This window comes from Mesorhizobium sp. WSM4841 (assembly GCF_055811515.1).
The window spans coordinates 172,325-229,259 of record NZ_JBVVQC010000001.1 but is presented as its reverse complement, the minus strand read 5'-3'; the positions used below and the strand labels follow the sequence as shown (position 1 = coordinate 229,259).

51 protein-coding genes, 1 tRNA gene and 3 pseudogenes (2 of these 55 cut by a window edge) are annotated in these 56,935 nt (G+C 59.6%); 32 read left to right on the top strand and 23 right to left on the bottom strand.

Annotated features, from left to right (window positions below; translation table 11 throughout):
• On the top strand, window positions 1-612 hold the 3' portion of the coding sequence (locus AC0L14_RS01070) for a transporter substrate-binding domain-containing protein (protein WP_473748433.1). The gene continues 183 nt to the left of window position 1, outside the view; the window shows 612 of its 795 coding nt (coding positions 184-795); the start codon falls outside the window, past its left edge; the stop codon is at window positions 610-612.
• Window positions 613-833: 221 nt separating this feature from the next.
• On the opposite strand, the gene AC0L14_RS01065 is transcribed toward AC0L14_RS01070, so the two are convergent.
• Complete coding sequence (locus AC0L14_RS01065) at window positions 834-1,445, bottom strand: HAD family hydrolase (RefSeq protein WP_192365402.1); 612 nt, start codon at window positions 1,443-1,445, stop codon at window positions 834-836.
• 45 nt (window positions 1,446-1,490) lie between these two features.
• A complete protein-coding gene (gene mutY / locus AC0L14_RS01060; protein ID WP_473748432.1) occupies window positions 1,491-2,675 on the bottom strand; it encodes an A/G-specific adenine glycosylase in 1,185 nt (394 codons plus the stop codon).
• A 56-nt stretch (window positions 2,676-2,731) separates the two neighbouring features.
• Between mutY and AC0L14_RS01055 the strand changes: the two genes are divergently transcribed.
• The 4 genes from AC0L14_RS01055 to AC0L14_RS01040 all read left to right on the top strand — a co-directional run bounded on the left by AC0L14_RS01055 (window position 2,732) and on the right by AC0L14_RS01040 (window position 8,827).
• Complete coding sequence (locus tag AC0L14_RS01055; RefSeq protein ID WP_473526494.1) at window positions 2,732-3,232, top strand: DUF721 domain-containing protein; 501 nt, start codon at window positions 2,732-2,734, stop codon at window positions 3,230-3,232.
• 130 nt (window positions 3,233-3,362) lie between these two features.
• The gene (locus tag AC0L14_RS01050) at window positions 3,363-4,091 is read left to right on the top strand and encodes a DsbA family protein (RefSeq protein ID WP_192365396.1); all 729 of its coding nucleotides are present in this window, start codon (window positions 3,363-3,365) and stop codon (window positions 4,089-4,091) included.
• A 117-nt stretch (window positions 4,092-4,208) separates the two neighbouring features.
• Window positions 4,209-7,667, top strand: a complete 3,459-nt coding sequence (smc, locus tag AC0L14_RS01045; RefSeq protein WP_473748431.1) for a chromosome segregation protein SMC — start codon at window positions 4,209-4,211, stop codon at window positions 7,665-7,667.
• A gap of 173 nt (window positions 7,668-7,840) precedes the next feature.
• Window positions 7,841-8,827: an NAD-dependent epimerase/dehydratase family protein gene (locus AC0L14_RS01040; RefSeq protein WP_473748430.1), complete on the top strand. Its 987-nt coding sequence runs from the start codon at window positions 7,841-7,843 to the stop codon at window positions 8,825-8,827.
• A gap of 79 nt (window positions 8,828-8,906) precedes the next feature.
• Here AC0L14_RS01040 and AC0L14_RS01035 read toward each other — a convergent pair whose 3' ends face one another.
• The 8 genes from AC0L14_RS01035 to AC0L14_RS01000 all read right to left on the bottom strand — a co-directional run bounded on the left by AC0L14_RS01035 (window position 8,907) and on the right by AC0L14_RS01000 (window position 16,095).
• Window positions 8,907-9,737, bottom strand: a complete 831-nt coding sequence (locus AC0L14_RS01035) for a BtpA/SgcQ family protein (protein ID WP_473748429.1) — start codon at window positions 9,735-9,737, stop codon at window positions 8,907-8,909.
• Window positions 9,734-10,642, bottom strand: a complete 909-nt coding sequence (locus AC0L14_RS01030) for a PfkB family carbohydrate kinase (protein WP_473748428.1) — start codon at window positions 10,640-10,642, stop codon at window positions 9,734-9,736. The genes AC0L14_RS01035 and AC0L14_RS01030 overlap by 4 nt, the downstream gene beginning before the upstream one ends.
• A gap of 3 nt (window positions 10,643-10,645) precedes the next feature.
• A complete protein-coding gene (locus tag AC0L14_RS01025; RefSeq protein WP_473748427.1) occupies window positions 10,646-11,416 on the bottom strand; it encodes a glutamine amidotransferase in 771 nt (256 codons plus the stop codon).
• A 39-nt stretch (window positions 11,417-11,455) separates the two neighbouring features.
• Window positions 11,456-12,547, bottom strand: a complete 1,092-nt coding sequence (locus tag AC0L14_RS01020) for a phosphotriesterase family protein (RefSeq protein ID WP_473748426.1) — start codon at window positions 12,545-12,547, stop codon at window positions 11,456-11,458.
• A gap of 4 nt (window positions 12,548-12,551) precedes the next feature.
• Entirely contained in the window at window positions 12,552-13,556 is a 1,005-nt protein-coding gene (locus AC0L14_RS01015; protein WP_473748425.1) for an ABC transporter permease, read from the bottom strand.
• Window positions 13,553-14,350, bottom strand: coding sequence for an ATP-binding cassette domain-containing protein (locus tag AC0L14_RS01010; RefSeq protein ID WP_473637095.1), 798 nt, complete (start codon window positions 14,348-14,350; stop codon window positions 13,553-13,555). Before AC0L14_RS01010 ends, AC0L14_RS01015 begins: the two co-directional genes overlap by 4 nt.
• Window positions 14,351-14,424: 74 nt before the next feature.
• The gene (locus AC0L14_RS01005; protein ID WP_473748424.1) at window positions 14,425-15,363 is read right to left on the bottom strand and encodes an ABC transporter substrate-binding protein; all 939 of its coding nucleotides are present in this window, start codon (window positions 15,361-15,363) and stop codon (window positions 14,425-14,427) included.
• 120 nt (window positions 15,364-15,483) lie between these two features.
• On the bottom strand, window positions 15,484-16,095 hold the full coding sequence (locus AC0L14_RS01000) for a cupin domain-containing protein (RefSeq protein ID WP_473545466.1): 612 nt from the start codon (window positions 16,093-16,095) through the stop codon (window positions 15,484-15,486).
• Window positions 16,096-16,425: 330 nt separating this feature from the next.
• Here AC0L14_RS01000 and AC0L14_RS00995 point away from each other — a divergent pair, with 330 nt between their 5' ends.
• From AC0L14_RS00995 to AC0L14_RS00985, 3 genes are all read left to right on the top strand, one after another.
• The gene (locus AC0L14_RS00995) at window positions 16,426-17,358 is read left to right on the top strand and encodes a complex I NDUFA9 subunit family protein (RefSeq protein ID WP_473748423.1); all 933 of its coding nucleotides are present in this window, start codon (window positions 16,426-16,428) and stop codon (window positions 17,356-17,358) included.
• Between the two features lie 111 nt (window positions 17,359-17,469).
• Window positions 17,470-17,706, top strand: coding sequence for a hypothetical protein (locus tag AC0L14_RS00990; RefSeq protein ID WP_077381301.1), 237 nt, complete (start codon window positions 17,470-17,472; stop codon window positions 17,704-17,706).
• A 161-nt stretch (window positions 17,707-17,867) separates the two neighbouring features.
• Window positions 17,868-19,640 (top strand): SLC13 family permease, encoded by a 1,773-nt coding sequence (locus AC0L14_RS00985; RefSeq protein ID WP_473748517.1) that lies wholly within the window; start codon window positions 17,868-17,870, stop codon window positions 19,638-19,640.
• A 499-nt stretch (window positions 19,641-20,139) separates the two neighbouring features.
• Here the strand turns inward: AC0L14_RS00985 and AC0L14_RS00980 are convergent, their stop codons facing one another.
• Window positions 20,140-21,279, bottom strand: a complete 1,140-nt coding sequence (locus AC0L14_RS00980; RefSeq protein WP_473748421.1) for a helix-turn-helix domain-containing protein — start codon at window positions 21,277-21,279, stop codon at window positions 20,140-20,142.
• 177 nt (window positions 21,280-21,456) lie between these two features.
• On the bottom strand, window positions 21,457-21,669 hold the full coding sequence (locus tag AC0L14_RS00975) for a hypothetical protein (protein ID WP_473748420.1): 213 nt from the start codon (window positions 21,667-21,669) through the stop codon (window positions 21,457-21,459).
• A gap of 503 nt (window positions 21,670-22,172) precedes the next feature.
• Here AC0L14_RS00975 and AC0L14_RS00970 point away from each other — a divergent pair.
• The 6 genes from AC0L14_RS00970 (at window position 22,173) to AC0L14_RS00945 (ending at window position 28,276) form a co-directional block, all read left to right on the top strand.
• Window positions 22,173-23,198 (top strand): UDP-glucuronic acid decarboxylase family protein, encoded by a 1,026-nt coding sequence (locus AC0L14_RS00970; protein ID WP_473748419.1) that lies wholly within the window; start codon window positions 22,173-22,175, stop codon window positions 23,196-23,198.
• The gene (gene galE / locus AC0L14_RS00965; RefSeq protein WP_095495269.1) at window positions 23,198-24,184 is read left to right on the top strand and encodes a UDP-glucose 4-epimerase GalE; all 987 of its coding nucleotides are present in this window, start codon (window positions 23,198-23,200) and stop codon (window positions 24,182-24,184) included. Before AC0L14_RS00970 ends, galE begins: the two co-directional genes overlap by 1 nt.
• Window positions 24,181-26,079, top strand: a complete 1,899-nt coding sequence (locus AC0L14_RS00960) for a glycosyltransferase family 2 protein (protein WP_473748418.1) — start codon at window positions 24,181-24,183, stop codon at window positions 26,077-26,079. Before galE ends, AC0L14_RS00960 begins: the two co-directional genes overlap by 4 nt.
• Before the next feature lie 34 nt (window positions 26,080-26,113).
• Window positions 26,114-26,620: a DUF995 domain-containing protein gene (locus tag AC0L14_RS00955; protein ID WP_077381293.1), complete on the top strand. Its 507-nt coding sequence runs from the start codon at window positions 26,114-26,116 to the stop codon at window positions 26,618-26,620.
• A gap of 15 nt (window positions 26,621-26,635) precedes the next feature.
• Complete coding sequence (locus AC0L14_RS00950) at window positions 26,636-27,580, top strand: glycoside hydrolase family 26 protein (protein ID WP_473748417.1); 945 nt, start codon at window positions 26,636-26,638, stop codon at window positions 27,578-27,580.
• 132 nt (window positions 27,581-27,712) lie between these two features.
• Window positions 27,713-28,276 carry a DUF995 domain-containing protein gene (locus tag AC0L14_RS00945; protein ID WP_473748416.1) on the top strand — a complete coding sequence of 188 codons (564 nt, stop codon included), beginning with the start codon at window positions 27,713-27,715 and terminating at the stop codon, window positions 28,274-28,276.
• Between the two features lie 64 nt (window positions 28,277-28,340).
• Here AC0L14_RS00945 and AC0L14_RS00940 read toward each other — a convergent pair whose 3' ends face one another.
• Together AC0L14_RS00940 and AC0L14_RS00935 are read right to left on the bottom strand one after the other, a co-directional pair.
• Window positions 28,341-28,658 (bottom strand): MlaD family protein, encoded by a 318-nt coding sequence (locus AC0L14_RS00940; RefSeq protein ID WP_309508706.1) that lies wholly within the window; start codon window positions 28,656-28,658, stop codon window positions 28,341-28,343.
• Window positions 28,659-28,929: 271 nt separating this feature from the next.
• Window positions 28,930-29,175 (bottom strand): annotated as a pseudogene (locus tag AC0L14_RS00935) (transposase); the annotation flags it as partial.
• A gap of 380 nt (window positions 29,176-29,555) precedes the next feature.
• Between AC0L14_RS00935 and AC0L14_RS00930 the strand changes: the two are divergent.
• The 5 genes from AC0L14_RS00930 (at window position 29,556) to AC0L14_RS00910 (ending at window position 34,259) form a co-directional block, all read left to right on the top strand.
• Window positions 29,556-29,840 carry a PqqD family protein gene (locus AC0L14_RS00930; RefSeq protein ID WP_473748516.1) on the top strand — a complete coding sequence of 95 codons (285 nt, stop codon included), beginning with the start codon at window positions 29,556-29,558 and terminating at the stop codon, window positions 29,838-29,840.
• On the top strand, window positions 29,821-30,264 hold the full coding sequence (locus AC0L14_RS00925; protein ID WP_473748415.1) for a lasso peptide biosynthesis B2 protein: 444 nt from the start codon (window positions 29,821-29,823) through the stop codon (window positions 30,262-30,264). The genes AC0L14_RS00930 and AC0L14_RS00925 overlap by 20 nt, the downstream gene beginning before the upstream one ends.
• Before the next feature lie 65 nt (window positions 30,265-30,329).
• On the top strand, window positions 30,330-31,088 hold the full coding sequence (locus tag AC0L14_RS00920; protein ID WP_473748414.1) for a hypothetical protein: 759 nt from the start codon (window positions 30,330-30,332) through the stop codon (window positions 31,086-31,088).
• 2 nt (window positions 31,089-31,090) lie between these two features.
• Window positions 31,091-33,001 carry an asparagine synthetase B family protein gene (locus AC0L14_RS00915; protein ID WP_473748413.1) on the top strand — a complete coding sequence of 637 codons (1,911 nt, stop codon included), beginning with the start codon at window positions 31,091-31,093 and terminating at the stop codon, window positions 32,999-33,001.
• Between the two features lie 559 nt (window positions 33,002-33,560).
• Window positions 33,561-34,259 carry a class I SAM-dependent methyltransferase gene (locus AC0L14_RS00910; RefSeq protein WP_473748412.1) on the top strand — a complete coding sequence of 233 codons (699 nt, stop codon included), beginning with the start codon at window positions 33,561-33,563 and terminating at the stop codon, window positions 34,257-34,259.
• Window positions 34,260-34,311: 52 nt separating this feature from the next.
• Here the strand turns inward: AC0L14_RS00910 and AC0L14_RS00905 are convergent, their stop codons facing one another.
• From AC0L14_RS00905 to AC0L14_RS00885, 5 genes and pseudogenes are all read right to left on the bottom strand, one after another.
• Window positions 34,312-35,958 carry an ABC transporter ATP-binding protein gene (locus AC0L14_RS00905; RefSeq protein WP_473748411.1) on the bottom strand — a complete coding sequence of 549 codons (1,647 nt, stop codon included), beginning with the start codon at window positions 35,956-35,958 and terminating at the stop codon, window positions 34,312-34,314.
• A 151-nt stretch (window positions 35,959-36,109) separates the two neighbouring features.
• The gene (locus tag AC0L14_RS00900) at window positions 36,110-37,261 is read right to left on the bottom strand and encodes a nucleotidyltransferase family protein (protein WP_473748409.1); all 1,152 of its coding nucleotides are present in this window, start codon (window positions 37,259-37,261) and stop codon (window positions 36,110-36,112) included.
• Window positions 37,262-37,523: 262 nt separating this feature from the next.
• Window positions 37,524-37,598 (bottom strand) — tRNA-Gln (locus tag AC0L14_RS00895).
• Between the two features lie 143 nt (window positions 37,599-37,741).
• Window positions 37,742-37,987, bottom strand: a pseudogene (locus AC0L14_RS00890) (VOC family protein); the annotation flags it as partial.
• Window positions 37,988-38,096: 109 nt separating this feature from the next.
• Window positions 38,097-38,189 (bottom strand): annotated as a pseudogene (locus tag AC0L14_RS00885) (VOC family protein); the annotation flags it as partial.
• Between the two features lie 211 nt (window positions 38,190-38,400).
• On the opposite strand from AC0L14_RS00885, the gene ppdK reads away from it, so the two are divergent.
• Entirely contained in the window at window positions 38,401-41,079 is a 2,679-nt protein-coding gene (ppdK, locus tag AC0L14_RS00880) for a pyruvate, phosphate dikinase (protein WP_473748408.1), read from the top strand.
• A gap of 68 nt (window positions 41,080-41,147) precedes the next feature.
• Here ppdK and AC0L14_RS00875 read toward each other — a convergent pair whose 3' ends face one another.
• Both AC0L14_RS00875 and AC0L14_RS00870 read right to left on the bottom strand, forming a co-directional pair.
• Window positions 41,148-41,537, bottom strand: a complete 390-nt coding sequence (locus AC0L14_RS00875) for a DUF427 domain-containing protein (protein WP_473484594.1) — start codon at window positions 41,535-41,537, stop codon at window positions 41,148-41,150.
• Window positions 41,538-41,777: 240 nt separating this feature from the next.
• The gene (locus AC0L14_RS00870; RefSeq protein ID WP_473485120.1) at window positions 41,778-42,134 is read right to left on the bottom strand and encodes a hypothetical protein; all 357 of its coding nucleotides are present in this window, start codon (window positions 42,132-42,134) and stop codon (window positions 41,778-41,780) included.
• Window positions 42,135-42,314: 180 nt separating this feature from the next.
• On the opposite strand from AC0L14_RS00870, the gene AC0L14_RS00865 reads away from it, so the two are divergent.
• Both AC0L14_RS00865 and AC0L14_RS00860 read left to right on the top strand, forming a co-directional pair.
• Window positions 42,315-43,943: a fatty-acid--CoA ligase gene (locus AC0L14_RS00865; RefSeq protein WP_473748407.1), complete on the top strand. Its 1,629-nt coding sequence runs from the start codon at window positions 42,315-42,317 to the stop codon at window positions 43,941-43,943.
• A 79-nt stretch (window positions 43,944-44,022) separates the two neighbouring features.
• On the top strand, window positions 44,023-44,805 hold the full coding sequence (locus AC0L14_RS00860) for a DUF1499 domain-containing protein (protein ID WP_473526515.1): 783 nt from the start codon (window positions 44,023-44,025) through the stop codon (window positions 44,803-44,805).
• A gap of 255 nt (window positions 44,806-45,060) precedes the next feature.
• On the opposite strand, the gene AC0L14_RS00855 is transcribed toward AC0L14_RS00860, so the two are convergent.
• Entirely contained in the window at window positions 45,061-46,059 is a 999-nt protein-coding gene (locus tag AC0L14_RS00855; protein ID WP_473526464.1) for a LacI family DNA-binding transcriptional regulator, read from the bottom strand.
• Here AC0L14_RS00855 and AC0L14_RS00850 point away from each other — a divergent pair.
• The 5 genes from AC0L14_RS00850 to AC0L14_RS00830 are packed head-to-tail and all read left to right on the top strand — an operon-like array spanning window position 46,052 to window position 50,955.
• The gene (locus AC0L14_RS00850) at window positions 46,052-47,299 is read left to right on the top strand and encodes an ABC transporter substrate-binding protein (protein ID WP_473748405.1); all 1,248 of its coding nucleotides are present in this window, start codon (window positions 46,052-46,054) and stop codon (window positions 47,297-47,299) included. The two genes, AC0L14_RS00855 and AC0L14_RS00850, sit on opposite strands and share 8 nt — an antisense overlap.
• A gap of 27 nt (window positions 47,300-47,326) precedes the next feature.
• Window positions 47,327-48,364 carry an ABC transporter ATP-binding protein gene (locus AC0L14_RS00845; RefSeq protein WP_473748515.1) on the top strand — a complete coding sequence of 346 codons (1,038 nt, stop codon included), beginning with the start codon at window positions 47,327-47,329 and terminating at the stop codon, window positions 48,362-48,364.
• Window positions 48,361-49,248, top strand: coding sequence for an ABC transporter permease (locus AC0L14_RS00840; protein ID WP_473748404.1), 888 nt, complete (start codon window positions 48,361-48,363; stop codon window positions 49,246-49,248). Before AC0L14_RS00845 ends, AC0L14_RS00840 begins: the two co-directional genes overlap by 4 nt.
• Window positions 49,241-50,032, top strand: coding sequence for an ABC transporter permease (locus AC0L14_RS00835; RefSeq protein WP_473748403.1), 792 nt, complete (start codon window positions 49,241-49,243; stop codon window positions 50,030-50,032). The genes AC0L14_RS00840 and AC0L14_RS00835 overlap by 8 nt, the downstream gene beginning before the upstream one ends.
• A 14-nt stretch (window positions 50,033-50,046) precedes the next feature.
• Window positions 50,047-50,955: a phosphorylase family protein gene (locus tag AC0L14_RS00830; protein WP_473748402.1), complete on the top strand. Its 909-nt coding sequence runs from the start codon at window positions 50,047-50,049 to the stop codon at window positions 50,953-50,955.
• A gap of 30 nt (window positions 50,956-50,985) precedes the next feature.
• Here the strand turns inward: AC0L14_RS00830 and AC0L14_RS00825 are convergent, their stop codons facing one another.
• Complete coding sequence (locus AC0L14_RS00825; RefSeq protein WP_473748401.1) at window positions 50,986-51,894, bottom strand: MBL fold metallo-hydrolase; 909 nt, start codon at window positions 51,892-51,894, stop codon at window positions 50,986-50,988.
• A gap of 244 nt (window positions 51,895-52,138) precedes the next feature.
• On the opposite strand from AC0L14_RS00825, the gene AC0L14_RS00820 reads away from it, so the two are divergent.
• The 5 genes from AC0L14_RS00820 to AC0L14_RS00800 all read left to right on the top strand — a co-directional run.
• Window positions 52,139-52,723, top strand: a complete 585-nt coding sequence (locus tag AC0L14_RS00820; RefSeq protein ID WP_473748400.1) for a biotin transporter BioY — start codon at window positions 52,139-52,141, stop codon at window positions 52,721-52,723.
• Window positions 52,724-53,153: 430 nt separating this feature from the next.
• A complete protein-coding gene (nusG, locus tag AC0L14_RS00815) occupies window positions 53,154-53,717 on the top strand; it encodes a transcription termination/antitermination protein NusG (RefSeq protein WP_473748398.1) in 564 nt (187 codons plus the stop codon).
• A 76-nt stretch (window positions 53,718-53,793) separates the two neighbouring features.
• On the top strand, window positions 53,794-55,167 hold the full coding sequence (locus tag AC0L14_RS00810; RefSeq protein ID WP_473748397.1) for a sugar transferase: 1,374 nt from the start codon (window positions 53,794-53,796) through the stop codon (window positions 55,165-55,167).
• Between the two features lie 89 nt (window positions 55,168-55,256).
• Window positions 55,257-56,351, top strand: coding sequence for a GDP-mannose 4,6-dehydratase (gene gmd, locus AC0L14_RS00805; protein WP_473748395.1), 1,095 nt, complete (start codon window positions 55,257-55,259; stop codon window positions 56,349-56,351).
• A 21-nt stretch (window positions 56,352-56,372) separates the two neighbouring features.
• Window positions 56,373-56,935 carry the 5' portion of a glycosyltransferase family 2 protein gene (locus AC0L14_RS00800; protein ID WP_473748393.1) on the top strand. It continues 193 nt past the right edge of the window, so 563 of the gene's 756 nt are visible here — the first part of the coding sequence; it begins with the start codon at window positions 56,373-56,375; its stop codon lies off the right edge, out of view.

The window sequence follows — 56,935 nt, the reverse complement described above, 5'->3', positions numbered from 1 at the left end:
AATTACCAGGGCATCGATATCGATCTCGCAAAATCTCTGGCAAGTTCACTAGGGGTCGAGGCGGAATTCGTGGCGACTACCTGGAAAAAATTGCTGGCCGATTTTACAACCGGCAAGTGTGACATCGCGATGGGCGGCATTTCGGTGACCCTGGAACGCCAGAAGCAGGTGTTCTTCAGCGAACCCTATCTCGTCAACGGCAAGGCGCCGATTGCGCGCTGCGAGGACGAGGCGAAATTCCAGTCGATTGCCGACATCGACAAGCCGGATGTGACTGTGATTGTTAATCCCGGCGGGACCAACGAGAAATTCGTGCGTGAAAAACTCAGTGACGCCAAAATCGAGATCTACCCGGACAATGTCACGATCTTCCAGCAAATTCTTGACGGCAAAGCCGATATTATGATCGCCGAATCGGTCGAAACCGAGTTGCAGCAGAAACTCCACCCTGGCCTTTGCGCGATCAATCCCGAGAAGCCGCTCCAATATGGCGAAATGGGTTATATGATTCCTGAGGGTGCCGTCGTCTTCAAGGCCTATGTCGACCAGTGGCTGCATCTTGCCAAGGCGACCGGTGAGTTCGACCGCATCTACGGTTCTCACGTCAAGTAGCGCCCGACGACGCGATCCGATAGCAGCGCCGTGGAGCGCCGTCTCAGCGACTGCACCACCATCACATGCCGTCTTGTCCATCAGCTTGAGAGGACAAACACAGATTCAGCCGTTGCGCGCTTTGCCACCTGTTAACTCACCCGATTGTCCTGGGCCTGACTACGGATCCTTTTGCAATCCGCCGTGTTGAAGCGGGTTATCGGTCAGGCCCGTCGCAGTGATCACACTCTGATCCCCAGGCGATCGAGGTCCGCCTCGAGAGTCTTTGCGTCAGTGAACAGCACCGACTGCCAGCCGGCCGCCTTGGCGCCGTCGACATTCTTCTGGCTGTCGTCGATGAACAGCGTGGCCGCGGGCTCGAGGCCGAACGCGGCGACGTGATGGTCGTAAATGCCGCGATCCGGCTTGATCATGCCGATCTCGCCCGAAATGGTCACACCGCGCGGTCGGTTGAGAAAGTCGAAACGCTGCCGGGCTTCGGCAAGCGTGTCGGCGGCGAAATTGGTCAGCATGGTGACGTCGTGGCCGCTCTCGATCAGCTTGTCCATGATCTGGACGCTGTCGTCATAGGCGTGCGGCACCATCTCGTGCCAGAGGCGGCGGAAGTTGCGGATGTTTTCGGCGTGGTCCGGGTGTTCGGCGATCAGCAGCGCCTCGGCCTCTTCCCAGGTCCGGCCCCGGTCCTGCTCGATGTTCCAGTCATGCGTGCAGACATTGTCAAAGAACCATTTCCGCTCTTCGGCGTCGGGGATCAATCGGCTGAAAGGCAAGTTCGGATCGTAGTGAATCAGCACTCTGCCGATGTCGAAAACGATGTGGCGGATTTCGGTCATTCTTGTCCTCGTCAACGCAATTCAATGTGAGGCGATGTGGGCGATTCAATGTGCGCGCTGCTTCTTCGTCGCGCCCGGTATCGCCGCTTCGATTACCTTTTTCATGACAGTAGGCAGCGCTTCGCCGGAAATTTCATGGGCCAGCGACCAGAAATGCCCCGCAGGGGCGGCGCCATCGGTCATCGTTTTGAAGACGTCGAGTTCGAGCGCGAAATGGGTGAAGACATGGCCAATCCGGCCGGCTGGCCTCCAGTTGCCGGGGAAGGGCGCCGCCGCGTCCGTGGTGGCGCCGTCGATCCGTGCGGTCCAGCCGGTCGTCGGTACTTCGGTCATGCCGCCGAGCAGGCCTTTATCCGCACGTTTGCGCAAAAGAACGGCGCCGTCGTCACGCACGGCAACGAAGGCAGCCCCGCGCCGCAATGGTTTCTCACCCTTCGGCAGGCGGACAGGGAAGCGCTCGGGATCGCTTGAAACAGTGGCGCTGCAATCCTCCCGCAGCGGGCACAGCATGCAACGCGGTCGCCGTGGCGTGCAGATCGTCGCGCCGAGATCCATCATTGCCTGGGCGAAATCGCCAGGTCTGGTTGCTGGAACCATGCGCTCGACATAGGTGCGTATGTCCCCCTTGGCTTCGCTCAGCGGCGTGACGATCGAAAACAGCCGGGAAACGACCCGCTCGACGTTGCCGTCGACGACCGCGGCGGGCTGGTCGAAGGCGATCGCCGCGATCGCTGCCGCCGTGTAGGCGCCGATGCCGGGCAGTTCTCTCAAGCCAGCTTGCGTATCCGGAAACCTGCCACCTTGCCGTGCGACGAGATCGGCGCAGGCCTTGAGATTGCGGGCGCGGGAATAATAGCCGAGCCCGGCCCAGGCCTTCATCACATCTTCGGTCGGTGAGGCAGCCAAAGCCTCGACATCAGGCCATTTCTCGACAAAGGCCCGGAAATAGGATTTTACCGCTTCGACCGTGGTCTGCTGCAGCATGACTTCGGAAAGCCAGACGCGGTAGGGATCGGGCCGTATGCCGCGTGCCGATTCGCGCGGCGCAATGCGCCACGGCAAGTCGCGGTGATGCGCGTCGTACCAGCCAAGCAGGCGGGACGCGATGTGGTCGCTGTCTCCAGACGCGGCTCTGCCGCTGTCTCCGGATGCAGCTTTGATGCTGTCCCCAGACGCGGCTTTGCCGCCAACTCCGGATGCGGTCTTGCGGGTCTGGTCGTGCAGTGCCATTGATCGAGGACTTGGCCTAACCGATGCGTGGTGAAGGTCGTGACTGGAGAACGCACATGGCAGGGAAAAGGCCCTTCGGCAATCCCGTTCCGGTGAGTGATCTCGCAACCCAGATTCTCGATCCGGTGTTGCGCAAGCGGGCCGGCATGTCGATCGGGCTCGTCCAGTCATGGGAGGAGATTGCCGGGCCGCGGCTTGCCAGCCGTTCGCGCCCTGAAAAGATCCAGTGGCCGCGCCGCATGCATGAAGATGATCCGTTCGAGCCGGCGGTGCTGGTCATCGCCTGCGAAGGGATGGCCGCCCTCCATCTGCAGCACGAGACCGGCGAGATCATCAACAGGGTCAATTCCTTCCTCGGCTTCAACGCTATCGGCCGGATCAGAATCGTGCAAAAGCCGGTGACGGCGGACAAAGGGCGGCCTAAACCAAGCTTTCGGCCGCTGACCGCGGCCGAGAAGGTGAAGTTGTCAGGCACTGTCGGAATGATCGAGGATGACGGGCTGCGCGCTTCGCTGGAGCGGCTCGGCGCCACCATTCTCGGTCAAAAGAAGGTATAATCTCGCGCTTTCGTGATCGCGTACACAAGATTTGGCGATTGGAATGGGGACGGCGATGCCTTAATTCGCGCCAACTCTCGCCTTTTCTAGCCTTTGCATTGCAAAATCCAACCATTGTCAGGTGATTCGTATGACCCGTCTTTTGTCCCGCAGAAACCTCCTGTCGTCGCTGGCCGCCATTCCGGCGGTGGCTCTGCTCGCCGCCTGCAGCGACTCGGGTGAGAAAGCCGTGGCGGAGGATGTGAAACCTGCGGCCCCCGCCGATCCGATGAAGCCGGCCACTCCGGCCGCGGCCAAGGCGCCTGAGGCCCAGGGCACGGTGGACATGGCGGCCTTGCTGAAACCCGGCGCACTGCCCGACGAGCAACTGGGCAAGGACGACGCGAAGGTCACCATCGTCGAATATGCCTCGATGACCTGCCCGCATTGCGCGCATTTCCACGAAACCACCCTCCCGGAGCTGAAGACGAAATATATCGATACCGGCAAGGCCCGCCTTATCCTGCGCGAATTTCCGTTCGACCCGAGCGCCGAGGCTGGTTTCATGTTGGCGCGCTGCTCCAAAGACAATTATTTCCCGATGGTGGACGTTCTCTTCAGGCAGCAGGCGAACTGGGCAGGTGTCGCCAATACCAAGGACGCCCTGCTGCAAATCTCCAAGATGGCCGGTTTTACACAGGAGTCCTTCGAGGCCTGCTTGACGGACCAGAAACTTCTGGACGATGTGAGATCGGTCCAAAAGCGCGGCGCCGATGAATTCAAGGTCGACTCGACGCCGACCTTCTTTATCAACGGAAAGACCTACAAGGGGGCGCTGTCGATTGAGGAAATCTCGGCCATTATCGACCCTCTGCTCTGACGTTTCGCCAGCGCCGAAGCGGCTGCGCTTCGGCGTGCGCGACTTTTTGTTGTGCCGCGGGTTCTGTTCGCAACACCGCGGAACACTTTTGCGGAACCCGCTTATGGGGCGGCGCGAATGAAGTTTTCGCGCCTCCGTCTGCTCGGTTTCAAGTCCTTCGTCGAACCCGGTGAGTTCGTCATCGAACGCGGCCTGACCGGCATCGTCGGGCCGAACGGCTGCGGCAAGTCGAACCTTGTCGAGGCGCTGCGCTGGGTGATGGGCGAAAGCTCGTACAAGAACATGCGCGCGTCCGGCATGGACGACGTCATCTTTTCGGGTTCTGGAACGCGTCCGGCCCGCAACACCGCTGAAGTCACGCTTTTCCTCGACAACAGCGACCGTAGCGCGCCCTCGGCCTTCAACGACGCGGACGAACTGCAGGTTTCGCGCCGCATCGAGCGCGAGGCGGGTTCGCTCTACCGCATCAACGGCAAGGAAGCCCGCGCCAAGGACGTACAGCTGCTTTTCGCAGACCAATCGACCGGCGCGCGCTCGCCCTCGATGGTCGGGCAGGGCCGCATCGGCGAGCTGATCCAGGCCAAGCCGCAGGCGCGCCGCGCGCTGCTGGAAGAGGCGGCCGGAATTTCGGGTCTGCACACACGTCGCCACGAGGCCGAACTGCGGCTGAAGGCGGCAGAACAAAATCTGGAACGGCTGGACGACGTCGTCGGCGAGCTGGAAAGCCAGATCGAAAGCCTGAAGCGCCAGGCCCGCCAGGCCTCGCGCTTCAAGAACCTGTCGGCCGATATTCGCAAGGCTGAAGCGACGCTGCTGCATCTGCGCTGGACGCTGGCCAAGACACAGGAAGGCGAGGCGCGCTCGGCGCTGGCGATTGCCACGGCACTTGTCGGCGATCGCGCCGCCGCCCAGATGGCTGCCGCCAGGGAGCAAGGGATCGGCGCCCACCGGTTGCCGGAGCTGCGTGACGCGGAAGCCGCCGCCGCTGCCGCCTTCCAGCGCCTGTCGATCGCCAAGACGCAGATCGAGGAAGAAGCGGGCCGCATCCGCGCCCGCCAACTGGAACTCGACCGCCGCCTCCAGCAGCTCGACGGCGACATCGTCCGCGAGGAGCGGATGGTCCGCGACAATGCGGATATTCTTGAACGCCTCGCCGCCGAAGAAGCCGCGCTCAACACCGAGAACGCCGGCGCCGCCGAGCGCGAGGCCAGCACCCGCGCGGCGGTCGAACAGGCGGCGTCGACGCTTGCCGCCAGTGAAGCCAAACTCGCCGGGCTGACCGCCGAACGGGCGGAGGCCGCCGCGTCCCGCAACCAGATCGAACGAACGCTGCGCGACACCGCTGAGCGCCGCGACCGTTTCGCCCGCCAGCTCGCCGATGTCGACCGGGAGTTGTCCGACATCGCCTCCAGGGTCGCCGGCCTGCCCGATCCCGCCGAGAAGCAGCTTCTGGTCGAACAGGCGCTGGCTCTGCTCGAGGAGACCGAAGCCGCGGCGATCGCCGCCGAACAGGCCGTCGCCGAGGCGCGCGCTGCGGAAAGTGCCGCCCGCCCGCCGGTTCAGGATGCAAAGGCCGAGCTGGCGCGGATCGAAACCGAGGCCCGCACGCTGGCCAAGATCCTGAATGCCGCGAGCGGCGACCTCTTCCCCTCCGTCCTGGAGCAGATCAGCGTCGAGCGCGGCTATGAGACGGCGCTGGGCGCGGCTCTTGGCGAGGATCTCGACGTGCCGCTCGACCGCAGCGCGCCGGTGCATTGGGGCCAAAGCGAGGTTCAGCCCGGCGACGCCGCTTTGCCCGAAGGCATCAAGAGCCTTGCCATTGTGGTCCGCGCGCCGGCGCAACTGGCCCGCCGATTGGCGCAGATCGGCATCGTCGACGCTGCTGACGGAAGACGGCTGCAGTCGCAGCTTTCACCCGGGCAGCGGCTGGTCAGCCGCGAAGGGGCGCTGTGGCGCTGGGACGGATTCACCGCCAGCGCCGACGCGCCGACCGCGGCAGCGCAGCGGCTGGCGCAGAAAAACCGACTGGCCGAGCTCGATGCTGAGGCGGTCCACGCGACCCGCATCCTGCGCCAGGCCGAAGAAGCCCTTGCCCATGCCGAGCAGGCGCTTGCCCAGGCGAGCGAGGCCGAGCGCAACGCTCGTCAAGCCGGGCGTGATGCCCAGCATGGGTTGGACGCCGCCCGCAACGTGCTGGCGGAGGCCGAGAAGGCCGGCGGCGAGCTGTCGAGCCGACGCGCCGCACTTGACGAAGCCCGCGCGCGCATCGTCGACAGCCATGAAGAGACGGCCGCGGCTTTCATCGAGGCGGAGATGCTGCTGCAAAGCGCTCCCGATCTCGGTGATCTGCAGTTGCAGCTCGAACAGTCGGCCGCCAACGTCGCTCGCGACCGCGCCACCCTTGCCGATGCCCGCGCCGTCCATGAAGGCTTGAGGCGGGAAGCCGAGGCGCGAACGCGCCGCCTCGACGCCATCGGCGCGGAACGCCGCAACTGGCTGGAGCGCGCCGAAAACGCCTCGACGCAGATCGCAGCGCTCGGCGAACGCAAGGCGGAGGCCGAGGCCGAACGCGAGAGGCTGGCCGACGCACCCGACGAGATCGACGCCAAGCGGCGCGCCTTGCTGTCGCAGCTTGCCGAGGCCGAAAGCCTGCGCCAGGCGGCGGGCGACCGGTTGCAGGAAGCGGAGAACAAGCAGTCCGAACTGGATAAGGCCGCGACATCAGCGATCCAGTCGCTGGCCGAGGCGCGCGAAACCCGCGTCCGCGCCGAAGAGCGGCTGACCGCTGCCGACGAAAGACGGCTCGAGGTCGAGGCGCGCATCCAGGAAACGCTGAACGCGCCGCCGCATCTGGTCATCCGCCACACCGGCCTGGAGGCAGACAGCCCGATGCCGGAGATGGCCGAGATCGAGCGGCAGCTCGACCGGCTGAAGATCGAGCGCGAACGGCTGGGCGCCGTCAATCTGCGCGCCGAGGAAGAGCAGAAGGATCTGTCGGACCGGCTGGAGACCATCGTTTCCGAACGCGAGGACATCATCGAGGCCATCCGCAAGCTGCGGCAGGCAATCCAGAGCCTGAACCGCGAAGGCCGCGAACGGCTTCTGGCTGCCTTCGACGTGGTCAATGGCCATTTCCAGCGGCTGTTTTCGCATCTGTTCGGTGGCGGCACGGCGGAACTGCAACTGATCGAGTCCGACGACCCGCTCGAGGCTGGCCTCGAAATCCTTGCGCGGCCGCCTGGCAAGAAGCCGCAGACGATGACGCTGCTTTCCGGCGGCGAGCAGGCCCTGACGGCGATGTCGCTGATCTTCGCCGTGTTCCTGACCAATCCCGCGCCGATCTGCGTGCTCGACGAAGTCGACGCACCGCTCGACGATCACAATGTCGAGCGTTTCTGCAATCTGATGGACGAAATGGCCGCCACCACCGAGACGCGCTTCGTGATCATCACGCACAACCCGATCACCATGGCGCGCATGAACCGGCTGTTCGGGGTCACCATGGCCGAGCAGGGCGTGAGCCAGCTCGTGTCGGTCGACCTGCAGGCGGCCGAGGCCCTGCGCGAGGCGAGCTGAAGCTTCGACAGTATGGCTTGTTGGTAGCGCCTGTAGGGGCTTTCGGCTATAGACCGAATTGGACTAGGTCGGTGCCGTCCGTCCGCATGTAGCGTTTAGATATTCCGCATGATCCTTTCCGAAATCGATCTCGATTTCACGGTCGTGTGCCAGCATATGCATGGAGAACCTTGTTGCCTGTACTTGTCACTGGAGCCGCCGGATTCATTGGCAGCCATGTTTGCCACCACCTCTTGAACAGGGGGGAAGCAGTCGTCGGTGTCGACAATATGAACGACTATTACGACCTGGCGCTTAAAAAGGGGCGTCTCGCCCGCCTTCAGCCCCACAAGGACTTTTCATTTCATCAGATCGAGATCGCCGAAGAGGGGGCGCTCGCTAACGCTTTGGCCGGCCAAGGCATAACCAGGATTGTCCATCTCGCCGCGCAGGCGGGTGTGCGCCATTCACTCGACAATCCGAGGCTCTATGTCCGTTCCAATGTCGTCGGCCATCTCGAGATGCTCGAATTCTGTCGCACGCAGCCCGCATTAGAGCATCTGGTCTATGCCTCGTCGAGTTCGGTCTATGGCGGCAACCGCAAGGTGCCGTTCAGCGAGACCGATCAGGTCGACCGGCCCGTCTCGCTCTACGCTGCCACCAAGAAGTCTGATGAATTGATGAGCCATACCTACGCCCATCTCTTCGGGGTACCGCAGACCGGCTTGCGATTTTTCACCGTCTACGGTCCCTGGGGCCGGCCCGACATGGCCTATTGGATATTCACCAAGGCGATGCTCGAAGGCAAGCCGATCCGGGTGTTCAACAATGGCGAGATGTGGCGGGATTTCACGTATGTCGACGATGTGGTGAGGGCAGTCGTTGCCGTGCTCGACAAGCCGCCATCGGCTGAAGTTCCGCCGAGCAGGGTTTACAATGTCGGCAACAACCGGCCGGTGCGGCTGGGCGATTTCATCGACACTCTGGAAAGACTGCTCGGTGTAAAGGCGATCCGCCACAGCGAGCCGATGCAGAGCAGCGACGTCGAGCGGACCTATGCCGACATGACTGCGCTGGGGCGCGATTTCGGCTTCAAGCCGAGTGTTTCGATCGAAGATGGGCTGAAGAGATTTGTCGACTGGTACCGGTCCGAATGGGCTGCAGGACCAACGACAAGGTGACTGCGGCCTGAGTGTCGTCGCCTGCGGGTCTCCGCGTTTGCGGCCTGAGGGGCGCGACTTCGCTCCAATCGCCGCTCTATCATCGCCTCAGCCCGGCCATGAAGGTCTTTACTCGGGCAGGATCGACCTGGTTCCACCAGACGCCGTCATGCTTCAGCGCACTGGCGATGATGATCCCGTCGACGATGCCAAGGATATCGTTTGCATTATCGGGCGTCACGCCGCTGCCGACCAGCGTCGGTAGGCCGGCAGCCTCTTTGATCATGCTGATATAGCTCAGATCCGCAGCGTGCCCGGTGCGCTGACCGGTCGCGATGATGGCGTCGGCATCGAAGAAAACCAGATCCTTGACCTGTTCCTCCACCGGGCGGTCGGCAACGATCGCATGTGCGCCATGCTTGACATGAGCATCGGCGAAAACACGGATGCCGTTGGCGCGCAGCCTGGCGCGATAGCGTGCCGCGCGGCCCGACTCCCCCTCGACAAAACCCTCGTTGGCGACATAGGCGTTCGCCCACTGATTGACGCGGATGAAGCCCGCGCCAGCGGCACTGGCGATCGCAACGGCAGGGATGGCGGCGTTAGCGAGCACATTGATGCCGACCGGCTTGCCGAGTTCGCGGCGGATACGGTCGGAAACGACCGCCATATAGGCCGCCGTCTCCGGTCCGATATCGTCAGGTTTGGCAAAGGGGATGTCGCCATGATTCTCGACGATCACGCCGTCGCATCCGCCATCGAGATAGGATCTCGCATCATCCAGACCCCGCTGATAGATCGCCTCGACCGCCTCGCCGTCATAGCGCGGCGCGCCGGGAAGCGGCGCAAGGTGGACGACGCCGATCACCACCTTGGTGCGGCCGAAAAGTTCTACGAGCGCGTCGCCGCCTGATTGGCCGAGTTGGGTCATGAGAGCTCCGTTTGATCGATGAGCGCCGCCATTTCAGACGCGGAAGGACAGGATATCAATGTGCCCGGGCGAGTCACCGCAATCGCCGCGGCGGCGAGCGCGAACTTCAGCGCTGAGATAACCGGCACGCCCTTGGCAAGCCCGCCGGCGAGACAGCCGCAAAAGACATCGCCGGCGCCGCTGGTGTCGAGCGCCTCGACACGTGGCGCCGGCAAACGAAGCGATCCCCCCCGGTCAGGGCCAAGGAAGAGACAACCTTCAGCGCCAAGTGTGATCACGACTGTCCCGGCGCCTTTGGCCGCCAGCGCGCCGGCTGCGGCTGCCATATCACCCTGGCCGGTCAGTTCTTTCGCCTCGGATTGATTCACCACCAACACCTGCGCCAGACGCAAGTCAGGCAGAGCCGCCGCATCGATAGGGCTGGCGTTCAGGACGGTACGCGCACCATTTTCCTGTGCTGCCAGCAGGCAGGCATTTATCGCGTCGCCTCGCAGGTTTCCTTGGCAGACAACGATGTCGTTAAACGCAATCCGGCGCGCAAGTGCGGTTTGCGCGATCGGATCGAACGCCTCGCTGCAGGCGACGCCGCTGACGATGAAATTCTCGCCGCCGGCCTCAATGACGATGGTCGAGCGGTCGCTTGGCAGGTCGAATTCAATCGCCTCGAGGTCAGACAACTCCCTGTCGAGGCGGCTCCTGATCCATGTGCCTGCGCGGTCCTTGCCGAGCGCCGTCCAAAACGTCACCGCAGCACCCGTGCGCGCGGCGGCAACCGCCTGGTTTGCGCCCTTGCCGCCGAGGCCGTCGGCGTAGCTGCTGGCGTTCAAAGTCTCGCCGGCGGCAGGGAAGCGGACGACGCGAAACGTCGTGTCGACGCAGGCATTGCCGACGACATGGACATGCATCGCTCAGCTCTCACCGGTCGCCCAGCTCAGCATCTGTTCGAACAGGGTTTTGTAGCCTTTCCAGGCGATGAACTCCGGTGGCAGCCAATGCGGCCCGACATCGGACGTCCAGGCCACGGTGCGGCCCTTGCCATAGTGGCCGGTGACGAGCAGTGGCAGCGATCCGTAGTCCGACGACACGGTTGCCAGAACTTCCGCCCCGTCTTTCGGCGTCACCTCGTTGAAGCCGAGCAGGATTGGCCAATCCGAACCGAGACCCTTCAGGATCGGATGGTCCGAGGAGCCTTTCAGGACAGGCGAAAACCCTTCCGGCACCTCGACGCGGTCGTCGAACGCGAGGCAGCTCACCGGCAGCACCTCCTCGACCGGGGTCTTGCGGTAGCGCGCGCCGCCATTGATGCCCTGGAAGCTATAGTAGCCGCCGAACATCAAAAGCCCGCCGCCGTCGCGCACATAATCGCGCAGCAGACGCAGACGGTTCGGCGTCGGCTTGGAGTGAACCCAGGTGTCGGGATGCAGAAGCAGCGTGTTGGCGCCGATGTCGGAGAGCACCACCGCGTCATAGGCCGAAAGCGGCTCCATTGTTTGCGGAAAGCTGCGCTGTGCCTCATGCGCCGGCATGAAGGTCACGTCGAAGTCGGTCGACTTCAGCGCCGTCAGCAATTCGTCGGCGCCGGTGTGGTAGGTGACCGTCGGAAACTGGTCGAAACCCTTGATATGGGTGGCGGTCGACACCCAGGATTCACCGGCAAGCAGGATCTTTTTCTTGGACATTTGAACTCCGTCGTAAGTCTCAGCCGTAATTTGGGCCGCTTAGTTCTGCCGCGCGAATACGGCCTTCGGATTGGCGATCAGCATGCGGTCGATGGCTGGCTGCTCGACGCCATGCCGTTTCAGGCGCGGTATGAAGTGCTTGAGGATGTAGCCGTAGCCGAAACCGCCGAAGCGGGTCAGCATGATCTTGAGGAACACATCCTGCGACAGCAGCAGGCGGTCGCCGAAGCCGGCCTCGACAAGTGCCGCGATCGCTCGCGCATTCTCTTCATCGGAGGGCGATTGCGCGTCCTGATCAGCATAATAATAGTCCATGCCGATCATATCGTATTCGAGGAACGCGCCGCGCCGGGCGAGGCTTGTCTGATAGTCGAGATCGCTGTGGCTGGGGTTCATGTGGCAGAGCACCGTGTGGCGAAGATCGGCGCCCTCGGCCTCCACGATATCGAGCACGTCGTGCGCCAGCCGCTCCCAGCCGGGCAGGTGGATCGACAGCGGCACGCCGGTGATGCGCGAGGCCCGCGCCGAAGCTTGCAATGACTTTCGCTCCTCGGCGGTAAAATCCTTGCTGACGCCGACCTCGCCGATCAGGCCGGCCATGATCGGCGGCTGCGTCTCGCCGCCGCCGACGTCGTTGACGATGAACTCGGTCACTGCGTCGACATCCATCGTCTTCAGCCATTCGGGATGGGTGTGCTCCAGATAGAAGCCGGTGCCCATGACAATCTTCAGGCCGGACATGCGGCTGATGCGCGCGAGCTTTTCCGGCTCGCGGCCGATGCCGATATTGGTCGCGTCGACGACGGTGTGGCCGCCCAGCGCGCGATAGCGTTGCAGCTCAGACAGCGCCAGGTCACTGTCGTCGAGCGAAACATTGTCGCGGTTGACGTAAGGGTTCATGCGCAATTCGCCGATGATCTCGATGTTCACCGGCTGCTCGGCGAGCGCCATGTCGTCGGGATGACAGGGACATTTCCAGCTGCGCGCGCCGTCGAGCAAGATGTGCTCGTGCATCAGCGTAATGCCCATTTCTTCGACCGGAACGGGGCCGAGCACGGTCATCACATGGCCGGTATCGACCCCGATCGCCAGCCGCTGCCTGGGAGCTGCGTCATCGAAGAGATCGCTCATAGGCTCAACGGCTCCGTACGGCGCCGCGGAACAGGCGGAAGTTCAGCCAGATGGCGATCAGGATGATCGTTCCGGTGACGATCGGCGTCAGGAAAGGCGACAGATGCGCCAGGATCAGGCCGTTGCCGATGACGGCCACGGTAAGCGCGCCGAGCACCGTGCCGATGATCGTTCCGCGGCCGCCGAACAGGCTGGTGCCGCCAAGCACGACGGCAGCGATTACTTCGAGCTCAAACCCTTGCCCGGCATTCGACGATCCGGATCCGAGCCGGGCCGCAATGATGATCCCCGCAAGTGATGCCGCGGCGGCGGAAATCACGTAGACGAAAAGTGTCGTCAGCCGTGTGTTGACGCCGGCGCGTCTAACCGCTTCGGCGTTGGCGCCGATGCCGGTCACGTAGCGGCCGAACGGCGTCTCGTTGAAGGCGATATAGGCGATCGCGAGGATCGCCAGCGCGATCAGCGCCGGCGCCGGCACGCCAAGCAACCAGGCGCGGCCCAGCACCGTGAAAGGGCTTCCCGGCTCGATGGGGATCGAGTAGCCGCCGGTGATCAGCAGCGCCACGCCACGGATCACCGAAAGCCCGGCAAGCGTGACGATGAAGGCCGGGATGCCCTCATAAGCGACGAAGTAACCCTGAACCGCGCCGAGCAAGGCGCCCAGCGCAAGCATGGCGAGGATGACCAGCGGCCATGGCAGGCCCAGCTGCAGCAATGTCGCCGACAAGGTTGCCACCAGCGCCAGCACGGAGCCGACCGAAAGGTCGATGCCGCCGGTGGTGATGACGAAAGTCATCGCTGCGGCGACGATCAGCAGCGGTGCCGACTGACGCAGGATGTTCAGCAGATTGGGCGACGTCAGAAAGGCGTCCGTCGCCACCGAAAAGATGACGCTAACGATAAGAAAGAACAGCGCGATCGACACGACACTGCCATTGGCAAGCACCGCATCTCGCCACGTGCCTTCGCGGACCCTTTGAGACTGAGCGGAGTGGGTCAGGTCGCTCATGCCGGCGCTCCATCGCGATAGGCGCTGGTGGCCGAACGAGCGTTGAACTTGCGGCCCACGATCAGGTTGACGACATCTTCGATATTGGTTTCGCCGATCAGCCGCTCGGCGACGTTGCGTCCTTCGTACATGACCTGGATGCGGTCGCATACGAGGAACAGATCCTGAAGGCGGTGGGTGATCAGAATGACGCTGACGCCGCGGGCGCTCACGGCGCGGATCAGGTCCAGCACAGCCTCGACCTCGGCGACGGCAAGCGCTGCCGTCGGCTCATCCATAATCAGCACGGACGGCTCGAACGAGGCGGCGCGGCCGATCGCGATCGACTGTCGCTGTCCGCCGGACAGATTTTCGACCTTGAGCCGCGTGTCGGCGATAACGATGCCGAGTCGGTCGAGCATCTGGCGCGTTTGCTCGTGCATGCGCTTCTTGTCGAGAAAGGAAATGCCGGCGATGCGGCGGCGCGGCTCGCGGCCGAGAAAGAGATTGCCGGCGACGTCGACCGTGTCGCAGAGCGACAGATCCTGATAGACCATCTCGACGCGCGCTGCACGCGCCTCCGCTGGCGAGCTGAAGGTCACCGGCATGCCATCGATCTCGATCGTGCCGGCATCGGGAACCACCGCCCCCGACAGCACCTTGCTCAACGTCGACTTTCCCGCGCCATTGTCGCCGACAAGCCCCAGGACCTCGCCCGGCTTCAGCACCAGCGACACGTCATCAAGCGTCTGAATGGCGTTGTAGCGCTTTGAGATGCCGCTCATCCGCACCCGATAGGTCTCGCTACTGCTCATCTTCGATCCACGGGCTTTGCCAAGCGTCCGCGGCGTAGCCTCAAGCGGCGCCGCGGATCGGTCATCGACGGAGTTTACTGGAACATCGCGCGAAATTTGTCGACGTTGTCCTTGGTCACGATCGTCACCGGAATATTGATGATCGGCTCGACCGTTTCGCCCTTCTTGAGCTTGGTCAATGCTTCGACAGCGGCCTTGCCTTCACCGGCCGGATCCTGCTGGACGACCGCAACCACCCAACCATCGTCAATGCCCTGAATGACCTGCTTGGTCAGGTCCCAGCCGAACACCTTGACGTCGCCGGTGCGGCCTTGGCTGGTTACGGCCGAAACAGCGCCGAGCAGAGCCGGCTCGCCGGTCGCGTATAGCGTCGTCATGTCCGGATTGGCGGTCATCAAATTCTCCGAAGCGCTCATCGCGGTCTCCTGAACATTCTGGCCGTCGACCGTGTCGAGGAAGGTGATCGCCAGGCCGCTGTCAGTGACCGCCTTCTTGAAGCCGTCGAGCCGCTGGTTCTGAATGAACGAATTGAGCGCGCCGACGATACCGATCTTGGCAGTGCCGCCCATCTCCGACTTCACATAGTCGGCGTAGAATTTGCCGATATCCTCGCCGGCCTTGGCGTTGTCGACGCCAATGAACGCAACGTTGTCGCCGTCGGGAATCTGCGCGTCGATGGCGATCACGGGGATGCCGGCCGCCTTCGCGGCGGTGATTGCAGGCTTGACGCCGTTTACGTCGATGGCGACCAGAATGATGCCGTCGACTTTCTGTGTGATGTAGTTCTCGATCGCGTCATTTTGCGCGCTCGGCACATTGTTGGCATTGAAGATGACCAGCTTGGCGCCTGCGGCGTCGGCTGCCTTCTGCGCGCCCTCATTGATCTGGTTGAAGAACAGGGCCTGCTGGTTGATGTTGACGAGAGCGAACGTATCGGCGAACGCCGATCCCATCGCTGTCGAGCAAATGGCGATGAGGGCGGCGCAACGGAAGAGAAGTGTGAACGGACGCATTTACGGTTCCCCTTGCTTGCGGGCCAAACCTGTTCGGCTGGACCCATTGGTGCTACAGGCACGAGGCAAACATTCAAGAGACTTGAATATTTGTCAACGAATTTGATCTCTGAGCGCCCGTCAGAAGGTCGCTGGCGTGTTGACCCAGAAAATGCTGGCTCTCTCCTTGCCGATGTTGCGGTAATGGTGCGGCAGCTCCGACCTGAACACGAACGCATCTCCGGTGGCGAGATCATGGCTCTTGCCATCGACGATCAGCTTAATACGGCCGGCGAGCACATAGCCGACTTCTTCGCCGACATGCTGGATGGGACCTTCGCTCTCGCCGTCCGCCTCGATATGATGGATATTGCACTGCAGCAGGTGACCGGGCGAATACGGAATAATGCGCTCAAGCGAAATGCCTTCGCCGCGCCTCAGCGCGTCGAGCGAGATCAGTGGCCGCGCGCCTGCGCGGAACACGATCGCCTCGTCGTCGTCGACCTGTTCGAACATCCAGCCGATATTGGTCTCCAGAACTTCGACCAGGCGGTGAAGCATGGGCAGGGATGGCGAAGCCTTGCCGTTCTCGATCTTGGATAAAAGGCTTTCAGAGCAGTTCGCAGCTGTCGCCAGCGCCTTCAGCGTCATGCCCCGTGTCTGCCGGGCGAGGCGCAACCGCGTTCCAAGCCGCGCGGCATTTACGGTGGCGTCCATTTCGGACTCCGGCCGTCGCCGATCGATTTTGTTCATCCGTTCGCCAACCATTCAACAGTCATGGACAACTGTCGCGCGAGCAAAAGACAGCGGCGACGGATTTGCAAGTGATGATTTGTCAATTTCGACGCTGCAGTGCCTCGGCCAGTTTTTGATAGCACGGATAAAGCAACTCAGCGTCAAACACTCGCCCTCTATAGCGACATCGGCGGTCCCCCGATCAACCCGGCGCTGACTGGAACAAAAAGCGTTCCTGCGTTGTTCTCCAACCGTCCCGATGTTCGAAGGGGCTGGTTCATACGCCGGCGAGGGGCAATCCTCGCGGCAGGCGCTCGGCGGGCACGCGAAGAAGGGATGGCGAGGCAGATGGATACTGACGATCTCAACGCAGAACGGATCGTCACTGTGTTCGGCGGGACAGGCTTTCTCGGGCGCCGGATCGTGAAGCGGCTCCTGGAAAGCGGTTTCAGGGTCCGCGCCGCATCCCGCCACCCGGCTCGTGTGGGCCAGGTTTTTTCCTCGACGTCAAGGATGCCCGAAGCCGTCGAGGCGGACATATTGGATGCGTCCTCGATCGGCTCGGCCATTGCCGGATCACAGGCGATCGTGAATGCCGTCGGTCTCTATGTCGAGCAGGGCGCCCAGACGTTTGAGCGCGTACACGTCGAAGCCGCAGCTGATCTTGCCGCCGCGTCGCGCGCTGGCGAGGTCGACCGGTTCGTCCAGATTTCGGGGATCGGCTCCGATCCTCAATCGGATTCGAATTATATTAGGGCACGTGGGCGCGGAGAAGAGGCGGTGGCGAGCGCATTTCCCGGCGCCATCATTGTGCGTCCCGCCGTCATGACAGGACCTGACGACGTTTTCCTCACGACGATTGTCAGGCTGATACGCCTTCTGCCGGTCTATCCGCTGTTCGGCGATGGCGGCACACGGCTTCAGCCGGTCTATGTGGAAGACGTCGCAGACGCAGTCAGCCGGCTGATCGACGGGCGAAACCACAAGGGCTCATCCATATTCGAATTCGGTGGCCCGCGAATCTACACCTACAAGGAACTGCTGCGGGAGGTCGCCCGACAACTCGGTACCCACATCAGGCTGATGCCGGTGCCGTTTGCGGCGTGGGACGCTTTGGCTGGCGTCGCGGAACTCCTTCCGGCCGCGCCCCTAACGCGCAACCAGGTCGATCTTATGCGGCACGACAACGTGGCAGCAATCGGCGCGCCGGGCCTGAAGGAACTCGACATCGCGCCGCGGGACATCGAGGAGGTGATCCGCTTGATCGAACGGCGCGCGTGACGCTGCTCGGGCTCGTCACCTGCTTAGCAAGACTCTACGATCCTGACGGGAACCTATCGCCATGCGGCGGGTTGGTCGAGCTTGAGCCAATGAAGAAGAAGGAAAAGGACTATGGCCAGATGCGATCAATGCGGGAATGACTACGACAAGGCTTTCGAAGTGAAGCTGGCTGAGGAAACCTATACGTTCGACAGCTTCGAATGCGCGATCCAGAAACTTGCGCCGCTCTGTCCGCATTGCGGATGCCGGATCATCGGACATGGCGTCGAACAAGATGACATCATCTACTGCTGCGCACATTGCGCCGCAGAGGAAGGTGCAAGCGCACTGACCGATCGCGCACCTTGATGCAACGCTACCAGGATCATGGCCCCATGAGCCAGGAACACCGCTCGGCACGGCTTATTGGCAAGATGGAACCGTGCTAGCAAAGTCGTGACCAGCGAAAGCAACAAAAGGTCGGTTTGGCCGTTCTGATCAGCCGCATTTGCGGCGGGGCATTCGAAGACATGACTACGCCGCAAATTTTGTCGTTCGCCGTTATCTTCGTGATGATGGCGGCGCTCGTATGGGGCCGGTATCGATATGATCTGGTCGCAGCTGCGGCACTGTTGCTTTCACTCGCGGTTGGCATCGTGCCTTTTGACGACGCCTTCAGCGGGTTCAGCGACGACATCGTGATCATTGTCGGCAGTGCCCTGCTGGTGAGCGCAGGCATAGCCCGCTCGGGCATCATGGAAGTTACCATCAAGCGCTTTGTTCCGAACCTATCGGGTGTTCGGTCGCAACTGGCGCTGCTGGTGATCGTGGTTACGATCCTGTCTGCGTTTGTAAAGAATATCGGTGCGCTCGCTATCATGATCCCGATCGCCTTCCAGTTCGCCCGTCGGTCGAGCGTTTCACCCTCGATATTCCTGATGCCTATGGCCTTCGGGTCACTGCTCGGTGGGCTCATGACGCAGGTGGGAACATCTCCCAATATCGTTGTGTCCCGTGTGCGGGAGGAACTGACCGGCGCCGCCTTCACGATGTTCGACTTTACACCTGTTGGAGCCGCGCTGGCCGCCGCCGGAACGATCTTCCTGGTGCTTTTCTATTGGCTGTTACCGGTGCGCGAAAAGCTGGGCGGGTCGCTGAATGAAGCCATCGACATCAAGAATTACCTGACAGAGGCGCGAATTGTCAGCGATTCCACGGTGCTCGGGAAAACCGTCGCAGACCTCATTAAGCTTTCCGGCGGCGATGCTATTGTGACGTCGATCCTGCGCAATCGGACTATGCGGATGACGCCACTGCCCGATGCTGTCCTCAAAGTGAACGACATTCTGCTGCTCGAAGGCGACCCAGTGGCGCTGGATCGCCTTGTCTCGCAGGGCAAACTCAGCGTCACGGGCGATAGGGTCGGTGGTGGCGACACCACCAGTGAGATGGTGGCTATTGAAGCCGTCATCGGTGAAAGCTCCTCTTTGATCGGCTGGACGGCCCAGCGCCTTGCCCTTTACGACCGCTTCAACGTCAACCTCCTGGCCGTCAGCCGTCGCGGCGAGCGCCTCGACCGCAGGCTGGCCAAAATCGAGCTAAGGCTTGGCGACGTCGTCGTGTTGCAGGGCAATGCTGCGACGATACCCGAGATACTGCGTGAACTCGGCTGCCTGCCGCTGGCAGAAAGGGCTATCCTGCTTGGTAGCGTCCGCAAGGGTATCGTGCCGGTAACGATCCTGGCTCTCGCCATGGTGGCGACTGCGTTTGGGCTGCTACCGGTCTCCGTTGCTTTCTTTGCAGCCGCGGTCGGGATGGTGCTTTTCAAGGTCATCCCGGTTCGGGAGGTCTACCAATCGCTGGATGCTCCAATCCTCGTCATGCTCGCCGTTCTCATTCCAGTGAGCGATTCGCTGCGCAGTACAGGGGCAACAGAAGTAGTTGCCGGCGAGCTTGCCAAACTCGGGACCATTCTTCCGGCGCCCGGCGCACTGATGCTTATCCTTGTCGCCGCCATGGCCGTTACGCCATTCCTCAACAATGCCGCCACCGTTCTGGTCATGGCGCCTATCGCCGCCGAGTTTGCCGGCGATCTCGGCTACAGGCCGGAAGCATTTCTGATGGCGGTCGCCATTGGCGCCGGCTGCGATTTTCTCACCCCGATCGGCCACCAGTGCAACACGCTCGTCATGGGGCCGGGCGGCTACCGTTTCAGCGATTATCCACGTCTGGGACTGCCGCTATCGTTCCTCGTCATCATTGTTGCTGTGCCGATGCTAATGATCGTATGGCCAATGAACTAAAATGCGATGGAAGCTCGAACTTTCGCCGGCCGGCGAAAACTGTCGCATCACTAACGTGCTCAACTGTCGCATTATTAAACGGCTGCTACACATGTGTCCGGAACGGACCCTGTGAGCGATGGCTGGGGTTCCTGGATACTTTTCGAACTTTTTGTCTCGCACCTCCAGCCGAATTGCGAGCGTTTGTGAAAGAGATCAGGATATCTGAACACGCTATGGGACAAGCTTGATTGACGGATTAGCTCTCTAGATTCTCTCAGCGGTTCACGACAGAGAGGTCCACTTGGGCTGTCGCGTTTGCCAGCTCTCGGGGGTTCGAGCCGGAAGACCGCTACATCGCGAGGCTTACTATGGAAGAGGCGTTCTTATACTATCGGCGACGTGCGGCTTATTCGAAAATTTTCCCATTATAGGGATAGAAGGTTGGTCGATTGCTTAGATGCCCGAAGTCGTCATCGAACGTCCTTAGTGTACATATTATATATGCTCCTCGCCATCCTCAAAAGAGGCCGAGCGTTTGCAGCAGGCTTTCGAATGTGACCTTTGGTTTCTTACCTGTTTGCCTATCCGGGTACATGTAGTCTTCGGACGACTGCTTGCGTATGTTGCTCGGGCTATACCCGAACTGCTGCGTGAAAGCTCGACTGAAATTCGCCGCTGAATCGAAGCCGATTGCTAGACCAACTTCGGCGACCTTTCGGGTGTCGGAAGGATCCGCTAACATTGCATGAGCTGCGGATAGACGTCGTCGACGAATGTAATTCGCAACGCCGCCGGACGTTTCGAAAAGCTCATAGAGCCGTGTCCTCGAGGTCGCCAGTTCCCGGGCGAGAGCATCCGGTGTCAGGTCGGGCGAGGCAAGATTGCTCGAAATGAAGCGTCTCGCCCGCGTCATCAATCCGATTTGTGAGATCTGATCGTTGCCGTCATCACGATCCACCAAAGGTGTAACCGCGTCGAATACCATTTTCCGCAAACGGTCCTTGATTCTAGGAAGGTCGTCTTGCGTGAAGCGATCGAGATTGGCTTCAACGCTTGACATAAGATCGATCAGCAGTTTGGCCCGGTGTCCACCCAAAACGACGTTGTTGCTCGCCGCCGGCAAGCTACCTCCATCGGCAAACAGATCGACGGGAACGATCAGGCTGATCGACTCCGTTGCCAGCGCCCGCCCGCTAAACGGATGCCCGAGCGAGCGGATTTCAATCATGCCCGGTTCATTTTGCGCGACACGTCCGTCAACTCCGGTCCAGGTGCGACCGGCGCGGAGAACGGTGATCTGCCAATGGTCAATTGGACTGAACCGCACCGCGTCTGGCGAGCGTTCGTAACTGAAGGCCGGAACGGTTTGTTGCAACAAAAGCATGCCGCCCAGATTCCACACCGCCTGCTGGACGACAAATCCATCCTCGGGATCCACATTGTTCGGCAGACGCGAATCCATCAATACCGCCATATGCTCCCGCCAGGCAGCAAACTGCTGGATTGGTGGAAGGATTTCCGTCTCAAAGCGCAACGACGTCAGGACGGCCTTCTCCACCTCATCCTCACCGAGTGGATCCTGCGACATGCGCGGCCAACGGCGACGTTCGACAGATGTCGGCTCCCTGTCGTTAGGTGGGACCGTCTTATCCGACATCACTGCCTCCAGCCACGACCCGGAAGGCCGCGACGTCGCGCTGCTTCAGGAGATATGCCACCGTCATCGCCATGGGGAGGAACTGACCGACCGCATAGACAACATTCCGACCCTGCCAGCTTGTATGGAAAAACGACATGAAGGGGAAGCTTGCGATGGAAATGATAAGCGCCGCTCTCAAACCTCCTTCTTGCCGTAAAAATAGCGCGCGCCGATCCAGGTGAGGCAAAAGGAATAGATAATGATGGTATTGCCGATGGCGGCAGGCCAGAAGGCACCTTCATTACCCTGAACGGAAAGAACGATCCCTCCGATAAAGGTCAGAAATACTGAGGTGAGCCGAATCCGGGAAGGCACGAAATCACGAAAGGTCACGGCAACCGCAGCCAAGATTACACAGACAGTCATGGAATTCAGTAATATAACGACGATAGCGTCAGAAATCCATCTGCAGCATGCCAACCTCACGTCGCCTCCGAGGTATATTGTTTATAAGATAAACAAAATCATTAGATATATTTAAGGATCACTGTTTGTAGAGTAGTAAATTATATCGCGCACCAAGTCAACAAAGCCTAGCCCTTAGCGGCTCGATCCTGAACCGACCATGAATGGGATTCTTGGCTCGCTTCGAGATAAAAGCCTTTGGCAGCATCGATCTCGGCACAGGCAATCGAATCGCTTGAAGCCCACCGTCTCCATCAAAAAACAATGTCTGCGGCGGTTCAGCTGCAAAAATGGACGCTTTGAAAAGTTTCCGGATTCCCTGATATCGCAACGTAGGAACCGGGGAGGTATTGGAAATCATCAGATTCACTACAGGAAGAAAACCTGAAGTCTCAGTGCATTTAGACACCTACATGTCTTCCTTTTGGCACTGATGGTTTTTATGAATGAGGGCTCCCGTGAGTATCGCATTTCAGTCTGCAAAGTTGCAATCTGATCTTTCCTTGCAACGGAGGGTACTTGTCGCAGGCGGGGCCGGCTTTCTCGGATCACATCTGTGCGAACGTCTTTTGCAAGACGGCCATTCTGTTATCTGCGTAGACAATTTTTCCACGGGGCGGCTAGAGAATTTGCGCCACCTCCTGAACTACGACACGTTCAGCTTTGTGCGCCACGATATCGTGGAACGGCTCGATCTGCCGGTCAACGAGATCTACAATCTCGCCTGCCCGGCTTCACCGCCGCACTATCAGGCCGACCCGGTCCATACGATGAAGACGAGCGTGATCGGGTCGCTCAATCTTCTGGAACTGGCAGCACATTACCAGGCGCGGATTTTCCAGGCTTCCACCTCGGAAGTCTACGGCGATCCCCATGTGCATCCGCAGCCCGAAAGCTATTGGGGCAATGTCAATTCTTTCGGTCCGCGCTCTTGTTATGACGAAGGAAAGCGCTCTGCCGAGACTCTGTTCTACGATTTTCATCAGCAATACGGCGTCGACATCCGTATCGTGCGCATCTTCAACACCTATGGTCCGCGCATGCGCCCGGATGACGGCCGGGTCGTTTCCAACTTCATCGTGCAGGCGCTCAGGGGCGAGGACATCACCGTTTACGGCGACGGGTCGCAGACCCGTTCCTTCTGTTACGTGGACGATCTGATCGAAGGCTTCTACCGGCTCATGTACAGCCCCCAGGCGATCCACACGCCTGTCAACATCGGCAATCCCGGCGAATTTACAGTCGGTGAGTTGGCCGAGCAGATCGTGGGAATGACCGGCTCGAGCTCCAAAGTCGTCTATCACCCGTTGCCCGTGGACGATCCGCGCCAGCGTCGGCCCGACATCACAGTGGCCCAGAGAGAACTTGGATGGGAGCCGACCGTGGCGTTGGCCGATGGGCTGAAGTCGACGATCGCTTATTTCGAACGGCAGTTGAGGAAGCCCTCCGGAAAGCTGGCGGAGGCCGCCTGATGTCTGGCAAGAACGTACTTGTCGTTGGTGGCGCCGGCTTTATCGGCAGCCATACAGCCAAGCTTTTGGCCAGGCAGAGTTATGATCCGATTGTCTACGACAATCTATCCACGGGTCACCGGTCAGCCGTCCGATGGGGCGCCTTCGTTGAAGGCAACATCCTTGACTCGGAGCGGTTGACCCACGTCATGGATGAGTATCGCCCTATCGGGGTGATCCATTTTGCTGCATCGGCCTACGTCGGCGAATCCGTAGAGAAACCGGCAAAATATTATCAGAACAACGTCAACGGGACCCAATCGCTGCTGGACGCCTGCCAGAGAAGCGGAACGCGCAATATCATCTTCTCGTCAAGCTGCGCCACCTATGGCATTCCGGATCGCTTGCCGATCCGCGAAGGCGAGAGCCAGCGCCCGATCAATCCTTATGGACGCACGAAGCTCATCGCGGAGCAAATGCTTGCCGATTATTCGGCTGCCTATGCGCTGCGCTACGTGGCGCTGCGTTATTTCAATGCGTCCGGCGCGGATATCGACGGGGAAATCGGCGAAACCCACGATCCAGAAACACATCTCATTCCGCGAGCCATGATGGCCGCTGCAGGCAGGATCGATTTTCTCGAAGTCTATGGCCAGGATTACGATACGCCCGACGGCACCTGCATTCGCGACTATATTCATGTCGCGGATCTGGCGCGCGCGCATGTGCTGGCGCTCGAACATCTGATCAACTGCGGTGGCAATCTGGCCGTCAATCTTGGCAGCGGGCGTGGTACATCCATTAAGGAAATTCTCGAAGCGATCAGCCGGCTGACAGGTCGTAACGTGCCGGTCGAGATGCGCGCTCGTCGTGCGGGCGATCCTCCGGTGCTTTATGCCGATCCGGCGCTCGCTGCCGAAAAACTTGGCTTTCAGGCGCTCTATTCCGATCTCGATACGATAATTCGCACGGCGGCTCCTTTCTTCGGGCTCGAGGTGCGCTCATGAGAACGCCGCGCATCGCGCTGTCCGTTGACAGGGAAGAACCCTTGATGGTGCCGGTCTTCACCGGCCGAAAGCGCATCGAGTACATTATGGGTGCGGTTTTGTGGGCGATGGCCGTCGCATTTTTTTGGCAATGGTGGGTTTTCGGAGCCACCCACACCAACATGGTCGGCTCAATTCTGGTGACGGCGCTTCTGGCGTGGATAACGCTTTTGCCAGTCTACTTCATCACCATTTTCTTCAATGCACGCCGGCCGCACGGACCGCTGCGTATTTCCGCAGGAAGTCGCGTGGCCATGGTGGTCACCAAGGCTCCGTCAGAGCCTTTTGAGGTGGTGGCCGAAACCTTGCGGGCCATGTTAGCCCAGAACGTGCCTCACGATACGTGGCTGGCCGATGAGGATCCATCGCCCGCAACGCTCGCATGGTGCCGCGAACATGGCGTATTCGTTTCCACCCGCAAAAGTCGCGCCGATTACCATCGCCAGTCCTGGCCTCGCCGCACACAGTGCAAGGAAGGCAACCTTGCTTTCTTCTACGATCATTATGGCTACGACCGATATGATTTTGTGTCGCAGCTCGATGCCGATCATGTACCAGAACCGGACTACCTATATAACATATTGCGGCCTTTTGCCGATCCGACAATCGGATATGTGTCCGCGCCCAGCATTTGCGACCGCAATGCACATGAAAGCTGGTCCGCGCGTGGCCGCCTCTACATCGAAGCGAGCATGCATGGGTCACTGCAAGCCGGATACAATAATGGCTTCGCGCCCGTGTGCATCGGATCGCACTATGCGGTGCGCACAGCGGCGCTGAAGGAAATCGGTGGGCTCGGGCCAGAACTCGCCGAGGATCATTCCACAACGCTCTTCATGAATGCCCATGGCTGGCGAGGGGCTCACGCGCTTGATGCCATCGCCCATGGCGACGGCCCACGGACGTTTGCCGATCTTGTCACGCAGGAGTTCCAGTGGTCGCGGAGCCTGGTGACGATCCTCCTGCAATATTCACCAAAACTTATCGGGAACTTGCCGCTGCGTTTGAAGGTTCAATTCCTGTTTTCGCAGTTCTGGTACCCCCTTTACGCCTTCTTTCTTGCTCTGACATTCCTGTTGCCCGTGATCGTACTGATCCAGGGCGATAATTTCATCAACGTCACTTACCCAGAGTTTCTGCTCCATTTCATGCCGCAGTCGCTTATGATCCTGCTTCTGGCGTTCTGGTGGCGGTCGAGTCGCACATTTCGGCCTATCGACGGCAAGATTTTCAGTTGGGAAGCGATGCTGTTTCTGCTGGCGCGCTGGCCGTGGGTTCTGGCTGGGACCTTTGCCGCGTTCCGTGACTGGATGACCGGATCCTTCGTTGATTTTCGCGTCACGCCAAAAGGCACTTCCGAAGTCGATCCGCTACCGTTCCGCGTGCTGGCACCGTATGCCTTCGTGGTCCTGATCTCCATTCTGCCGGTCGTGTTCGTGCAGGATGCGTATCAAACGCGCGGCTTTTTCGTCTTCGCCATCATCAATGCATGCTTTTACTTGCTGCTGATCTTCATGATCTTGCTGCAGCATGGCCGGGAGAATGACGTACGGATGAAAAGCCGCGCCTATCGCCCCGCGCTGGCAAGCAGCTTCATGGCCCTTTTGATGGTTACCAGCTTCGCCACGGTCGAGCGTGGACGCGACGGCATCGAGGCGCTCGCCTGGGGAACCAAAAGCTTTTCCCTGTTCGACGACAGCTTCTCAATTGCCGGGGCAGGCGTCGGTGGTCGCGCTGTTCACAAAACCATCTTCAATCCACGTTGGCGCACCAATGCGACCGGACACGCCCATCGAGGACAAACGGCGGGCGCCACTCATCTCGAGATGGCAGGAGGTTCCGGTGGCACTTTCTAAATCTGAAAGGGCTCTATTGCTGTCAGGTTTCCGGATGCTGACAGCAGTCGCTTGGGCAGTGTCCTGCATTGCTGCACCGGCCTTTGCCTCTTCCTCACAGGTTTCCGTTCTGCCGGAAGGGGCACGTCGCATGACAGCAGGCGAAATCTACGATCTCTATAGAGACAAGAGCTGGCAGTGGGACAGCGGAGCCGGACGAATGGTGGGCGCGGACCGGCAATTTTCGGCATGGACCGACGGTGAGACGGGCAAATCCTGGGCGGAAGGCCGCTGGATCATCACCGAGACAGGTTGGATGTGTCTCAACGCGACATGGCATTCCGAACAGGGTGTATTTCCCGCCAAGACCTGCTTTTCGCATCGCATCGATAATGGAACGATCTATCAGAAGCGCGAGCCCGGTGGTGAGTGGTATGCGTTCCGTAACGCCGAGGTCCACCAAGACGACGAGGCCAGCAAGCTGGTGTCCACCGATCTGGTTTCCCGTCAACTCGATGCCATCAAAGCCGCGCTTGGTGCGGCACAGCAATCTGAACAGTAAGAAAGGGAGGGGGCCTTGAAAAGTCTCTTTAAACTATCAGCAGCCTTGCTTTGCGGCGCATGCATTTCCGGTGGTGTCTATGCAGCCAGCGGCGTGTCGGGAGCGAGTGTCGACAGCCGCAATCAGTTTCGGGACAAGCGTCCCATCATCACGGCTGACTCCGTAACCCCCGGCGCCTACGATCCGCACGCGGATTATACCAACGATTCCAACTCAAAAATCGAACACCTTTTTCTTCCCTGGGAAGATGTGGATCTGGCAACGCTCAGCGCCGCAGATGCCTATGCGCGTGAGCGTGGACGTTCCCTGTTGATCACGGTCGAGCCGTGGTCCTGGGCGCGGGACTGGCGTGTAGGTCCTGAGGATTTGCTCGCCGGGATTTTGGGCGGGCGCTACGATGCCAATATGTCAGCGGTCTGCTCTGCGGCGGCGCAGCTGAAAAGCCCCGTCACTATCCGCTGGGCGCAGGAAATGGAAGATAATGACGGGCAATTCACTTGGGCTTTCTGGAATGCTGAAGGTTATGTGAACGCCTACAGGCATGTCATCGACATATGCCGCAAGCATCTTCCGTCGGCCCAATACATGTGGTCACCGAAAGGAGAAGAAGGACTGGAAGCCTTCTATCCTGGCGACAAGTATGTCGACATTATCGGTCTGTCCGTCTTTGGCTATCAGCCCTATGACAAGCTGGAGGTCGGTCGTGATACGACTTTTGTGGAGCGCACAAAGCCGGGTTATGACCGTGTGACGGGCTTCGGCAAACCAATCGCCATTGCGGAGCTTGGCTACGAAGGTAACGACGAATATGCTCGTGACTGGGCCGCGGAAGCAAATAAGCCGCATGCCGAGTTCCCGGACATGACAGCCGTTGTCTACTTCAACGATCGTGAAGTCTATCCATGGCCGAGAAATGTCGGCCGGCCCGATTGGCGCGTGGCCAACCATCCGCTGGACTGATCCAAGTCGTTCGACAGAGTGGTTCGGCTTTCACCAGATGGCCGAACCGCTCCATCCCTTTATTTCTATGCGGTTCCAACGCAGGACTCTTACGCAGTCTTACTGGAATTGCCTTGGTGGAGAGGAAGTAAAATGTTTTCGATCCGTTCGATTATCTCAAGTGCGGTGCTGTTTGTGTTCTTGCTTGCAGGCAATGCCTACGCCGCTCCCAAACAACCGGCGGGCGACGCTATAGAAAAACGCGCCGCTGCCGCGACGCCGATGAAGGCCTCAGCGGTTGAAAAGCTCTATGCCGGCCGCACCTGGAAATGGCAAAACGGCGGTGGGTTCTATTCTGCGGAGACAACTGCTCGCGGGCTGTTCTCTGCAAATAGGAAGCCGTTCGCCGCTTGGTCGCGCAAACGGGCAGCATGGTCCTTTGCGGAGGGAAACTGGTATGCGACCAATGGGGGCAAGCTCTGCATGCGCGCTCTCTGGACCAGCAAAGTAGCGAAAGGGAGTCTGGCAAGAAGCGGTGCAATCACATGTTTCCTGCACCGTGAAAAACATGGCGTCGTTTATCAGAAGCCTTTGATCGGTGGGAAATGGTATGTCTTTCGTCACAATCCCGCTCGCCGGGACGATGAGGCGCGCAAACTGGTCAAAGGTAATCGGGTAAGCAAAGAAGTTTCGCATCTTAAGGCGAATTCTCGATAACCGCGCAAAAAGCGGAGCCGCCGCGGCTTCAGGCGCGGCGGCTTCTGCCAAAACCAGGCCAACATTAAACGCCTGGCTGATTCGAGACCCTCCGAGTGTAGCAACGCGCTTTCTGACCAAAGCCGCTCGGAGTGCAGACATAGGTGTTGCTGTTCAAGTACCGGGATGCTGATATCTTAACGACCTTGCCTACCGGTTTCTTGTTGTAGCGAACATCGTTGTTGACCCGATATTTGACAAGGTAGACGGACCGTGTCTCTTCCTTTGATTTACGCATTTCGCCTGCTTGCGCGTTTGCGCCGAGAGCCACGGAAACAGCAAGCCCGATCGCTGCAATCGCCACTCTTCTAAAACGGTTCCGATGCGCAGTAGAAAACGTCATGTGGTAGCCTCCAATATTATTGTTCTGGAGTGCGTTGTACCCACAGGACTTTAGGTTCTGGTTTGAACTATCTTGATAAATTTAGACAAAATGTTGCATTCCTCATGCCTCCAGTGAGGCGATTTGACCAAAATGAGGCCGGCGGCGGTCGTCAGTCCTGGGTAGCGGCCGACCTTTTGGCAAGCCATGCAGCGAGATCGGCCTTGGACTTGGCTTCGGCGAGATCGCGCCGGCATCGACAGCTCCTGCAGGCAGTCGTCGCCGCGGACTATCAGGAATTCTGTGCGCGAGGCCATGATGATGAAAAGGAAAGAATCATCACTTGGTTATCGAGAAACTGCTGGACCAGCTGCTTGCTGGTCGACACGCCTTGCACATGCATCTCCGCAAGCGTGGCCACCAAGGCCCGCTCCGAACGCTGGTAACGCTCGAACAGCTCGGTGGAGAAGCGGCCAGCCCGGTCCTGCGGAACCCGCAGCTCAAGCTTGCCGACGCGGGTGAAAAGGGTGCGGCCGTGTTGCTGTGCCGATGCTAATGATCGTATGGCCGATGAACTGATATGCGATGGACGGACCAATCCGGCTCGAACTTTCGCCGGCCGGCGAAAACAACCCCTCGCTGCATGATGGCCATGCTTTGATATTCCGATCGCCGGCGACGGATTGTTAACCACACCGGAAGCACAACACTGCCAGAGGTGATGCGTCTGCCGAGGTGATATTTCATGCGTCGATGGCTAGAAAAAAGAACGGCAGCAAGCTACCATCTGGTTATCGCGATCTGTGGCTGCAGCGAAGCTGTTGGCGTTAGAAATCCGGTGCAAAATCGGGACCCTCAACGTAAATCGGCCAACTGGAACTGGTTCTCAAACGTTTTCATGAAGATTTAATAGTGACGATGATGTATTATAAAGTCCGTGAGCCTATACTTTATACGGGATTGGAAAAAGAATCGGTGTTGCTCAACTTGGAGTCGGGCGGATATTTCTCTGTCAATTCTGTAGGAGATAGGGTTTTGTCTATCTTAATGAAGCGACCCAGTACGGTAGAAGAGTTGACCTATGAGATCACGCTGGAATACGCGATCTCGCGAGAAAGTGCTGAGCGGGATATTCAAGGATTTGTCCAGGAGCTGGTCGAGCAGGGACTATTGGAAACAGTAGATGGTCGAGACGGCTCGTGAGCACATTGTGCAGAAGCTAACCCGTCTATCATGGCCTGAAAGGTTTATTGCGGCCGAGGCATGGCTGAGGATGCTATGGATTGCGGGCCTCCTCAGAACGCCTTTTCGCAAACGTCTCTTCGTGACCAACCCCTTGACGGGAGAATCCAGGCTGTCGCACAGCCGGGTCGAACGCATGGCTTGGTTGGTGAATGCGACGGCAAACAGGCATGTCAAACCGATGACGTGTTTGGAGCGCGCTTTAACCTTGCAATCCCTCCTTGCTAGGCACGGTTGCCACGCCAGCCTTCGATTCGGGGTTCGGAAAGGTGATGCAACTGTCGAGGCGCACGCCTGGCTCGAAGGTGTTCCCGGTCTGAGTGACCCATTGAGTTCTGATTTCATTCCACTCAAGAATTTCAGTGAACGGCATTGCCAAAATTGACTGCGGGCGCTCCGCCGAATTCAGGAAATTCTTGCGCATTCGTCGGCCTCTTGGCCGGCGCCCGAGTGTTCAGCAATCAGCCTGTTCCTGGTCTGGCGCAATGTGGCTACTACGATCTGGATGTGGAGATCCTTTTTTACCGCCAGGGACGCACCAACGCCGCCCCGTCAGCGGGAAAAGGAATCGGGGTTCCATTCCATCGCGCTACGGGCCTGAGGGGGCATATTGCAGAGGATGGCCGTTGGGCCGCAATCGAAGAAGGCTCGGAGCAATGGCCGGACCGCGCCGCGTGCATGCGTCGTGTTCTCCCATTTTTGGCTGCACTTCAGGGGAAAGTTACACTTCACGCTTCAGCGGTGGCGACCCCAGCGGGGGTCTATGCATTTGTCGGGGCGAGCGGCGCCGGCAAGTCCACTCTTTCCTCCTGTCTCGAGAGATTTGACCTGCGCGCGGTGGCTGATGATCTGCTGCCTTGCCGAATGCAGGGTGACTTCGTGGCTGTACCGCTCGGCCAAGATGACACGCTACCGCTGCGGGGACTGTATTTCCTCTCCAGGCAAGACAGTTTGGAAAGCGCCCGCCGCACACTATTAAACAGCGCGGACTGCCTGAAGCGACTGCTTGTTCACGGTTTCGGTGAGATCAGCATAAAGACAGCATGGGCGACACAGTTCGCGGCATATACCAGCATCGCGCGTACTGTTCCCTCTTACGATCTGGTGGTGCCAGACGCTCTGCCCCGTCTCAATGCCAGTGTGGCCGCAGTCAGGGAAATGATTGCCGAGCAAGCATTCCAAGCTGTTTCACAGCCAGCGGAAACCTGAAGATGGCCGGCATAGCAGGCATCGCCCACTGGGGTTCGAGACCGGCGCCCCGCGATTTGGTTGAAGGTATGCTGGAGGTGATCCGACACCGCGGCCCCGACGGGCTCTTTGCTGGGGCACGGAAGAATATTGCTCTCGGGCATGCCCAGTTCATTCTGAGCGAACGCGAGCGCAACAAGGCGCAGCCAATTTGGCTGCCGGACGGCTCCTGCGGCCTGGTGGCCGATGCGCGCTTGTACAATCATGCCGAACTTTGGCGGGCTCTCGGTTCCGTCTCCTGGTTCAGGGATACCCCGTCCGACGCCGAATTATTGCTTGCCGCCTACCAGCGCTGGGGCGAGCAGGCGGTGCTCAAGCTCCGTGGTGACTTTGCTTTCGCTGTCTGGGACGAACGAAAAGGACGGCTGTTCGCGGCGCGTGACCCTTTCGGAGTGAAGCCATTCTTCTACCACACGGATTCTGACGGTATCCGCTTTGGTTCGGAGCCTAAGCAACTGCTGAGGCTTCCTGGTGTGACCGCCGAGCCGCATGATGGGGTAATAGCGGATTACCTTTATCGCGGCATACACCGCGCCTTCGAGGAAACATTCTTCCTTGGAGTGAATCGCTTACGAGCGGGACATTTCCTCATCGCCGCCAACGATCGCTTGTATCAGGAGCGTTTTTGGCCGGCCCCTGCACCGCCTGAAGATTTCCGCGGCTCGCCTAGTGAGTGCGCCGAACAGTTCTACTTCCTGTTTCGGGAGGGCGTGCGGCAACGGCTGGACGTGGATGCCTTGGCGGCCATGGAACTGAGCGGCGGCTACGACTCGTCCGCGGTCGTGCTGGCTGCGGCCGACATTTTTAAGTCGCGGACGCCGTCTTCGCCACGACCCGTCACCATGTCCCAGACCTATCCCGAGTTCGCCTGTGATGAAAGCGTCTACAGTGATGCCGTTGCTGCACAGACCGGCTTCGAGCATCTCCATGCCGTCGCGCCGTGTGAAAATTTCGCTCCCGGCCTGCTGGGGGAACTGCAGAAGGTTGACGCTCCCACCCCAGAAATCTTTTGGCAACGACGCTCGGAAGCCACAGCCTTGTTGCGCAACCGCAACTGCAAGGTAGTCCTAACCGGACAGGGGGGGGACGATCTGGTTTGGGATCCGGACTACGAACTGGATCTCTGGCGTTCGCGTCGCTACCTGAGCGCGATCCGGTATTGCCTGTACGATCCCAGGGTGATTCGCGAAAAAGCCACGCGGTCTTGCCTGAAGCGGCTCGTCCGCCAGTCCATAGGTCCAAGGCTCATTCGGATTTTGCAGCGCGGGCGCGAAAAGCCCGTCAGGGAAATCTTTGACTGGATCAACGTCAGCCTGTTGGAAAAGCATCAATCCTATCTGGACCGAAATGCGTTTGCCGGGGAGAGGCCCGTCTACGCTGACCTTGCCCGCGACTCGATCAGCAACTGGCTCACCGAGCCGGCGTTTTTGCGCATGATCGAGCAGGAAGAATGTCTGTCCGCATATGCAGGCGTTGAATTGCGCCACCCTTTTCTCGACCAGAACCTTGCCGAATTCGTTCTGTCGGTTCCTTTCGAGACACGGCTACAACTGGCGCCTTCATTCAAGGCCATTCTTGTTGCCGCGCTGGGACATCGTTTGCCGGAGAAAGTGCGACGTCGAGCTTCAAAAGCCGCTTTCGATGACTACTTCATAAGCTTGCTGACCACGAGCCGGCCTGCCCTGCTGAATATGGTGTCAGATACGACTCGGTTGGCTTCGGAGCGCTACGTGAAGTTGCAATGCGCAGCTAAACAATGGGACAAGCCGCTGTCAGCCGATTCCGGCTGGTTTGCAGGCGCGCGGAGCGTGTGGCAGCCAGTTTTTTTGGAGATCTGGTTGCAAACCCTGGGCAATGCCACTAGGACATTTTGAGGGCGGGTGCACATCTTTGGAGAAGCACCTCATGAAATGCAGCGAGAAGAATGCCGATTCTATGGGTACTGTTCCAGTTAAGTGCGTTTACGAGCAACCTACACTAACCCGCTAGGCTACGTGCCGCAGGCGACCCAGAAATCCGCACCTACTGTGGACGCATCACCGAGCAATCCGAGTAGACCTTAGCTAGAACTAATCTACTCCGATTCGCGCTCAATGTCCCAATGTGGGAGTGGGTAATCGTAAATTAATGCCACTAGGACATTTTGACGGTGGTGCACATCTTTGGAGAAGCACCTCATGAAATGCAACGAAATGGAAGCCGAATCTATGCGTACTGTACCAGTTAAGCGCGTTTACGAGAAACCTGTACTGACCCCGCTGGGCCACATGGCGCAGGTCACTCAGAAATCAGGGGCTAATGCCGACAACGTGATAAATCCGACGCGTCCATAAAACTAGTGTGCGGTCTACTCCGATTCGCACTCATTGTTACTCTATCTGGGACACTTGGTCTAGACGCCTGGGAGTCGGATTCGATGTCCTCCAACAAGGGTTGTGGCTGGGTTTACTAGACAATCAGCACCTGGATGAGGTCGGGCGTGTTCAGTACGCCCGCTGGAGCAAATACGGCGACGAAGCCTACAATCTATCGGGCTTACTGCCATGGGAGGAGAGGGTAGTAGGAAACTACTACCCCAGCAACTGTTCCATTCTCGTCGGCGCGGCAGGTGGCGGGCGCGAGCCGGTCGCCTTGGCGCGCATGGGTTATCGTGTGGACGGTTTTGATAGTACACCGGTGTTGGCCGAATGCTATCGGCAACTTATGGAGCGCGAACAGCTTCCGGGCAAAGTCTTCGTTGCCGGCGCAGGTCGCGTGCCCGACGACGTAGATGGTCAGTATGACGGCGTCGTTATTGGCTGGGGCGGCTATATGCACATCCCCGGCCGTGGGAACCGGGTCGCCTTCTTGACTGCCCTGCGCAGGCACGCTGCAGCCGGAGCCCCTCTGCTGCTATCTTTTTTCTGCCGACGCGAACGCTCGCGACGCCACGATTGGATCTACGCCTTCGCTCGTCGAGTACGCTATCTGCGGCGCAGCCGTGATCCTGTGGAGTACGGTGATACGCTCGCCAGTACGTTCGATCATTTTTTCACCGAAGCTGAAATCCGCACCGAACTGGCGGAAGGTGGGTTCGAACTCATCGATTACCGTGAGTCCCCTTACGGGCACGCCGTCGGCCGCGCCGTCTGAACGATTCTCTCCGAAGCACCCAGCCTGCGTGACGGTGAGGCGCCGTGTGGACTTACTCGGCGCTTGTCATAATGCCATCATTCAGCTTGAACACCCGATCAGCTAGCGCCAGGCTCGCCGATCGGTGGGTTATCAAAAGCACCGTCCTCTGTCGCAGCACATCCACGCATGCCTGCAAGAACTCGCGCTCTCCCTCTGGATCGAACATAGCGGTCGCTTCATCGAGTATTAGAATCGGCGGATCTTTCAACAGCGCCCGGGCCAACGCCAACCGCTGCTGTTGCCCTCCGGACAGCCGCACGCCCCGATCGCCGATTGGCGTCTGGTAACCCTGCGGCAATTGGATGATGAAATCATGCGCGCGGGCCCACCGTGCTGCTGCCTCAACCTCATCCTGTGTGGGCTCAGGCCGACCATAGGCGATGTTGTCGCGGACGGTGGCGTTGAACAGCAATACGTGCTGAGGCACGACCCCTATCTGGCTGCGCAGGCTATGCAAGGAAACCGTGGAAATATCCACGCCGTCGATAAAGATGCTTCCCTTGGAAGGCTCATGCAATCGCATAAGCAAATGCGCCACCGTGCTCTTTCCTGCGCCGTTGGGACCTATGATGGCTATTGTCTCGCCCGCGGCGACGGATAGATCGAGGCACCTCAGCGCAGGCTCACGCCCCGGGTAACTGAACGTGACACCGCGGAATTCGATGTTGCCGTTTATTTTTCCCATCTGCTTGCCCGCATGCCAGCTCGGCTCAGGCTCTTCGGCCAAGGCTCTTGCGAGCCGGCTCAGCGCTCCGCGCGCGCGCTGGGTCTGTCCATAGACGTCTGCGAGCCCGGCCATGGGTCGCGCCATTACCTGGGCGTAGAGGAGAAAACTCACCAATTGAGGCACGGTGAGAGCCCCATCGCCAATTTGCCCTTGGGCCAACCAAAGCATAAGAACGACCGCAGTCGCCGTTACAAGCTGAACCCCCGGCCCCAATGCGGCATGGATAGCGCGCTCCTTGGCACTCAGGCTGACGACGCGCTCGATTTGGCTCCGATAACGCTGCGATTCTTGCTGTTCGCGCGTGAAGGTCTTGATGGCGGGAAGCATGCTGAGGTTTTCCTCAGCAATGGCGATGGCAATGGCATGCTCCTCCTGAAGTTGGAGAGCCAATGGCCGCATGCGTCGTCCGAAAATTTTAAGCAGTAGATAGAGCAATGGAATAATGATTGCAGCGAACATGGCGAGAAGGGAATCGATTCGGAACATTAAAGCCAATGCCCCGCTGACGGTGAAGAAGAGCGGTAAGGCAGCAAGTGCAGTGCCGCTGATGTAATCGCTCACGACATACACATCATGAGTAAGTAACGCGAGCGTATCGCCGTGGCGCCGCCGGTGGGAGAAGGCAAGCGGCAACGCCTGAAGATGGTCGTAAACTCGGATTTTCAAGTCCGCCAGTATTCGTGTGGTCGTCCCGCCAAGCAGGTATATATTGCTGAATTTTAAAACGGCCTGTACCGCGAACAGCGCCAATGCTCCTAGAAAAAGTACCTGGATATTGATCGTGCTGCTGCCTGAGCGTTCCTGGAGAAACGTTTCAGCAAGCTTGCCACCAAGCCAAGGCATCACCAATAAAGCAGCGCTTTCGCATAGCATCAATACCAGGCCAATGGCCAACGCCAGGCGATAAGGTGCCGCTAATGTCAGCAGCATGCTTGTCTCGTTAGCTTTCGACAATCTGTTCATAGTTCCACAAGAGATCGATCGACGTGATCTGCTGGAGTGAACACCAAGAGGCAGGCTGCATCCTCAATCGCGGTAGGATTTCTTACGATTTTCGGAATCACGCGCCCCGCAGACAGACTCAACTATCCCGGCTGCGTAAGTGCTTCAAAAACCCGGCTATGGCCCGGCGTAAATAGAGCCAGGGTAGCCACGATAGGTTTGCCTGGCGATATTTTTGCCGCATATGGGTTGCCGGCGGGAAGAGGAGTTCGGCCAGAAAACCGGACTTGTTTCGCACGCCTCTCGCGGCCTGAAAGTCCATCCATACTCGGTACGACCTGGATCCGCTGAGATAGCTCGATGCGGTTTCTGTCGGTCCAGGGCGGGAAAGCGCGCCAGACACGGCTTCGGGTATAGCGGTATGAAAACGGGCTCGGGTCGCCTCGATGCCCTCCAGGCAGGTCGCCCGCAATCCTTTACGCTCGGCAAGTTCAACAAATTCATTGCGTTGCGAAGGCGAGAGCATCGAGAACAGAAGCTGAATGTCATAAAACCAGATCAGTCGATCGCCGCCATAGTGGGCCACGTCATCGACGTAATACAAAGCGTGCGTGTGGACCGCTCGATGCATGCAGGCGAGCACGAGCGCGTGCACTGGATCAGCTGCGTGGGCACTCGCGCCTAGGTTCGGCAGTGGCCGGGCCCCGGAGCGCAATTCTTCATACGAGAACAGATTTGACAGGAGTGTGGAATTGGCAAGCCGCCAATGCACATCGAGGGTGTGTTCCTGATTGGAGGCGGGGTCTGTCCAGCTAAAGCTCGTCTGACCGGTAATGACATCCGCCCTTGTTCCCAGTTCACAAAACCCCAGGGTTTCTAATGCTTTGGCTACCCGATCACGGGTGCCCGACGGCACAATGAGGTCAGTGTCACCTCTTGTACGCAGGAAAGGCGCCGGATAGACATCGTAGGCTAAGGCCGTGCCTTTGAACAGAATTGGGTGGATCTCAATGGCCACTAGCCGCTCTAGTACTTGATTCAGCAGGTACTGGTGGCGCATCTCCCATAATGCTTGAGCGGTGGCCTGCTGACGACAAGCATCCAAAATAACTTTCGGCCAACCCAGGTCAACGCGTTCGCGATCCGCAATATAGTGATGAAGTAACGCCTGTACCCCGTGATAAGCACTTCGCTCGATGAAGCGGGCTGCGAAATTATTGTCGCCGTATTCCGGCCAAGGCGGATTTTCGCGACGTAGGGTAGCACAAAGCAGCTCGTCAATGCCCTGCATGACTAGAGCTCCGTTGCAGAGATCCAACAGCGCCCTTGGGGCCCGGCGCTCTGGCAGATTGTTGTCATTCGTTCGGGCCTAGCCATCTGTTCGCTGCTGCGTTCACCGCAAGCTTTGACATCGTCTGATGGGCATTGGGGACGAGGCTGTCAAGTTGGCAGCGGCGTAGCGTGCCGCGAGAGCGCTGTCGCATCGAAGTTGCTCAACTGTCGCATTACTAAACGGCTGCTACACATGTGTCCGGAACGGACCCCGTGAGCGATGGCTGGGGCGCCAGGATTCGAACCTGGGATTGTCGGTACCAAAAACCGATGCCTTACCACTTGGCTACGCCCCAGCAACGGGAACATGCCCGTTGCGCGCGCGGCCTTATAGGACGAGCCGACGGAAAGCTCAATGCCGAGAATAGCGCTATGCGAAACTGGACCGTAGCCAGCGTTTCGGTCCGTCCATCATCGTCCTGGATGGGGAACTCTGTCGCTATTCACCCCAGACGGCCATTTCATTGCCGGCCGGATCGATGAAATGGAACCGCCTGCCACCAGGGAATGAGAAGATCGGCATGACGATCGTGCCGCCGGCATTTTCGACGGCGCCCAGGGTTTCTTCCAGGTGCTCGGAGTAAAGCACGGGAAGCGGCTTGGCGGGCGCTTCGCCGGCATCAGCCTGGAAGCCTCCGTCAAGACCTTCTGAAAACGCCGAATAGGTCGGCCCGTAGTCGGTGAACGCCTAATGCATGTCGCGCAAAAGTGTGCAGCGGTTTTGCGATAACGACATGCATAAAACAACAACCTAAAGCGAGTCGCGTGAGGTCGGTCGAACGCGACGCGCTTTAGGAAAAGGCGGCGCTGTAGAAAGCCTTGAGCATATCCAGCGTTCCACCAGTTGCCGGCATTTCCAGATAATCGAGTTTTCCGGTCAGTCTCATGGCGTTACCCCTTAGTTCCTGTTATGTTCTACTTAAATGGCCATCGGAGCCGCAAGTCTTTTTGGCATCGCTTTTTCTTAATCGATTGTAGAAGCCGGCTGGCTTTGCCGACGCTTGCCTTTCGCACTGCAGCATCATATCGCTCGGATAGGGACACGGCGGAACTTCGGCTTCGTCAATCTTTTCAATCTCCTGCAACCGGAGAGCAAGCATGACCAAATGGGTCTACACCTTTGGCGACGGCGCTGCGGAAGGCCGTGCCGGCGATAGAAACCTCCTGGGCGGCAAGGGCGCCAATCTGGCCGAAATGTGCAGCCTCGGCCTGCCCGTGCCTCCAGGGTTCACCATCACCACCGAGGTCTGCAACGCCTACTACGCCAACGGCCGCACCTACCCGGCCTCGCTGGAGGCGGACGTCGCGGTTGCGCTTGACCACATCGGCCGGCTGACCGGGCGCCGTTTCGGCGATCCCTCGAAACTGCTTTTGGTGTCGGTGCGTTCCGGTGGCCGCGCCTCGATGCCCGGCATGATGGACACCGTGCTCAACCTCGGCCTGAACGACGAGACGGTCGAGGCGCTGGCCGCCGATTCAGGCGATGCCCGCTTTGCCTATGACAGCTACCGGCGTTTCATCCAGATGTATTCCGATGTCGTGATGGGCCTCGACCATGAGGTGTTCGAGGAAATCCTCGAGGACCAAAAAGGCGGGCTCGGCCATGAACTCGATACCGAACTGACTGCCATCGAATGGCAGGGCGTGATCGCACTCTACAAGGCCAAGGTCGAGGAGGAACTCGGCAGGCCGTTTCCACAAGATCCGAACGAGCAGCTCTGGGGCGCGATCGGCGCCGTGTTTTCGAGTTGGATGAACAACCGCGCCATCACCTATCGGCGCCTGCACGACATTCCCGAAAGCTGGGGCACGGCGGTCAACGTCCAGGCCATGGTCTTCGGCAATATGGGTGAGACTTCGGCCACCGGTGTCGCCTTCACCCGCAACCCGTCGACCGGCGAAAAGATGCTCTATGGCGAGTTCCTGGTGAATGCGCAGGGCGAGGATGTCGTAGCCGGCATCCGCACGCCGCAAAACATCACCGAGGCGGCGCGCATCGCCGCTGGCTCCGACAAGCCTTCGCTGCAGAAGCTGATGCCGGATGCCTTCCAGTCTTTCGTCACTATCTCCGACCGTCTGGAAAAGCACTACCGCGATATGCAGGATCTCGAATTCACCATCGAGCGCGGCAAATTGTGGATGCTGCAGACGAGGTCCGGCAAGCGTACCGCCAAGGCGGCGCTCAAAATCGCCGTCGACATGGCGCGGGACAAGCTCATTTCAAAGGAGGAGGCCGTCGCCCGCATCGATCCGGCCTCGCTCGACCAGTTGCTGCATCCGACCATCGATCCGACGGCGGCGCGCGATGTGATCGGCATCGGCCTGCCCGCATCTCCGGGCGCTGCCACCGGCGAGATCGTCTTTTCCTCCAATGACGCCGAGGAACTCAAGACGCAAGGCCGCAAGGCGATTCTCGTGCGCATCGAGACCAGTCCCGAGGACATCCACGGCATGCATGCTGCAGAAGGCATCCTGACCACGCGTGGCGGCATGACCAGCCACGCCGCGGTGGTGGCGCGCGGCATGGGCAAGCCTTGTGTGTCGGGCGCGGGCTCGCTGCGCGTCGACTACAGAGCCGGCACGCTGATGGCGATGGGATCGACGTTCCGCAAGGGCGACATCATCACCATCGACGGCGGTAACGGCCAGGTGCTGAAAGGCGCCGTTCCGATGCTGCAGCCGGAGCTCTCGGGCGATTTCGCCGCCATCATGGAATGGGCCGATACCGTGCGCCGCATGAAGGTGCGCACCAATGCCGAAACGCCGCTCGACGCGCGCATGGCGCGTTCCTTCGGCGCCGAAGGGATCGGGCTTTGCCGCACCGAGCACATGTTCTTCGAGGGCGACCGTATCGTTGCCATGCGCGAGATGATCCTGGCCGACACGGAAAAGGGCCGGCGAACGGCGCTCGCAAAACTCTTGCCCATGCAGCGCTCGGATTTCCTCGAACTGTTCGAGATCATGGCCGGCCTGCCGGTGACGATCCGCTTGCTCGATCCGCCACTGCACGAATTCCTGCCCAAGACCGAGGAAGAGGTGGCCGAAGTCGCCGCCGCCATGAACGTGTCGCCCGACAAGCTCAGGCAGCGCACCGAGGCCCTGCACGAGTTCAACCCGATGCTTGGCCATCGCGGCTGCCGGCTTGCGGTTTCCTATCCCGAAATCGCCGAGATGCAGGCGCGCGCCATTTTCGAGGCGGCCGTCGAAGCCGGCAGAAAGGCCGGGGCGCTGGTGGTTCCGGAAATCATGGTGCCGCTGGTCGGTCTGATGAAGGAACTCGACTACGTCAAGGCGCGGATCGACGCCGTCGCCAAGAGCGTGATGGAGGAAACCGGCGTCGAGATCACCTATCTTACCGGCACGATGATCGAACTGCCGCGTGCCGCGATCCGCGCCCATGTCATCGCCGAGGCGGCCGAATTCTTCTCTTTCGGCACCAACGATCTGACCCAGACCACCTTCGGCATCTCACGCGACGATGCAGCCTCGTTCCTGGAGACCTATCGCCAAAAGGGCATTATCGAGCAGGATCCGTTCGTGTCGCTCGACATCGAGGGCGTCGGCGAACTGGTGCGGATGGCGGCCGAAAAAGGCAGGGCAACGCGGCCGGAGATCAAGCTCGGCATTTGCGGCGAACATGGCGGCGACCCGGCCTCGATCCATTTCTGCGAGGAGGTCGGCCTCGACTACGTGTCGTGCTCGCCCTACCGCGTGCCGATCGCCAGGCTGGCTGCCGCGCAGGCGGCGGTACAGGCTGCAAAGAATGGCCGCAGGTAAGGGGCACGACGTTCGGCCATGACCGCATCACCGACTGATCGGCAGGACAGGTTTCGAGCCGTCCCTGCTCAGGCCGGTTTGGCTTCGATCGTCACTTTGTTGGGATAGAACGCGCCGTGATCGCGGATTTCGATCATTTCGTCGAAAGGCTGCTCATAGGCCCACATCGCATTCTTGCCTGATTCCGCGGCGGGCAGAACGCTCCAATAGCTCGCATCGCCCTTGTAAGGGCAGTGGGTCGACAGTTCCGTCTTGCGTAGCTGGTCGAAATCGATGTCTTCGAATGGAATGTAGAGGACCCGGGGGTAGGGGGATTCGGTCAACACCTTGGCCTTCGTGGACGAGGCAATGACCGCGTCGCCGGCCCGTACGGTCACAGTTCCGATATAGGGCTCGACAGTAATCACTTTACCCCGGTTGCGTTGAAAGCCGGGTGACGGATTGGCGATCTGGTCCATGACGGGTTCTCCTTGCACGACCTAATGCATGTCGCCCAAAAGTGCGCAGCGGTTTTGGGATAACGACATGCATAAAAACAAAGAACTTAAAGTGCGTCGCGTGAATTCCTTTTGACGCGAAGCACTTTAAGGTGTGTCGGGCGTGCGCGCCGCGCAAGGCCGCCGTCGAATGCGGGGCTCGAAAACCATCGCCTTTGGCGTTGCCGGGCCTCTCGTCAAATCGGCCCTGCCGATGACCAATCAGGCGGCAGCCTGAAACGCGTCCATCAGCCCGGCATAGGCGGCGGCGATACCGGCGACCGGATTGGTGCTTCTCGACGCGGTTTCGACCTTGAGCGCACCACCGCCGGTCGGCAAGGTAAGAAGCAGGAACTGGCGGTTGCCGCCATCGCCGACGCATGCCGCGGCAACGTGCTGGCCTTCGCCTTCGTTCTGAACGCACATCTTGAACAGCAGCGTGCCGCCGACCGCCTCAAGGGCGCCGCCGACAACTTCGACGAATTCGTCTTCGGAAACGGTTTTGGCGTCCGGCACCAGATCAGCCAGGCTTTCGGCGAGCGTATCTTCGAGAGTCTTGTCGTCGAGCTGCGCTTCCATGCGAACCTCTTTCATTCGCCAATCACACCCCTGCCCATTAATCAAAGTTAGCGCCGACGATGGCCGGATTGTGGCGGTTTTCCCTGTCTTTTCGATCAATGTACTGCTTCTGGCCGGTCATGGCTGGACAATCCGCTTGTTCGTCCCACAATGGAACGAAAAACCAATGGGAGGAAAAGCATGCTCGGACTGATGCAGGAATGGCCGCTGCTTTGCCACAAGCTCATCGACAACGCAGCCAGGCAGCACGGCGAACGCGAGATCGTATCGCGTTCGATCGAGGGTCCGATTTTCCGGACCACTTACGCCGAAATTCATCGCCGCGCCTTGCAGGTCGCCGAGCGGCTCGAGCGTGACGGCTTTGGCCTTGGCGACCGCATCGCCACATTGGCCTGGAATACGGCGCGCCACATCGAAGCCTGGTACGGCATCATGGGTGTCGGCGCGATCTATCACACGCTTAATCCGCGCCTGTTTCCCGAGCAGATCGCCTGGATCATGAACAATGCCGAGGACAAGGCGATCTTCGTCGATCTGACATTCATGCCGCTGCTTGAAAAGATCGCCGGCGCGGTCAAATCGCTGAGAAAGGTGATCGTGCTGACCGACAAGGCGCATATGCCGCAAACGACGCTGCCGAACGTCGTTGCCTATGAGGAGTGGCTTGACGAAGCCGACGGCGCCTTCACCTGGAAGACGTTCGATGAAAATACCGCCGCCGGCATGTGCTACACCTCGGGCACGACAGGCGATCCGAAAGGCGTCCTCTACAGCCATCGCTCGAACGTGCTGCACGCCATGATCGCGGCGATGCCCGACGCGATGGGCCTCTCGTCGCGCGACACCATACTGCCGGTCGTGCCGATGTTCCACGCCAACGCCTGGGGCCTTGGCCAGAGCGCGCCGATGATCGGCGCCAAGCTGGTCATGCCTGGCTGCAAGATGGACGGCGCCTCGATCTACGAGTTGCTCGACAACGAAAAGGTGACGTTCAGCGCCGCCGTGCCGACAGTGTGGCTGATGCTGCTCCAGCATCTGGAGGAGACTGGCAAGGAACTTCCCTATCTGAAGAAGGTCGTCATCGGCGGCTCGTCCTGCCCGCGCGCGATCACGACGAAGTTCCAGGACAATTACGATGTTGAGGTCATCCATGCATGGGGCATGACCGAAATGTCGCCGCTCGGCACCTTGTGCACCATGAAGCCGGGCTATGCCGGGCTTGAAGGCGAAGCCAGGCTCGACGTCCAGGGCAAGCAGGGCTATCCGCCTTTCGGCGTCGAAATGAAGGTGACGGACGATGACAACAAGGAGCAGCCATGGGACGGCAAGACATTCGGACGCTTGAAGGTCCGCGGACCGGCTGTCGCGCGCGCCTATTATGGCGGCATCGGATCCGAACAGTTCGATGAAGAAGGCTGGTTCGATACCGGTGATGTCGCCCATATCGACCCGAGCGGCTATATGCAGATCACCGATCGCGCCAAGGACGTCATCAAGTCGGGCGGCGAATGGATTTCGACCATCGAGCTCGAGAATATCGCGGTCGGTCATCCTGACGTGGCGGAGGCGGCGGCCATCGGCATCCAACATTCGAAATGGGGCGAACGGCCGTTGCTTGTCGTCGTCCGCAAGCCGGGCCGGGAGCCGACCAAGATGGATATCCTCGCTTTCATGGACGGCAAGGTGGCGAAGTGGTGGATGCCGGATGATGTCGCCTTCGTCGGCGAAATCCCCCATACCGCTACCGGCAAGATCCAGAAGACCACCTTGCGCCATCAGTTCAGGGACTATCGCCTGCCGACGGATTGACGGAGATGACGTCTTTCGCCTTAAAGCCGCCGCTAAACGGCTCAAAGCGCCCGTTCGGGGTGGAGCAGTGCTGAAAACAATGGAAAATCCCGAGCGACAGACGTCGAAGGCGGCCGGCTGGTCGCGGCGGACAGGTGCTTTTTCGGCGGTCCTGCTGCTGACCGTTCTCGTCGGCCACCGATATGAGCTTGTTGAAACGCCGGCTTTCCTTTGGGTGCTTGGCATTGTCGCGCTGCTTGCCGCCTTTGCGCTTCTATTCGCCGGATTTGCCTTTTCGAGATTCTGGAATTTCGGCGACCGTGGCGGTCGCGATCTCACCGTCGGCACGTTGCTGGCACTGCTGGTGCTTGTTCCTTTTGGCATTGCCGCCTACTGGGCAGCGACTTCTCCGCCGCTCAGGGACATCTCGACGGATTTCGACGATCCGCCGGTGCTCGACGCCAGCACCCGGACCGGTGATATGAACGCGCTTTCGCCACCGACCCCGGGCGAGCAGCGCCTGCAGACCGAGACCTATCCGCTTGTCACCGGACGCAGCTACAATCTGCCTTTCGATCGGGTCCTGGAAGCAGTCGAAACCGTGCTCGATCGTCGGGATTGGCAGCTAACGGCGCCGTTTCCCCGCGCGATCGGGCAAAGCGAGGTGACGATCAACGCCCTGGCTAGGAGCTTCCTCCTCAGCCTTCCCGCCGACGTCGCCATCCGTGTGACCGACGATGGCGTTGCGGTCATCGTCGACATGCGTTCGGCCTCCCGTTACGGCCGCTACGACCTTGGCGACAATGCGGCCCGCATCGTGGAATTCCTCACCGAGCTGGATCAGGAAGTCGCCGGTCAGGTCGGCACGGCCCCGGCCGAGTGATGTCCAGAGCATTACAGCCAAGCGGTATCGCTCGGCGCCACAGAAAATGCGTCTAATACAATCAGGGGTTGCGGTGTCTATTCGACTTGTCTCGCCAGTCGCTTTGCGTCCAAAAGCGGGCCTTTCCCTTCGGTCGAAATGTACGTGCTTCGCTCGACGGGACGGTCGCGGGATTGCGGCTATCGGTTGCGCCACGAAGCAGCCGCGCGAGGTTGTCGCAGTCCCTGGGTCGGTTGATTGAAGTCTGCGGGCAGACTATTCGCCAGGGTCGAATTCACCCTTGAGCAAGATTGTCTCCATCGGCCCAAGCGGATTGATGATCCGGTTCTCCAGGACTTCGACAAGTTTGCGTCCGACACCCGCCATATCCACGGAATGAATTCCGATCTTCGCCGGCAGGAAGCGTGCCAGCCGCGTGCTGTCACGAGTGACAATGTGGACGTCGCTCCCCGGCACAAGACCTCTTCTGCCAAGAGCGTGTAACGCCCCTAGAAGGCCCAGTTCGTTGGCGCATGCCAGGCCTGTCGGCGGATCTGAACAAGCCAGCAAGCGATCGAACCAGGCTGCGCTCGATTCCATCGTGAACATGCCATGACCGATCAGCGATTGGTCGATCGGAATACCGGCCTCGGCCATTGCCCTTCCATAGCCGGAAAGACGCATGGCACTCGCCTGATCCTCCGGAACCAGAAGTTGCAGAGCAATGCGTCGACAGCCCTTATCCATGAGCCGTCGGGTTGCCTCGTAGGCAATCTGTTCATTGTCGACATCGACATAAGGATACGCGGTATCCAGGTCGGTTCTTCCAAACGCGACGAATGGCATGCGTTTATCCAGCAGCAGCTTGACCCGCGGATCACCCGACACCAGGCGCGTGATGATCAGTCCGTCTGTGCTGCGCGCCTGAAGCTGCCGCTGCACACTCTCGACGGGATCGTCGTCGGGAGTGGTGGAATAGATGGACAGACTATACCCGGCTTTTCGCGCCGCCAGCGTCATGCCTTCGATTAAGGGAAGCTTCAACAGATCGGACAGATGGTCTCGTGTCTCCATCGGGAGTACTGCCGTCAGCGTCAGCGTTCGACCGGTTTTGAGCGCACGACCATGATGATTTGGTAGATAGCCGACCCGCTTAGCCGCCTCCTTGACGCGGGCTATGGTCGAGGGCTGCACTTCCGGCCCATCCTTCAGAGCGCGGGACACTGTGGTCACCGAGAGGGAAAGTTCCGCCGCGATCTGCTTTAGATTGGCCATTGTTCGCCCGACTTCATTTTGCGAAAGCGCCGGCTGGTTTGCTGACCGCCATAACGTTACCGGATTCCACATCCCGGTCAATCCAAACGCCCATAGGAAGCAGCTTGACTCCAGCGCATTCAGATGCAATCGTAACGTTACGATTACAAATAAATGGCCATTTCGAGCAACATTTGATAAAAGTTGGGGAGGAGAACCTATGTCCTGGCTACGCATTTCCTTAACAGCATTCGCAATCTCGGCTGCCTTGCCCGTCCATGCGCAAACAGTCACCATAACGACCGCAGGTGGCGATTATGGCAACGCCATGAAAGAGGCCATGTGGGGCCCTGCTGCAAAAGAGCTTGGCTATGATGTCCTCGAGGAGACGCTAAGCGACGGCCTGGCCGCCTTGAAGATGCAGGTCACCTCGGGTGCGGTCACGACCGACGTCATTCACCTGGGCTCACCGGAAGGCGCCCAGGCGGCCGCACAATCGCTGCTGGAGCCGCTCGACTACAAGATCATCGATCCCAAATCCGTGCCGGACGGCGCAAAGTCCGACTACTGCTATCCGTTCGATTCCTATGGCACCGTCATGTCGTGGAACACCAAAACCTATGGCGAGAACCCGCCGAAGACCTGGGCGGAATTCTGGGACATTGCCAAATTCTCGGGTCGCCGCGCGTTGCGCGCCAATGCGCAAGACTCGATCGAGATCGCGCTTCTCTCCGATGGCGTAGCGCCGGCGGACGTCTATTCCGTGCTCAGCACGCCGGAAGGTCTGGAGCGCGCCATCAAGCGCCTTGAAGCGATCAAGCCAAATGTCGCCGTGTGGTGGACCTCGGGAGCTCAGTCCGCGCAGTTGCTGAAGGACGGCGAAGCGGATCTGGTCGTTACCTGGAACGGACGGGCCCAAACCGTGAAAGCGGACGGGGGTGCTGCTGACTACACGTTCAAGGGTTCGGTTATCGGCACGGACTGCCTTGGGGTGCCGAAGGGAGCCCCGAACAAGGAAGCCGCGATGAAGCTCATCGCAGCGATGACGCAGCCCGCGCGTGTTGCGAAGCTGACCGATTTCATCGCCTATGGCCCGGTCAATCCTGCGGCATATGAAGGTGGCCTGATTCCCGAGGATCGCCTGAAGACGCTTGCGACCGCGCCCGAAAATGCCGGCACTTCGGTGTTTTCGAATTCAGAATGGTGGGTCAAGAACGGCGAGGCTGCCCAAAAAGCCTTCGATGAGATGATGGCCCGCTGAGTCTCAGCTGTAAGGCTGGAGCAGATGATGAAGTCGCTCCCGATCACCATCGACAGCGTCAGCAAGGCTTACGGGACCTACGTCGCACTGGATGATGTTTCGCTCGACATTCAAGCTGGCGAATTCCTCACGCTGCTAGGGCCATCGGGATCGGGCAAGACCACGTTACTCATGGCTCTGGCCGGTTTTGTCCGGCCGGATTCCGGCAAGCTCTTGTTGGGCGATCGGGACATCACCCGCCTGGCGCCCAACAAACGGGACATCGGCATAGTATTCCAGAATTACGCCTTGTTTCCCCACATGAACGTCCTGGCGAATGTCGCGTATCCGCTGGCGCTGCGCAAGACGCCGAGAGCGGAGGCGCGTCAGCGGGCGCTTGCCACCCTGGCCCGCGTGAAGCTGGACGGCCTGGCGGAGCGCAATGTTGCCGCACTATCCGGCGGCCAGCGCCAACGGGTGGCATTGGCGCGGGCTATCGTCTTCGAACCACGCGTGATGCTGATGGACGAGCCGCTGTCGGCGCTCGACAAGAATCTACGCGAGACCATGCAGTACGAGATCCGGCGTCTGCACGATGATCTGGGGATCACCACAATCTACGTGACCCATGACCAGCGCGAAGCGCTGATTATGTCTGACCGGATTGCGGTGATGAACTCCGGCCGCATCCAGCAGATCGATACGCCGCAGCGGATTTATGATCGTCCATCGACCCGCTTCGTCGCGGAGTTCATGGGCGAGGCTAACATTGTGGCTCCAGGCTCGGTGCGCAGGATCGACGGCGCCGAAGTGTCACGCGAAACTCTGATGATTCGCGCCGAAAGCTTCCATCTTGATGCGAAGGTCGTCGGGGGAGACGGAGTGGCGCTCGAAGGAATACTGCGCGCCAAGGCGTTTCGCGGCGAAAACTGGCTTGTGCCGCGGGCGCTGCAGGGTGGCCACGAGGGTCTTGGAGGCATCCCGCCGGCGCGGGCCGGCGGCGGCGCCGCGCTGGCCGCCGGTCAGCGGATGACCGCATATGCACCAGCAGCGAAGGTTCACGCGATACCGGGAGCGACAGCGTGACCGTCACTGTGGATCCTGCGCTCGCCGCAGATGCGCGACGCGAGCGGCGATTCTTCCTTTCGCTTTCGCTGCCGGCGCTGTTCATCGTTGGACTGGCGGCGATATTGCCCATCCTTTGGATCATCCGGCAATCCTTCCTGACCACAGGGGGTGAGTACACCGTCGGCAATTACCAGAAGGTCCTTTCGAGCGGACTGACATGGTCGGCGCTCGTCACCACCCTTGAACTCTCCCTCGGCACGCTGGCGATCTGCATTCTTCTGGGCACCCCGCTGGCACTCGCTCTGGCCAGCGTCAGACCAAGGGTGGCCAACGTACTGATGGCCTTCGTCATGCTGCCGTTGTGGACCGCTATCCTGGTGCGCACCTATGGCTGGCTTGTGCTCTTGCGGCGTGATGGCCTGATCAACGCGGCTTTGACCGCTTCGGGCCTGACGGCGGAGCCTTTGCCGCTGGTCTATAACTTCACCGGAACGCTGATCGGCATGGTTCACTACATGCTGCCGCTGTTTCTGCTGCCGGTTTATGCAGCAATGCGCGATATCGACCCAAACCTCATTCGCGCTTCAGCGAGCATGGGAGCCACACTCGGGCAGGTGATGCGCACAGTCATAATGCCACTTTCGGCGGGCGGCATCTTCTCGGGTTCGATCATCGTTCTCATCTATTCCATAGGTTTTTTCATCACGCCGGCGGTGCTTGGCGGCGGCAAGGTAAATCCTCTCTCTACCCGGATCGAGCGTACGCTATCGACCTTTCAGGATTGGGGGTCGGCGAGCGTCCTGGGCATTCTGCTCCTCGTTCTGATGGCGCTGATCGGTGTGATGTTGCTGGCGGCACGGCGCCTGGTGGCCCAGAACACAGTGGGAGCCTCCCATGTTTGAGGCCTATCCGCACAACAGGCTGGCCCGCATTGTCCTCTGGGGCTTTGCTGCTCTTGTCATGGCATTTCTGATGTTGCCGACGCTTGTGGTGGTGCCGCTTTCCTTTTCGGCATCGAATCTCCTCGAGTTTCCGCCGCACGCCTACTCGTTGCGCTGGTACGAGAACTTCTTCGGCTCGGTGACGTGGATGGCTGCACTCAGGACGAGCCTGATCCTTGGGACATTGACGGCGCTGATCGCGGTGCCTTTTGCGCTGCTCGCCTGCATCTCAATGAATCGGCTGGGCGGGAAGACTGCTGCGGCCATCCAGAGCGTCCTGCTCACCCCCTCGATCACCCCAGGAATCCTGCTTGCGATCGGCCTCTTTTTTGTGCTGGCGGCACAACGTTTGGTCGGAACGTTGTTCGGTGTGCTGGTCGGACATGTGGTGCTGGCCGTTCCGGTGGCGTGCATTGTGTTGCTGCCTGCCCTGGCTCGCTTTGACTGGAACCAGGTTCAGGCGGCGCGTAGCCTCGGTGCGAACTGGGCCAGAGCTATTGGCGGAATAATCGTTCCGCAACTTCAGATCAGTCTGTTGTCTGCGACATTGATGGCCTTCCTGACGTCGCTCGACGAGTCTGTGATTTCGATCTTCGTCGCAAGTGGTCGCAACAGCACGATGCCGAAGCTCATGTTCGTGTCGCTGCGCGATCAGATCGATCCGACCATTGCGGCGATCTCGACATTGTGGACCGCTATTGTTGTGGTCGTCGTCCTGATCGTGGCCCTTCGCCAAAAATCCTGACCGAGACTGGAAACATGCCTGCAAATCACCACGCAGCCGACGATATGACGGACATACCTCAGGTAGGCTTGGCCATCATCACCGGGTCGGCAAACTGGGGGCTTGCCTTCCCGGAAGATGTCGAATTCGATGGCGTGCGCACGTTGCGGCGCGACATGAGTTTTGAAACGCCTTTCGGTCGTACCGACAACTGGAAGTTGCTCGAGTTCGATGCCTCGATTACAGCCGAAGGGAGAGCGAAGCGGGCGCTGTGTATGTATTCGCACGGCAATCCCCGCGATCATATCGACCATTCCTGCCATCGCCGCGCATTCTGGGTATTGATGCGGGCGGGTGTACGGCAAGTTCTCGCCTGCTCGACCGTTGGCGCCGTCAACAAGGCGATCCAGCCTGGCGACATGGTGGTGACCGCCGATATCATCGAACTGACCCAGACCCCGTTTTCACTGCTTCCTGACCGCCAGAGTTTTGACTGTTCGGGCAAGCAGATCGTATGTCCAAGATGTGCGGCGGTTCTGGTTGAGACGGCCCGCCGTCATTGGCCAGCCGAATGCCGCGTTCATGGCATCGAACAGCAGTTGGTGGCTGCCCACTGTTACGGGCCGCGACTGACAACCCCAGCCGAAGCCTTGGCGTATCGCGGCATGGGGGCGGATGTGCTTAACCATTCCATCGCCCCCGAGGCCACCTTGGCGCGCGAGATCGGCGCTTGCTTCGTGCCCTGTGCGTTCGTCACCGCGGGCTTCAACGACTATATGGACCGCAATCGCCGGAAATTGCTGCAGGAGGACGTGCTGCCCAATCTCTCCATGACAGCCTCGCGGGTCGCGCTGGAGACCGCCGCGCGACTTCCGGCCAATCCGGAATGCTCTTGCCAGGGTCTGAAGTCGCCTCAACCGGCAGAGCGTTCCAGCCGGTTCTGAGCTTTCAGGAGCGTAGTTCGTGGCGGGATCTTAGCCAGGCGGCCTGAAAATGCCGTCGATCGCCGGGTCGCCGTCGGTGCTCACCAGGCCGCGCGCCACCAGGTCCTCGAGATGGGCAAGCACCGACAGCCCGGCCGCGCCGTGCAGGCGCGGGTCGGTATCCCTGTAGATCGCCGCGACCATCTCCTTGATCGTCCGGTCGCCGCTTCTGATCCGCTCCAGGATCGCGCGTTCGCGCATTCGGCGATGCGTCTTCAACTCGCGCATGAAACTGAGCGGCGCGGTCACCGGCCCGCCATGGCCGGGCAGCAGCAGGCGGTCGTCGCGCTCGATCAGCCGATCCAGCGAGGCCATATAGTCGGCCATGGCGCCGTCCGGCGGCGCAACGATGGAGGTAGACCAAGCCATGACGTGATCGGCCGAGAACAGGATACCGGTTCCTTCCAGCGCAAAGGCTGCATGATTGGCGGTATGGCCCGGCGTCAGTACCGTTCTGATCGCCCAACCGTCGCCGTCGACCATCGTATCGTCGGCAAGCGCGATATCCGGATTAAAGGCGGTGTCGGCGCTGGCGTCGAGCGGATTGACCTCGCCGATGCGCAGCGGCCTCGCCGGCCGATGCGGGCCTTCGGCCAGAACAATTGCGCCGGTGTGCTGCTTCAGCCGCGCTGCCAGCGGAGAATGGTCGCGATGCGTGTGGCTGACGAAAATGTGGCTGACCGGCCTGTCTCCGATCACCTCGAGCAGTGTCTTGAGATGCGCATCGTCATCCGGCCCCGGATCGATCACCGCCAGCGTATTGCGCCCGACGATATAACTGTTGGTGCCGTGAAAGGTGAACGGGCTGGGGTTTTTCGCGGTAATCCGGAGCACGTCGGGCGCAACGGTCACGCCCTGGCCGTAGGACGGGTCGAAGTCTGTGTCGAATTTCAGCGCCATAGCGAATGTCGTTCGGCTCTGTTCCAATGCATGTCGCGCAAAAGCATGCCCTCGGGCCTGACCCGAGGGTGTGCAGCGGTTTTGCGATAACGACATGCATAAAACAACAACCTAAAGCGCGTCGCGTGTGGCCGGTCAAACGCGACGCGCTTTAGAGACGGCAAAACCGATTGCCGCATAACACGGAAGCCAATATAGGAAAACGCAAGGCCGCGATCTGCGGCAGTCCGCAATGAGGAAGACCATGGCAATTGCAACGACACCGCTTGTTTCTCTCGCTCTGCCTGAAAAGGGCGCGGCCCGCCTGGCGACGCAGCTTTTTCTGGCGATCGTTGGAACGCTGGTGCTGACCTTGTCGGCCAAGACCAGAGTTCTGCTCGGACCGGTCGACATCTCGATGCAGACCCTGGCCGTCTTTCTGATCGCCGCGGCATTCGGCATGCGCCTCGGCGTCGCCACGCTGCTTCTCTACATGGCGGAGGGCGCCATGGGCTTGCCGGTCTTCCAGGGCACGCCGGAAAAGGGCATCGGCATCGCTTACATGCTCGGTTCGACCGGCGGTTATCTTGCCGGCTTCGTGGTCATGGCGGCGATCGTCGGCTGGGCCGCCGATCGCGGTTGGGATCGCCATCCGATCAAGCTCTTCAACGCGATGCTGGTTGCCGAAATCGTCATGATGGCGATGGGCTTTGCCTGGCTGGCACTGCTCATCGGCCCGGAAAAGTCATGGCAGTTCGGCGTCGTGCCCTTCATCGTCGGCGACCTGATCAAGGTCGGCCTGGCAGCAAGCCTTGTGCCAGCCGTCTGGTCGCTGCTCAAACGCGCCTGAACTCTGGTCGATAGATCGGGCGCGGGCACTGATCGAGTGCACGCAACCACAGATCGTGGAATGGTCCCGTTTCAGCGACGGCCTGCCACGAGTTCTCGTCAAAGCAGGCCGTCGCCAAGTGGTCGGTAACGCTTTGCTAACGATAACCGTCACACTATGTTCAAATCGACCGATTAAGGACCAGAAGAGCCAGCGGTTCGTCGCGAGTCAGCGTAACCAGGCAGCTACATATCGACGCAATTGCTCGATACCGCTGCTGGATAGCTAAGAAAGAAAGCGGCGCGATGACTTTTAGGCGCAGCTAAAGTAGTGGACAATTAACAGGATTCGATCAACCGCATCGATTCTCGCGACATGGTTGCTTGCTGGTATCTTCGCGCTGTCGTAACGCTTGCCCCGGCCGTGCCAAAGACCGCCGAGAAGGATACTTGTGACCAGCCCGGAAGAAACAACTGTTAAGGCGACTGTATTGCCGCAGCGGCCCGCAACCGGCACCGCAGCACGCTGGTATGCCGCCAGCGTATTTCCGGGAAAAGAAGACGTCGCCGAACGGCATCTCCGGATACAGGGGTTTCACCCGTTTACGCCTCGCTGCGAGAAGACCACACGTCATGCCCGGCGCATCGAGACGCGACCGGCGGCCTATTTTCCAGGTTACATGTTCATCGCCCTCGATGTCGCGCTGCAGCGGTGGCGCTCGGTCAATGGAACGTTCGGTGTGCGCTCACTCATCATGCAGGGCGAACGGCCATTGCCGGTCCCGTCGGGGTTGGTGGAGCGGTTCATAGCCCTGACTGGCAGGGATGGCCTGCTTGATTTCAGCGGAGGCCTCGCTGCGGGCGCATCGGTTCGGATTCTTTCAGGTCCTTTCGCGGAGATGATCGGTCGCCTTGACCGGCTCGATCCAGCCGGAAGGGCCCGGGTCCTGGTTGCCATCATGAATGGCGAGATCCCTGTTGACATGGATTCAAGGGAACTCGTCGCGATCGCATAACCGCAACGGACGCCAGGTCATGCGGTGCAAGTGCTGCAAAGTCGGCTCTCGGATTCACCCGGGAGTGCGGTAGCCATTGTTGGAGCCGAAGGATGTCGATAGACGTGGCAATGCAGGGCTGTTGGTTGCCTTCGCGGATGATCGGTTAAAATTGGCTAATGGCTTCACGAATTTGAACACCTCCACTATCAACCTGCCCAGGCAGAGGCATCTTCTGCTTCGGATGCGCTTTCAGCTGCTTGGCGGATTGACGTTCGCGATCCTGCTTCCCGCGATGGTCCGCATGTCGTTCGATCAACAAGTAATCTGGTCAACGAACATGCAAGCTACGATTCTTGCTGCCTTCATAGCTCACACGTCGGGTTACTTGCTTTACAAGCGCATCGGCAATTTTCCGGGTGTGGCGGCGGCTGGTAACATCCTGCCCACCTTCGCCCTGACTTACGGCCTCGTATTCATGGCCATCTTCTTTTTCAGGTTCGACTATAGCCGCTTCCAGGCCGCGGCGAGTCTCTTTCAGTCGACATTGTGGTATTTTGGTCTGAGCTTGGCCACGCGACGGCTCGACCCATACCGGTTGGCAGTAATCCCCGGTGGAGATGTTGATAGGCTGCAAAGCATACCAGGCGTTAGTTGGCACCGGATTCATTCGCCCGAGACGATCGTCGAACATGCCAGCGGTGTGGTGGCCGATCTTCGAGCCGATCTTTCGGATGAATGGGAACGGTATATTGCCGATCGCGCGCTCTCGGGAACGCCGGTCTACCATGTCAAACAAATCAGCGAGTCGCTTACAGGCCGGGTGGAAATACAACATCTTTCCGAAAATACATTGGGATCTCTGAACCCTAACCAGGCTTATTTAAAGATCAAACAGGCGGCTGACTGGATTGCGGCACTCGTTATTCTGTTGGGTTTTTCACCATTGCTCTTGTTCGTAGCGATAGCGATAAAATTTGACTCAGCTGGTCCAGCCTTATTCAAGCAAAAAAGAATGGGGTACAGAGGAAAGATCTACGAGGTTTACAAATTTCGGACGATGAAACTCGGCGCCGCGGTTGTCGACGAAAAGGAAGAGGCCATCACAAAGGCCGGCGATGCGCGCATTACACGCCTTGGGCAGTTCCTGAGAAAATCCAGGATCGATGAATTGCCGCAAGCCTTCAACATCCTGCGCGGCGAAATGAGCTGGATCGGACCGCGCCCGGAAGCACTCGTACTTTCTAAGTGGTACGAGGCCGAGCTGCCATTCTATCGATACCGGCACATCGTTCGGCCTGGCATTACGGGGTGGGCGCAAGTCAATCAGGGCCACGTTGCGGCCGTGGACGATGTTCTGGAAAAACTCCACTACGACTTCTACTACATCAAGAATTTTTCGCCTTGGCTCGACGTGCTGATTGTGTTTCGTACGATCCGAACCATGCTGACAGGATTTGGTGCTCGGTAGGCCCAAGAGCCCTACTGATTGCGGGCGGATGATATTATTCGCTTGGAAGACATCCACAATTGCGTTCCAGAAATCGCCGGAGAAGCACAATGACTAGGAAGACCGCCCTCATTACAGGCATCACCGGTCAGGATGGCGCCTATCTGGCGGAACTCCTGCTGGCAAAGGGTTATGATGTCCACGGCATCAAGCGGCGTTCGTCGTCGTTCAACACCGGTCGCATCGATAATCTCTACCAGGATCCGCATGAGAAGGACGTAAGGCTGTCGCTGCATTATGGCGACATGACCGACGCCACCAACCTGATCCGCATCGTCCAGGAGGTGCAACCGGACGAGATCTACAATCTCGCGGCGCAATCGCATGTCCAGGTGAGCTTCGAGACCGCGGAATATACCGCAAACGCCGACGCGATCGGCACATTGCGTCTCCTCGAAGCCATCCGGCTGCTTGGCCTGACGAAAAAGACGCGTTTTTATCAGGCGTCGACTTCCGAGCTCTACGGCAAGGTGCAGGAGATCCCGCAACGGGAGACGACGCCTTTCTATCCTCGGTCGCCATATGCGGCGGCAAAGATTTACGCCTACTGGATCACCGTGAATTACCGCGAAGCTTACGATATCCATGCTTCCAACGGCATCCTGTTCAATCACGAAAGCCCGATGCGCGGCGAGACGTTCGTCACCCGCAAGATCACGCGCGCGGCTGCTGCAATCAGGCTCGGCCTTCAGGACAAGCTCTACCTCGGCAATCTGTCGGCTGAACGGGATTGGGGCCATGCCCGCGATTACGTCGAAGGCATGTGGAGAATCCTTCAGCATGAAGTGCCGGACGACTACGTCCTTGCAACCGGCGTAAAGAATTCGGTCCGCCGCTTTGTCGAGCTTGCATTCAGCGAGGTCGGGATCGAGATCGAGTGGGTTGGTTCCGATATTGACGAAAAAGGCGTCGATGCAAAATCAGGCGCTGTCCTGATCGAGGTGGATCCGCGTTATTTCAGGCCGACCGAAGTAGAGCTTCTGATCGGCGACCCCTCGAAAGCGGAGCGCGTTCTTGGGTGGAAGGCAACAACCTCGCTCGATGCGATGGTCCAGGAAATGGTTCAGTCCGACCTCGAAACGGTAAGACGGGAATCCGAACACCGGCGCCTGGATGAGGATCGCATTCGCGTTGCGGCACAGTAAGCGGCGTTGGGCCGGGTCGACGTGAAAATCTCGGTCTTGACCGTCTGTTGGAACTCCGCGGCGACAATCAGGCATACGATCGATAGCTTTTTTTCCCAGGATCATCAGGACAAAGAACTGGTGATCGTCGACGGCGGATCGTCGGATGAGACGTTGTCAATTATCCGGTCTTACCCACCGGACCAGATCCGGCTGATCAGCGAGCCCGACAGCGGAATGTATGATGCACTCAACAAGGGGCTGCGTCTCTATACCGGAGACGCGGTAGGCGTGCTGAATTCAGACGATTGCTTTCACGATCGCACAGTGCTGGGACGGATATCGGCAGGGCTCGAGGCAGCCGACATCGTGCATGGTGACCTGGATTTTGTTGAAGACCATCTGAGCAAGCGGGTCGTACGCCGTTGGCGTGCTGCGGCCCGACCCGCCAAGGGCTTTCGGACCGGATGGATGCCGGCCCATCCAACGTTCTACGTCAAGCGGAAGGTTGCGGACGCGGTCGGTGCATTCGATCTCAGCCTCAAAGTGGCATCGGATTATGATTGGATGTTGAGAGCTGTTGAACTCCACGGATTCGAGACCGC

What these genes read in the sequence shown, in the direction of transcription:
- AC0L14_RS00820 (WP_473748400.1), top strand. Translation starts at nt 52,139, where the DNA reads ATGGCAATTGCAACGACACCGCTTGTTTCTCTCGCTCTGCCTGAAAAG.
- gmd (WP_473748395.1), top strand. Translation starts at nt 55,257, where the DNA reads ATGACTAGGAAGACCGCCCTCATTACAGGCATCACCGGTCAGGATGGC.
- AC0L14_RS00830 (WP_473748402.1), top strand. Translation starts at nt 50,047, where the DNA reads ATGCCTGCAAATCACCACGCAGCCGACGATATGACGGACATACCTCAG.
- AC0L14_RS00940 (WP_309508706.1), bottom strand. Translation starts at nt 28,658, where the DNA reads ATGACGTTTTCTACTGCGCATCGGAACCGTTTTAGAAGAGTGGCGATT.
- AC0L14_RS01050 (WP_192365396.1), top strand. Translation starts at nt 3,363, where the DNA reads ATGACCCGTCTTTTGTCCCGCAGAAACCTCCTGTCGTCGCTGGCCGCC.
- AC0L14_RS00970 (WP_473748419.1), top strand. Translation starts at nt 22,173, where the DNA reads ATGAGGGCTCCCGTGAGTATCGCATTTCAGTCTGCAAAGTTGCAATCT.
- AC0L14_RS00960 (WP_473748418.1), top strand. Translation starts at nt 24,181, where the DNA reads ATGAGAACGCCGCGCATCGCGCTGTCCGTTGACAGGGAAGAACCCTTG.
- galE (WP_095495269.1), top strand. Translation starts at nt 23,198, where the DNA reads ATGTCTGGCAAGAACGTACTTGTCGTTGGTGGCGCCGGCTTTATCGGC.
- AC0L14_RS01065 (WP_192365402.1), bottom strand. Translation starts at nt 1,445, where the DNA reads ATGACCGAAATCCGCCACATCGTTTTCGACATCGGCAGAGTGCTGATT.
- AC0L14_RS00930 (WP_473748516.1), top strand. Translation starts at nt 29,556, where the DNA reads ATGATGTATTATAAAGTCCGTGAGCCTATACTTTATACGGGATTGGAA.
- AC0L14_RS01020 (WP_473748426.1), bottom strand. Translation starts at nt 12,547, where the DNA reads ATGAGCGATCTCTTCGATGACGCAGCTCCCAGGCAGCGGCTGGCGATC.
- AC0L14_RS00955 (WP_077381293.1), top strand. Translation starts at nt 26,114, where the DNA reads ATGCTGACAGCAGTCGCTTGGGCAGTGTCCTGCATTGCTGCACCGGCC.
- AC0L14_RS01030 (WP_473748428.1), bottom strand. Translation starts at nt 10,642, where the DNA reads ATGCATGTCCATGTCGTCGGCAATGCCTGCGTCGACACGACGTTTCGC.
- AC0L14_RS00870 (WP_473485120.1), bottom strand. Translation starts at nt 42,134, where the DNA reads ATGGAAGCGCAGCTCGACGACAAGACTCTCGAAGATACGCTCGCCGAA.
- AC0L14_RS00990 (WP_077381301.1), top strand. Translation starts at nt 17,470, where the DNA reads ATGGCCAGATGCGATCAATGCGGGAATGACTACGACAAGGCTTTCGAA.
- AC0L14_RS00985 (WP_473748517.1), top strand. Translation starts at nt 17,868, where the DNA reads ATGACTACGCCGCAAATTTTGTCGTTCGCCGTTATCTTCGTGATGATG.
- AC0L14_RS00855 (WP_473526464.1), bottom strand. Translation starts at nt 46,059, where the DNA reads ATGGCCAATCTAAAGCAGATCGCGGCGGAACTTTCCCTCTCGGTGACC.
- AC0L14_RS01000 (WP_473545466.1), bottom strand. Translation starts at nt 16,095, where the DNA reads ATGAACAAAATCGATCGGCGACGGCCGGAGTCCGAAATGGACGCCACC.
- AC0L14_RS01010 (WP_473637095.1), bottom strand. Translation starts at nt 14,350, where the DNA reads ATGAGCAGTAGCGAGACCTATCGGGTGCGGATGAGCGGCATCTCAAAG.
- AC0L14_RS01055 (WP_473526494.1), top strand. Translation starts at nt 2,732, where the DNA reads ATGGCAGGGAAAAGGCCCTTCGGCAATCCCGTTCCGGTGAGTGATCTC.
- AC0L14_RS00825 (WP_473748401.1), bottom strand. Translation starts at nt 51,894, where the DNA reads ATGGCGCTGAAATTCGACACAGACTTCGACCCGTCCTACGGCCAGGGC.
- ppdK (WP_473748408.1), top strand. Translation starts at nt 38,401, where the DNA reads ATGACCAAATGGGTCTACACCTTTGGCGACGGCGCTGCGGAAGGCCGT.
- AC0L14_RS01015 (WP_473748425.1), bottom strand. Translation starts at nt 13,556, where the DNA reads ATGAGCGACCTGACCCACTCCGCTCAGTCTCAAAGGGTCCGCGAAGGC.
- AC0L14_RS00925 (WP_473748415.1), top strand. Translation starts at nt 29,821, where the DNA reads ATGGTCGAGACGGCTCGTGAGCACATTGTGCAGAAGCTAACCCGTCTA.
- AC0L14_RS01025 (WP_473748427.1), bottom strand. Translation starts at nt 11,416, where the DNA reads ATGTCCAAGAAAAAGATCCTGCTTGCCGGTGAATCCTGGGTGTCGACC.
- smc (WP_473748431.1), top strand. Translation starts at nt 4,209, where the DNA reads ATGAAGTTTTCGCGCCTCCGTCTGCTCGGTTTCAAGTCCTTCGTCGAA.
- AC0L14_RS00980 (WP_473748421.1), bottom strand. Translation starts at nt 21,279, where the DNA reads ATGTCGGATAAGACGGTCCCACCTAACGACAGGGAGCCGACATCTGTC.
- AC0L14_RS00900 (WP_473748409.1), bottom strand. Translation starts at nt 37,261, where the DNA reads ATGCAGGGCATTGACGAGCTGCTTTGTGCTACCCTACGTCGCGAAAAT.
- AC0L14_RS00865 (WP_473748407.1), top strand. Translation starts at nt 42,315, where the DNA reads ATGCTCGGACTGATGCAGGAATGGCCGCTGCTTTGCCACAAGCTCATC.
- AC0L14_RS00905 (WP_473748411.1), bottom strand. Translation starts at nt 35,958, where the DNA reads ATGCTGCTGACATTAGCGGCACCTTATCGCCTGGCGTTGGCCATTGGC.
- AC0L14_RS00845 (WP_473748515.1), top strand. Translation starts at nt 47,327, where the DNA reads ATGAAGTCGCTCCCGATCACCATCGACAGCGTCAGCAAGGCTTACGGG.
- AC0L14_RS01035 (WP_473748429.1), bottom strand. Translation starts at nt 9,737, where the DNA reads ATGACCCAACTCGGCCAATCAGGCGGCGACGCGCTCGTAGAACTTTTC.
- AC0L14_RS00915 (WP_473748413.1), top strand. Translation starts at nt 31,091, where the DNA reads ATGGCCGGCATAGCAGGCATCGCCCACTGGGGTTCGAGACCGGCGCCC.
- AC0L14_RS00875 (WP_473484594.1), bottom strand. Translation starts at nt 41,537, where the DNA reads ATGGACCAGATCGCCAATCCGTCACCCGGCTTTCAACGCAACCGGGGT.
- AC0L14_RS00860 (WP_473526515.1), top strand. Translation starts at nt 44,023, where the DNA reads ATGGAAAATCCCGAGCGACAGACGTCGAAGGCGGCCGGCTGGTCGCGG.
- AC0L14_RS01005 (WP_473748424.1), bottom strand. Translation starts at nt 15,363, where the DNA reads ATGCGTCCGTTCACACTTCTCTTCCGTTGCGCCGCCCTCATCGCCATT.
- AC0L14_RS00835 (WP_473748403.1), top strand. Translation starts at nt 49,241, where the DNA reads ATGTTTGAGGCCTATCCGCACAACAGGCTGGCCCGCATTGTCCTCTGG.
- AC0L14_RS00995 (WP_473748423.1), top strand. Translation starts at nt 16,426, where the DNA reads ATGGATACTGACGATCTCAACGCAGAACGGATCGTCACTGTGTTCGGC.
- mutY (WP_473748432.1), bottom strand. Translation starts at nt 2,675, where the DNA reads ATGGCACTGCACGACCAGACCCGCAAGACCGCATCCGGAGTTGGCGGC.
- AC0L14_RS00945 (WP_473748416.1), top strand. Translation starts at nt 27,713, where the DNA reads ATGTTTTCGATCCGTTCGATTATCTCAAGTGCGGTGCTGTTTGTGTTC.